We start from the raw sequence: 53310 nt of genomic DNA, 5'->3' as shown, positions 1-53310 counted from the left end.
TTTAAGTCGTGACTTACGGACCCTGCTAACAACTGCTGCCATTCGGCGTACACGAATACCCGCATGATAAAATTTTCACGTAATAAGGGATCGTTTAAACGGCCGTTCTCTTCGGTCGGTAGAGCGGGAAATCGTTGCTTAATACGCGCAGCAAAAATACCGATACCGGCTTTTTTGGCGTGACCGGTTTCGCTGTCATAAAGCTTGACACGCTCCATGCCACAGCTAGGCGATTTTGCACAAAAGATGTAGCCGCTGAGGTCGCCACTGACGGCACCAACTCGTTCCGCGAAGCTCTGCAGCGCGTCGGTGACATCGATACCCGTTTTATTGATCACCGCACGCGTACCGCGCGACGATTGTTGTAATTGAATAGTGTCTCTAGGCGTTGATAGGCCAATGCCAACTTCGGGGCAATATTTAACAAATTCGACATGGCGACTAAGTTCATCGGTACAAAAACCGAAGCGCTTATGTCCACCGTCATACCTTACCTCATCGCCGAGTAAGCAAGCACTGATTCCAACTTTGATCATAGGATTGTCTGATAAACTCATGAAAACAAACTCCTTTAGCATTACGTTGTAGTGGCGCAAAGAGTTTTTAAGAATTTGTGATTTTTTTTAGATCCAAAACAATCCGCGCTAACGTAATTTACTGCTAATCAAGACTCAGCAAGGTTTTCGCTTTTACTCACTCGTTTATGTAATAGGTGTTATAGGCAAATTATGGCAGTTATCGAGCGCCTTTCATTACTTCCCCTTACCGCACACTTGCTTCCCGGAGGGCGGCTGAAGCTGCGTATTTTTGAGCAACGCTATATGCGCATGGTCAAAGACGCAATGCGAGATGATGCGAGTATCGGCATTTGTATGCTTAATCAGCAAGGTAATAAGTCAGATAATTCACATATTTGGCCGCTGGGTACATTGGCTAAAATCGTTGACTTCGAACCCCTACCCGACGGTTTGCTAGGTATCACCGTTGCTGGCCAACAGCGTTTTCGCCTCAAAACCATCGACACCGAAAAAGACCAACTGCGAGTTGGACAAGCAACGTTGCTGGAAAACTGGCCTGACCAAGCGTTGACTCGTGAAGACGAGCTATTACGCGAACGGTTGGAAGAGATTTACCAAACCTACCCTGAACTCTGCGAACTGTATTCTCAGCGTTACACCGATAACGCTAACTGGCTTTGTCAACGTTGGCTGGAGTTGCTACCTTTAGAGGGTGCGACTAAGCAGCAATTGTTAGCCGCTGAGTCGCTGGATGAGGTGTTGGATTACCTCCGGCAGTTAATTCAGTAAAAAAGGTTTTTTTTGTGATCCAAAAATAAATCTTCTGCCGTATTCAAATTTAACTTGTGCTAACAGTGAGCAGGTCTAAACTATGCAAAGTGTGTCTAATCACGCCTCGCAACGGAAAGTTATGAAAGGTGCTCAATCAGATAGCGCGGAACGGGCAGCGCAATTGCTGGCCAATATCGCCGAAACTAAAAGCCGGGAAGCTTTTAGTGAGCTATTTAGCCATTTTGCACCGAAATTGCAGGCATATGGAACTCGCCAATTCGGTAACGAACAAACCGCAATGGACTTGGTTCAGGAAACCATGACCAACGTCTGGCATAAAGCCCATTTATTTAAGCCAGACCGAGGTTCTCCCTCTACTTGGATTTTTACCATTGCACGGAACATCCGCTTTGACTTATTGCGCAAAAATAAGCATCGTAAAGATGAAATTAGTGCCGATGAGTTATGGCCGATTTTAGCCGAAACTAATGATGACCCCGACGATTATTCGTTAGACAGTAGTATCCTCATGCAGGAAATTTCGGCTTATTATGCACGTCTGCCCGATGCGCAGCGTGAGGTTGTCGAGAAGATCTATATCGAAGGCAAATCTCAGCAAGAAGTATCAGATTCGCTTGGTATACCTCTAGGGACTGTTAAGTCTCGTACTCGTCTGGCATTAAAGAAATTGAAAGAGTTAATTATTGAGAATGATTAAGGCACATCCCTCTGACGCTATGCTTTATCAATACGCCGCTGGCGATTTGAGCCCTGCTCTATCGCTGGTTATGGCGACTCATATTGATATGTGTAAGCACTGCCAACAAAAGGTATCTGAGTTAGAAGAGCGTTTATGTGAGAAGCATCTGGTGAATGAATCACCCGCACTTGCTAATCATGATTGTCAACGCATGCTGGATGCTATCTTCGCCTCAGAAGCACCTGAACAGATCATTTGCGACCAGGGACCGGCAATGATCACGCTAGAAGGTAAACGCTTCCATTTACCAGCAACCTTGGCTAACAACGCTGATCGTATTGGCGATTGGAGTCATATGGTTGGTAAGTTATGGCGTGCGCCCCTGAGTATCGGTAGCGACGACAGCATTAACCTCATTTATATGGAGCAAGGTGCGCAAGTACCTGAGCATACGCATCGTGGGGTTGAAGCGACGTTGGTACTCAATGGTACCTTTAACGACGAGTTTGACTCTTATCACGATGGCGATTTCATCTTGTTAGATGCAAGTCGTAAGCACTCTCCGCAAACCCAGATGGAAGACTGTCTGACGTTGGCGGCATTAGATGCGCCCTTGCATTTTACCTCGGGGATAAGCCGTCTATTAAATCCGTTTAGTAGCCTTTTCTTTCGCTAAGACTAAAACGCCGCTAAATAACTAAAAAGCCGACATATCACCATGTCGGCTTTTTTATTAAACAAGATAAGCTAGCAGGATAAAAACCAAGCATTAAGGCTGCTCGGGTTCTGCTTCTTCAACACGACTTTTCAACTTTTGACCAGCACGAAATGTGACCACAGTACGCGCCGAAATTGGGATGTCTTCACCTGTTTTTGGATTACGTCCAGGACGTTCGCCTTTGGTTCGTAATTCAAAATTACCAAACCCCGAAATCTTAACCGCTTGCCCAGCGCTTAGCGACTCTCGGATTTCATCAAAAAAATCTTCAACTAACTGCTTTGCATCACGTTTTGGCAGACCTAACTTATCGAATAAGTGTTCCGCCATTTCGGCTTTGGTTAGTGCCATAATCAATCCCTTAAAGTTGCCTGAAACTCGCTTTCAAGCTTTTTGACAACGGTGTTCATGGCTTCGTTCACCTCATGTTCGTCAAGCGAACGTTCAGGGTGTTGGAAGGTTAAAGATAGCGCCAGACTCTGTTGCCCGTCGGCAACACCTTGGCCCCGATAAACGTCAAACAAGTTTAGGCCAACTAACTGATTAACGCCAATATTTTCTATTGCCGCTAAGACCTCACCAGCAGCCACCGAGGTGCTAACGACGAGCGCGATATCGCGTCGCATAGAGGGCTGTTTAGAAATTGTCTGCGCCTCAGGTAGTGGTCGATGTAGTAATGCCGCTTGTTCAATTTCGAACACGAACGTACGTCCATTCAAACCTAACGGCTTTTCGAATTGAGGGTGAATCGCCCCGACGTAGCCCACTAACCGCCCAGCTTTATAAATCGCCGCACATTGTCCGGGATGCAGGGCCGGATGTTGATCGGCAACAAAGCGAAACTGTGCAGCATCCGCGGTCTGTGCAATCAAGGCTTCAACGTCACCTTTAACATCATAAAAATCAACCGCACGATCGCCGTCGCTCCAGTGTTCACCGAACATCTTACCGGCACGCAGACCAGCCAGCATCGGCTGTTGTTGCACGCCACAATCTGCATTGTCATCGGCAATAAAGCGCAGGCCACTCTCAAATAACGCAATTTGTTGTTGCTGACGCTTCTGGTTATAACTGGCAGCACCGATCAAACCTGGCCACAGACTAACCCGCATCGACGACATATCAACCGATATTGGATTGGGTAAACTCAAAGCGGCTGTTTCGTTGAACAACAACGCCTGATGTTTAGGGTCAACAAAACTATAAGTGATAGCCTCTTGATAGCCACGATGTACCAAATTATCGGTTAATGCCGTCAACGGCAATTGGCTTTCGCGACGCTCGGTCATACGCAATTGAGCGGCAGGCGCTTCGGCAGCAATGCGGTTATAGCCATAGATACGCGCGACTTCTTCGATTAAATCTTCTTCAATCGCAATATCAAAGCGCCATGCCGGCGCTTGGCAAGTCCACTCAGCCCCCGCATACTGCGGTTGCAAGCCCAGACGCGTCAGAATATCGCTAACGACGTTGGTGTCGATAGTCACACCCAGGACTTGAGCTAGACGGCTTTCACGTAATTTGACCTGCTCGCGGGTTGGCAGATATTGTTCAGCCTCGGCAGCCACGATAGGACCAGTCTGACCGCCGCAAATCGACAATAGCAAGGCGCTTGCACGTTCCATCGCTTGATACTGCAACTGCGGATCGACACCACGCTCATAGCGATGTGAAGCGTCGGTATGCAAACCAAAGCGACGCGCCTTACCTAAAATCGCCGTCGGTGAAAAGAACGCACTTTCGAGTAAAATGTCTTGCGTTTGCGCACTGACACCACTGTCTTCACCACCAAAAATACCCGCCATCGCCAATGCTTTTTGCTGGTCAGCAATCACCAGTACATCATCATCCAACTCGACAGTATTGCCATCCAACAAGGTCAGTGTTTCAGCCGGTTTGGCGAAACGCACTTGAATACCACCCTCGATCTTAGCTAAATCAAAGCCATGCAACGGATGACCTAACTCCAATAATACATAGTTGGTAACATCAACAACCGGATCGATACTGCGAATGCCGCTGCGACGTAACCGTTCGGTCAACCAAACTGGACTTTGCTGGGTTAAATCAACGCCTTTAATAACCCGCGCTAAATACCTTGGACAAGCCTGCGGCGCTTGTAGGTCGACAGTGACTTGTTGCTGATGACTGACTTCTACCGGCGATAAATCGGGTTTCTGTAAGGGCTGTTGAGTCAATACCGACATCTCCCGCGCTAAACCGCGGATGCTTAAACAATCACCCCGGTTAGCGGTTAAATCGATATCGATAATTTGGTCATCAAGTTGCAGGTACTGACGATAATCTTGACCGATGGGTGCCGATTCAGGCAGTTCGCTAATACCCTCGTGATCATCGCTGAGTCCCAGTTCAGAAGCGGAACACAGCATGCCATGTGAGGGCTGACCGCGTAACTTGGTCTTTTTAATTTTAAAATTGCCCGGTAATACCGCACCAACTGTGGCCACGGCAACCTTAAGACCTTGTCGGCAATTAGGCGCACCACAAACAATATCAAGCAATTCGCCTGAGCCCACATCAACCTGAGTCACTTGTAGTTTATCAGCATCAGGATGCGGGCCACAGCTAACCACATGGCCAACTACGACACCGGAAAATGCCTCGGCAACCGGTAGCACGTCATCCACTTCTAAACCGGCCATACTAAACTGGTCGGCCAACGCTTGGCTGTCTAAATCAGGGTTAACCCACTCGCGTAACCAGGATTCGCTAAATTTCATTGCTCTACCGCCGCCTTAGTTAAATTGCTTCAAAAAACGCAAATCATTCTCGAAGAATGCGCGTAAGTCGTTTACGCCGTAGCGCAACATGGTCAATCGTTCGACGCCCATACCAAAGGCAAAACCGGTGTATATTTCGGGGTCGATACCAACCGCTTTAAGTACATTGGGGTGAACCATACCGCAGCCCAAAATTTCTAACCACTGGCCGTCTTTACGACGCACATCCACTTCCGCTGACGGTTCAGTAAAGGGGAAGTATGAGGGTCGAAAACGCACTTCTAATGACTCTTCAAAAAAGTGCGTCAAAAAGTCCTGCAAAATACCTTTTAGCTGAGTAAAGGTCACGCCCTTATCCACCATCAAGCCTTCTACTTGATGAAACATCGGCGTATGGGTTTGGTCGTAATCGTTACGATACACACGCCCCGGGGAAATGATGCGTAGCGGTGGCTGTTCAGCTTCCATGGTGCGAATTTGCACGCCGGAGGTTTGCGTTCGCAGCATCGTGGTTGGGGTAAAATAAAAGGTATCATGGTCAGCCCGAGCAGGATGATGAGCCGGAATATTCAAGGCATCGAAATTATGAAAGTCATCTTCAACTTCGGGGCCCTGTTTAACGCTAAAGCCTAAATCACCAAAAAACGCTTCGATACGACGAATGGTTTGCTGTACGGGATGTACCCCACCCACTTGCTGACGGCGACCAGGCAAACTTACATCAATACGTTCGGCGGCTAGCTTCTCGGCCAATTGTGCTTGTTTCAGTTGCTCATTGCGCTGATTTAAGCGTTGCTGCACTTGCTGCTTAGCTTCGTTGATGCGCTGTCCCGCCAGTGGTCGCTCTTCGGCGCTGAGTTTCCCCAAGCTTTTTAGCTGTTCGGTCAGCAACCCTTTTTTACCCAAATACTCTACCCGTACTTGGTCTAATGCCGCAGGGCTATCGGCGGCCTCGATGGCGGCGCTGGCCTGCTCGACAATCTCAACTAACTGCATGACGTTCCTCGGTTTGACGTGTCGTCTTGGTATTCATTTAAGAAAGGCGTAATGATACCCAAAAAGCCATAAAAAAGGGAGCCTTACGGCTCCCTTCTAAGACAATCAGCATGAATTCCTGCTGTCACGGGCTAAGGCAACTTATAAAGCGCCTTTGGCTTTTTCAACCAACGCAGCAAAGCCGCCTTGATCATGAACCGCGATATCAGCCAGAATTTTACGATCGATCTCTACAGATGCTTTCTTCAGACCGTTGATAAAACGGCTGTAAGACAAACCGTTTTGACGCGCAGCAGCGTTGATACGTACGATCCACAGTTGGCGGAACTGACGTTTCTTAGCGCGGCGGTCACGGTAAGCATATTGACCCGCTTTAGTAACAGCTTGCACTGCAACGCGATAAACGCGACTGCGAGCACCATAATAACCTTTCGCCTGCTTCAGGACTTTCTTGTGACGCGCGCGCGCGATCACACCACGTTTTACTCGTGCCATTTGCTATCTCTCCTTACGCGTACGGTAACATACGGTTGACTAATGCAACATCGGCTTCGTGTACCATTGATTTGGCACGTAGCTGACGCTTACGCTTAGGCGTCTTCTTAGTCAGAATGTGACGTAAGTGAGACTGCTTGCACTTAAAACCACCTGATGCAGTCTTTTTAAAGCGCTTAGAAGCACCTTTGTTTGATTTCATTTTCGGCATGAAAACTACTCCACTCCGCATTGTTTTAGACAAGTGTGACAGGGCGAGCCGCAAGCGACTACTTGTTAGCCACAATCACTTCTTAATGGGCGCCAGCACCATAATCATCTGACGACCTTCGGCACGTTTTGGGAACGACTCGACCTGTGCAATTTCGTCTAACTCGTCTTTAATACGGGTTAATAACTCAATGCCCAGTTCTTGGTGCGCCATTTCCCGGCCACGGAAACGGACGGTGACTTTGGTTTTGTCACCTCCCTCAAGAAAGCGACGCAGGTTGCGCAGTTTTACCTGGTAGTCGCCTTCATCAGTACCAGGTCGGAATTTAACTTCCTTGACCTGAATCTGTTTCTGCTTTTTCTTCTGCTCTTTGAGGTCTTTACTCTTCTCGTAGAGGAATTTACCGTAATCCATCAAACGACAGACCGGCGGCTCAGCATTCGGGCTAACCTCAACTAAGTCAACACCCGCTTCTTCTGCTGCGCTAAGCGCCTCTTCCAAAGTGACAATACCGAGTTGTTCGGAATCAGTGCCAATGAGTCGCACCTCTTTGACGCGAATTTCTTCGTTAATACGACTTTTATCACCAGCTTTCTGAGTTCTTTTTCCGCCTTTAATGGTCAATTCCTCCAACCGAGTTTAAATTTTTCGCGTGCTGACTTCGTTGCTGAGCTGCTCGATAAAGCTTTCTAGTTTAAACTTACCGAGGTCTTCGCCCTTGCGAGTCCGCACCGCGACCTCACCAGCTTCGACTTCTTTATCGCCGATAACCAGCAAATAAGGGACACGTTTTAAAGTGTGCTCGCGGATTTTAAAGCCTATTTTCTCATTTCTCAAGTCGGCAACCGCTCTAAACCCTAATTTACTGAGTTTTTCTACCGTTTTTTGCACTGCATCGGCTTGTTTGTCGGTAATATTCATCACCACAGCTTGCACCGGCGCCAACCATAATGGGAAATAACCGGCATATTCTTCGGTTAAAATGCCCATAAAGCGTTCTAACGAACCTAAAATAGCGCGGTGGATCATCACCGGTGTATGGCGCTCGTTATCTTCGCCAACATAAGTTGCGCCTAAGCGGCCCGGTAAAGCAAAGTCGAGCTGAATAGTGCCGCACTGCCACGCACGACCGATACAGTCAAACAGGGTAAATTCAATTTTAGGACCGTAAAACGCGCCCTCGCCTGGTAAATAACTGAAGTCGATATCATGACTTTTCAAGGCATCGGCTAACGCCGCCTCAGAACGATCCCAAGTTGCATCGTCACCCAAACGCTTTTCTGGGCGGGTCGACAGTTTCACATCAATACGGTCAAAACCGAAGGTGCGATAGGTGTCGTAGACCATTTCGATACAACTAGCGACTTCGGCCTGCACCTGACTTTCAGTACAAAATACGTGCGCATCATCTTGGGTAAAACCACGCACACGCATCAATCCATGCAACGCACCCGAAGGCTCATTACGATGGCAACAACCAAATTCTGCCATGCGCAACGGCAAATCACGGTAAGACTTTAAGCCTTGATTAAAAATTTGCACGTGCCCCGGGCAGTTCATCGGTTTAATGGCATACTCGCGCTTTTCCGATTCGGTAGTGAACATCAGCTCTGAGAACTTCTCCCAGTGACCTGACTTTTCCCATAACACGCGGTCCATCATGAACGGACCTTTAACTTCCTGATAATCGTATTCATTGAGCTTTTCGCGGATAAAATTCTCTAGCTCACGGAAAATGGTCCAGCCATTATGGTGCCAAAACACCATACCCGGAGCTTCCTCTTGCCAATGAAATAAATCTTGGCTTTTACCGATTTTACGGTGGTCGCGTTTTTCCGCCTCTTCCAAGCGCTGCAAATAAGCTTTAAGTTGCTTTTTATCGGCCCACGCGGTGCCGTAGATGCGTTGCAGCATCTTATTATCAGAGTTACCACGCCAGTAAGCGCCAGCAGTTTTCATAATTTTGAAGTGCTGACAAAAACGCATATTGGGCACGTGTGGGCCACGACACATGTCGATATACTCTTCATGATGATAAAGACCCGGGGTCGCGTCTTTAGGAATATCGTCATCCAGAATTTCAATTTTATAGGGTTCGTGACGCGCCACGAAAGTCTCACGCGCATCCGACCAACTCACTACCTTTTTCACCACATCGTATTCGGTCTTAGCTAACGCTTTCATGCGCGCTTCAATAGCGTCTAAATCTTCTTGCGTAAGCGTATGTTCCATATCGACATCATAATAAAAGCCGTTGTCGATGACCGGACCAATGGCCATTTTCACATCCGGGAACAGTTGCTTTATGGCATGCCCTAACAAGTGCGCACAAGAGTGACGAATAATCTCAACACCCGCGTCATCACGAGGTGTCACGATTTCGATATTGGCATCGTCGTTAACCAGTTCGCAAGCGTCAACTAAACGGCCATTAATACGACCAGCAACGGTCGCTTTAGCCAGACCGGGGCCAATATCGTTAGCAATATCAAGAATACTGACAGCGTGTTCAAACTCGCGCTTGCTGCCGTCGGGTAAGGTAATTACAGGCATGACGTTAATCCTTAAGACAGTGGTGACACCCACCAAGTGCCACATGCTTTAAATAAAAAAACTCGCTAACGCGAGTTAAATGATAGTTGCTCAGTCGCGGCTTAGCTGACTGGGCAAAAAATTGCTCGGTTCGCTACTGTCGAACACGAACCTAATACTATAAGCTAAGCAGCCTTACCTGACAACTGATGCAAGGCCACTATGCGTGTTTTTTTGCTGACAATCGCGCTACTCGCAAATTTGCCGACTAGCGCCAACGCCGAACAACTCAGCATGCAACAATGGCGCGATGCGAATGACCGTTTTTGGCTGCAAGGAACACTCACGGTCAAGGCAGCACCATGGGCGCTATATCAATTGTTGTTGGATAATGCGCAAGCGCCTCATTGGGTTGAACGGATGCGCTACAGCCGCATTTTAGCTCAACGTGAGCAGCATTGGTTTCGCGTGCTAAGTGTTTTTGATAGCCCCTGGCCGGTAACCGACCGTTATTTAGTCAGTGATGCTAATTTTTCTGTTAATCGCGACTGTCAATTAACCATCGACGTCAGCAAAACGACTACTCACGACGCGCTAGATAAGCTCACCGAACAAGAGCGTAGCGAGTTCATCGACGACGCCATCTCTCTGCGTTTTTTTCAGGCCCAATGGCAAGTCAGTGTCATTGATGCCGAGCAAGTTCTTTTACGTTACCGAGTGAGTAGCGATCCTGGCGGTTTACTGCCCGATTGGTTAGCTCGTTCCACCTTGAACAGTAGTGTCCGGCAAACACTGCTAAACCTACAGCAGCAGTTGCGTAAAACAGATTATCAGCAGCGCCCTGACAATGCGCTGTTTGCCGATTGTGAGCTCGGTTTATGATGCTCGGTATCAGCGCGGCGATCGGTGCCGCAGCATTATGGGCAATCGCAACACTTTTCTATAACCGTGCCGGTAGCCATTTTAGCGCGCTACAACTTAACCTAATCAAGGGCGTCGTGGCCTGTCCATTGTTATTATTGTTGACGCTGGTATTACCCGCTCCGCTAATTATTAATATGAGTCAAGCCAGTTTGCTGTTAATGCTAAGCGGCATTATCGGCATTACCTTGGGTGATAGCTGTTATTTTGCTGCCCTGCGCCGGCTTGGACCCTGGCAGGCCATGTTATTAGAATACTTAGCGCCGCTATTTGCCGCCGTGTTGGCCTATTTTTGGTTGGGTGAAGCCTTAACGTTGCAGCAATTCATCGGTGCGATACTGATCATGCTCGGTCTTGTTTGGGTGTTGGCTGAACAGCGACGACAACGCCTACAGCAACAAGCGAATAATGACCTTTCAGCAGCACCCAACTGGTCATTAACGGGTATTGTGTTTGGCGTAACAGCGGCACTGTGTCAGGCATTCGGTTTGGTGATGGCCTTCGACGCCCTCAATCGCTTTCCACTGTCGGCGGCTAACGCCGCTTTTTTGCGTTTACTGGCGGGCAGCTTAACCTTGTTAGTCATCGTTTGTTGTAGCCAACCGCGCTTATTGCAACACACCGTTCGTCAATTAAGGCAAGTATCGCTAGCACCGCTGTTAGCGGCGATTTTTTTAGGCACCTTTCTTGCCATTTGGCTACAACAACTAGCGCTCAGCCAATTAAACCCCGGCTTGGTGCAAACACTGTTATCCACCGCGCCGCTGTTTCTCATTCCTATCGGCTATTGCTATGGACAAAAAAGTCATTGGCGCAGCGTGTTAGCGGCGCTAATCGCGCTTGCTGGTATCGCCATATTATTGGGAGCTGTCGGTTAATGTAAAAAACAGGCGTTTCGCTAAAAACCGATCATACTTATCGCTAACAGTCGTCTAAACACCGTAACGTCAAGGGTTTCTCATGTTAGCGCAAAAACTAGTAAGTCATAGTGTTGCCTGCCCCTATTGTGGGCATCACATTCATTTAGCCATCGATGCCAGCGCCGGCGATCAAGATTATCAAGATGAATGCGCGGCCTGTGGTGACAGTATTCATGTCTTTGTGCAAGGTAATGCGCACGACGACGGCGTCGAAGTGCGCATTGAGGGTAACGACGAGCAATTTTATTAACGCGCGTTAGCGCCAGCCGTATCGACTATTGAGCAAGTTGTTCGCGCTGCGCCATGATGCGCTCAACAGTATCAACGATGGTCATGGTTTGCTGGTCGACTTCTAAATTCAGTAACGCCCCCGGTGCTAGGTTATCCAAGTTGGTTAGCCGCAGCGTTTCTGGGATCAGATGCAAGGCAAAACTCAAGTCGTCAACCTCACCCACGGTTAAGCTGGCACCATTAACGGTAATAAAGCCCTTACTAAAAATGTAAGGCTTTAATGCAGCAGGGAAACTTAGCCATAGCGTGGCATTGTGCTCGCTAGATTGGCGCTGTAAAACGCTGGCTGTGCCGTGTATATGTCCGGAGACAATGTGACCACCCAACTCATCGCCCATTTTTAGCGAACGCTCGAAGTTAACCGCATCGCCAACCTTGAGCTGCCCTAAATTGGTCAAGCGCAGGGTTTCGTCAATGACATCAAACTCAACTTGATCGCCCGCCACCGCCGTTACGGTTAAACAACAGCCATTGATGGCAATACTGGCGCCAATGTTAAGCTGTTGCAGATAATCGCTCGCTATGGCAATGGTTAAGTGACGAAATTGTTGACGTTCTTCGACTGCACGTACAGTTGCACAAGCTTGTACAATACCAGTAAACATGACGGATGGGCCCATTTGTGACAGCAAAAAATAGTTTCGGCAGTTTACTGCATTGGCCAGCACTTGGCTATGTTGCCTTGCCAGCATTGCTAACACTAACCTTGGCAGCTTGCCAACCCAATGCCAATGAGTCATTACAACAGTACGGCGAGCGTTTAGCGCGCCCCCAAGGGTTAATTTGGTCGAAGCCCCAGTTAGATTTGCAGTTACCCTATCCCAGCCCTGCTATCAGTGAGTTAACGCCTGTACCGATTCGCCTAGGGCTACTGGATAGTCAGCAGTTTAGCCGCTGTCATGCCGGTCAACTGCTGTTTCAAGGCAATAGTAGCCTTGGCCGCTTGCAGCAAGGTTTGAGCCGCTACTGGCAGCAACGCGCACTACAACGAGCATTACAGGAATGTGCTCGACAACAGCCGGAGTTAACTGTGCAAGCGACTTCTTTAGCACAACAATTGCAGCAACGCCAAGCCGCTGATTTGCAATTAGCCATTGCCACCGAACCAGCGTTTAAACACAGCTTCCGCAGTTCGTCTAGGCCCATGACAACACTCGATACAGAGCGTTTTGTAGTGAGCCTAGAGGCGCTGGTACAAGTTGCCGATAGCCTGCGAACAGCGACCACGAATAAGCCGAGTCAGCACGAGCCAGTGCAACTCGAGCAGGCGCTGCAAATGTTGCAGCAACAAGATTACCTACCGGATTTATGGGCTACGGCGCTTGCTTATGACCAATATTTAAGCGCGCAACAACCCCTACTGGCGCAACTGAGTGCTAACGCGGGTTGTTTGAGTAAAGGCCAACCACGGCGCGCTGAAGTGTTAAAAAATGTCTTTTTGAATTACTATGCAAGCCCGATTCAAGCGCAATTAGCGCAGTTGGATAGACAGTTACAGCAACTTGAGTCGCCGCTAATGATCATTGAGCAACAGCTCAGTAATCGGCCATTAAAGCAACACTTTTTACGGTTGATAAGTTTACGCCAACAATTAAGGCAAAGCAGTGGTCGACATATCAAAGCCTGGCAAACGTTTTTTGAGACTTGTCAATTTTCACCGCAACAGTCTCGCGATAAGCTCGAAAGCTAGTGTCAGTAACTTGATATATTACCGAACAGAATATATATATAATTAAATAGAATTTTCGGCTAGAAGGAGTGTAATGATGAGTGCTTCAGCCATACAAGTGAAGTCGTTTTTAGACCACGATAGTGAAACGTTTAGTTATGTGGTTTATGACCGTGTTGGCGGTCATGCCCTGCTCATTGATTCGGTTTTAGATTTTGATTATAGGTCGGGTCGCACAGCAACCTCAGGTGCGCAACGTTTGGTCGATTTCGTCAACGATAATCAGCTTACCGTGGACTGGATTCTAGAAACTCATGCGCATGCCGATCACTTATCCGCCGCCCCATTCTTGCGCCAACAAACCGGCGGCAAGGTGGCTATTGGCGCGCACATCAAAAATGTTCAAAAAATCTTCAAAGAAGTTTTTGATTTAGAAAAAGAATTTTTGCCCGACGGTGAACAGTTCGATCACCTATTTAACGACGGTGATAGCTTTACCAGCGGCGCGTTACAGGTACGTGTCATGCACACACCTGGACATACACCGGCGGATGTCGCCTACATCATCAATGACCGTATAGTCTTCGTTGGCGACACGCTGTTTCAACCGGATGTTGGTACCGCGCGCTGTGATTTTCCCGGCGGTAGTTCAAAAACCTTGTATCAGTCAATACGCAAATTATTGAGCTTAGCGGATGATACTCACATTTATATTTGTCACGATTACCCTAAAGGGCGTGATTATCAAGCACAAACAACGGTAGCAGAACAGCGCGCGCACAATATCCATGTGCATGATGGTGTTAGCGAAGCGGAGTTTTGCAAAATGCGGGATCAACGTGACGCCACGCTAGCGATGCCGCGTCTGATATTACCCTCGATTCAAGTCAACATTCGCGCCGGACATATGCCACCGGCGGACGAACAGGGTAAGGTTTATCTAAAACTGCCCATCAACCAGTTATAAATAGGTGGGTATAAAAAAACCCTGAACAGAATAGTTCAGGGTTTCATAATTTCTTTTACAGCGTTAGCTACCTAGCAATTAGCTTGAAATGGTGCGTCCGAGTAGACTCGAACTACCGACCTCTGCCATGTCAAGGCAGCGCTCTAACCAACTGAGCTACGGACGCACGATGCGGTTTCGCTGTGAACGGCGGCTATATTAGTGATTGGACGTGCCTGCTGCAAGTGTTTTTTTTAATTTTCCTCGCGTTTGCCTACTTACTGAACAAAAGCCAAGAAACGCCCTTAACGGCTGACCAGAAAAGCAACAAAGCTAACCATTAACGTAAATGCGCGATGGCGCTTTCGATACCATTAACCGTCAGCGGGTACATGTGTTGTTGCATGATATCGTTGATTAATTGCAACGACGCATAATAGCGCCAACGTGACTGCGGCTGCGGATTTAACCAAACAGCTCGATTAAAGTGCTGCAATAAACGTTGCATCCAGACCTGCCCGGCTTCGTCGTTCCAGTGTTCGACGCTGCCACCGGGATAGAGCACTTCATAAGGCCCCATAGTGGCATCACCAACAAAAATTAATTTGTAATCACTCGCATACGTATTAATTAAATCGATAACTCGAGTGCGCTGCTGCCAACGGCGCTGATTATGCTGCCAAACATATTCGTAAACGCAATTGTGAAAATAGTAGAAATGACAATGTTTAAATTCGTTTTTGGCGGCCGCAAATAGCCGTTGGCAATCATAAATATGATCGTCCATAGAACCACCAACATCGAACAATAATAAGACTTTAACGGCATTATGGCGCTCTGCCTGCCACTGTAAATCCAGATAGCCAGCGTTACGCGAAGTCGCCTGAATAGTTGCCGCTAAATCTAACTCGTTGGCTTCTCCTTGGCGGGCAAAACGGCGTAGACCACGCAATGCCATTTGCAAATTGCGATTATCCAACGCTTGATCAGCATCGAGATCTTTGAACTGTCGTTTATCCCACACTTTGACAGCACGTCGCGAACCACTGCCGGCTTGTCCAATACGGATGCCTTCAGGATGATAACCGTAGGCGCCGAACGCTGAACTACCGCCAGTGCCAATCCATTTGCTACCGCCCGCATGGCGCTTCTCTTGTTCGCTTAAACGCTGCTGAAACTGTTTCAACAGTTCGTCCAACGAGCCATAACCCGATAATGCTTGTTTTTCCGCTTCGCTCAGTTGCCGTTGTAACGTTTTAGTGAGCCATTCTGCTGGTATCGCGTCACTCAATTCGGTTTCGCTAACGCCCTCGAAATACTCCGCAAAGGCTCGATCAAAGCGGTCATAAAAGCGCTCATCTTTAACCAACGTTAAACGTGCCAGATGATAAAAACCTTCTACGTCGGCAAACACGACCTGTGCCTGTAAGGCCTGTAGAAAATCTAGCAACTCGGTAACACTGGCAGCCACGCCGTGGCGGCGAATACAACGGAAAAACTCAATAAACATTAGTAACTCCGCATGGCTCGCTTGAGCGGTTGCGCCAGCAGCGCTTGATCCTGCTCAGTTTTAATTAACGCGCCCAGCAACGGTAGCTCCGCCAAGGCTTGCTCGTCGAGCGCGAGTTGGCCAGCTTGAACCCGCTCCGCTAGCAATAACCTTAACCAATCAATTAACTCAGAGGTGGATGGTTTCTTTTTTAGATCAGGAAATTCACGCACGCTGAAAAAAGCCGATAATGCTTGGTCGAGTAACTGTTGATCGATATCTGGCAGGTGCACATCGACAATAGCTTTTAACTGTTCAGCATCCGGGAACTCAATGTAGTGAAAGAAACAACGCCTTAAAAAAGCATCGGGTAGCTCTTTTTCGTTGTTCGAGGTGATGACGACTAACGGCCTTTGTCGAGCTTCTACCAACTCGCCCGTTTCATAAACTTGAAAAGCCATGCGATCGAGTTCGTGCAATAAATCATTCGGAAACTCAATATCCGCCTTATCAATTTCATCGATTAATAACACCGGCCGTTGATCGGCTGTAAAGGCGCGCCACAGCACACCGGGTTTGATGTAATTGGCAATATCAGCCACTTTATCGCTGCCCAACTGGCTGTCACGTAAACGAGACACCGCATCATATTCATAAAGCCCTTGCTGCGCTTTGGTGGTTGACTTGATTTGCCAACGTAATAGCGGTGCAGCCAACGCCGCTGCCAACTCTTCGGCCAATAAGGTTTTACCGGTACCCGGTTCGCCCTTAATCAGTAGCGGCTTTTGCAGGTGCATCGCTGCATTCACCGCTAACGCTAACTGCGGGCTGGCGATATAGCGCTCAGAGCCTTTAAACAACGCTTGCTCGGTCATAGATAAGTTCCTGATTTTTGACTTTTAGATAGGTAAATAATTACTAGTGTATAGCACTCAGGCTGGCGACAAAAGCTCACGCAAAGACCCCAGTATCACGATTCATTGTCATCGTATCGTTATCAATTAAGCACAAAAATGTCATCTGTCAGCGGCACCATGCCGATGCTCACCCATTTAGCATCAGCAGCCCATACGGGGCATTGATGAGGAGGCTTACGCATGACCCTATCTGCGCGCGCAGTGTTTATCTCGGATGTTCATTTGGGCACTAAAGACTGTCAAGCTAAACGCTTACTCAGTTTTCTCAGACATTTAGATTGCCAGCGTCTTTACTTAGTGGGTGATATTGTTGACCTATGGTCGATGAAAAAGCGTGGCATTCGCTTTGGTAAGCATCAATTAGATGTGGTTCGGCAGTTGTTAAAACTGGCTCGCAAAGGCACCGAGCTGGTTTATATTACCGGTAATCACGACGAAGACTTGCGTCACGTATTAAAAGATTATCCATTTCACGATGGTATTAATAACATTCAACTGTGTAACCACTATCGTCATCACACACACGATGGACGCCAACTGTTAGTCATTCACGGTGACCAGTTTGATCTGCACAGTGGCTGTCATCGACTATTAGCTTTTGTCGGCGACAAACTTTACGACGTCATCTTAAACCTCAACCGCTATTATAATCGTTGGCGCGAAGCGCGTGGCTATGGTTACTGGAGTCTGAGCCAATACTTGAAACAACGCACGCAAAAAGCGCGTCAGTACATTCAGCGATTTGAAGAAAGCGCAGCCGCCTACGCTAAACGCAAAGGATACGATGGCGTGATCTGCGGTCATATTCATCACGCAAATATCCGCGATATTGATGGCATCAGCTATTATAACGACGGTGATTGGGTCGAATCCTGTAGCGCTATTATTGAAGACCATAACGGTACACTGCGTTTACTCGACGTGAACCAATGGCTACACCAACAGCAGCAAGTTCCTTTGGCGAATATCGCTTAATGGCTCGATTGTAAGTCGTGAATGCGCTTTAGGGTCTGTTCAAGATGAGTCTGTGATAATGGCTTGGGGAGCTGTTCATGCGGCTGCCAATCCTCATTACTCAGCACCGTTCCTAACGTCACCCAGTAGGGTTGGGTCAATGATGAAGAGGCTAAGGCAATCGATGATGAGGTTAATTGCGGTGGGATTTGAGGTGGGGTTATCGCCAGAAAAATAATGTCAAAGGCCTGATCTTGTGCGGCGTTTTCAGCCTGCAGCCAGGACCGAGCCTGCACGACTTCATGACCGAGTAACTCCAACATATCGCTTAACACTAATTGCGTCATATCAGAATCATCGATCACCAATATGCGAAAATGTGGCCGCTGAGATACGGTTAAATTCGCAAGGGTTGGCGTTGCTGGCATTGGCATAATGCGCCTCTGTTGCACGATGTTTTGATTAAATAGTCATACCGATAGTGCGCTGATGCGCCTATAAGCACAATCATCATGACACAAAAATGATAAGTCGTTAACCGCTAGTCTAAAACTCCACCATTTTCGAGTTCAGCCCTCAACAATTGAGTCATACTGCCGATATCATAGGTTGTCGCACAGCGGTGATGATGGCGTGCTAGTGATAGTGAGATTGGCTCGTTAACTGAATCTTTGCACATGAACAACGAACCCTATCGAAAAACCGTCGTCCCAACATTGACAACTAACAGGCTGAATACCGATTTTAACGATCACAGCCTACGTTTGCGCACTGAAACTGCGCTACGCTAGACTATCGTTAACTTAGCTAAAGCGGCTATTTAACCGCAAACAACAAGATCACAGACCTTATGCATAATAATAGCGACGCGACCTCTGCTACCGAGCACTGGCGCAAACAAGCGGCTAAACATTTTATTGAAGCATCGCGCTTAATGCAGCACGGAGAAAGCTTTCAAGCGGCCAAGCATTTTCGTCAAGCGGCGCTGTTAGGACACGCCCGAGCTATGTTGTACTTGGGCAAACTGTTTATTAAGGGGCAAGTACTACCGCATAGCTATTTTCATGCTTGGAGTTGGTTGCAACTAGCAACATTGGCGGGCGATAAAGATGCACCGCAGCTACTGCAACAATTACAGCCTCACTTGACCGCTGCTGACATCAATCGCGCCTCAGCGTTAGCGGCAACGCGATTCGAAGATATCTGTGACATGACCTTTAAAACGCCCGAGCAAAACTCCAGTTAAGACGCCGTCGCTGACTCATGAGTGCCTACCAAGGCTGTACTTTTTGTTTAATACGACCACTGCTCAGCCAGTCATGAAACTGATCGGCCATCCAACGACCGGCATCAACGGCCTGCTGCCAATAAGCGAAGCGCGTATCGGCATCCAGTTTGGCAAAGTCGGTACGATCGGGAATTTTTCCGTACGGTAAGCGCCGTAAAAATGCCTCGGTTGGCGTAACTAACACGACATTAGGCCATCGCTTGCCTTGCGTCCGACGCCACGGCAAACGCTTATCAAACCAACCAGGAATCACTTGCTGGTTAAAATGCGGATAAAGCACCAAACCATCAACGGCACTAAAATCGAGGTCAAAGTGATAATCGGTAATGCCACCATCACGATAGGTGCCGATTGGTGCGCCGGGAATATCGCGGACACCATGCAAGATCAGCGGAATTGACCCGGTCGCGAGCAAGCTGGGCTTAAAGTTATCGACCGATAACGGTACATGCTGAGTCGGTAGGTCGCGCCAAATTTTTGCGAACTGTGTGTTGGCTTGTGGATGATGAAAAACGATTCGCTCAAAGAAACGCCCTAGCCAACGGCGATTAACACTATTTGCTGCCGCAGAACCGAGTAACCCCAACGCCTGCCGGCGGCCATCACTGGCGGTTAAACGCCCCCGGCAACGGGCAACTATCATATGATGGTGAACACGATTCTGAGCTAATATCTCGGGAATAATATTATCGGGTACGTAGCTATCCAAAAGCTTTAATGCTTCGCCAGTAATTTCATTGGCATCGGGACGTGCACTATAACGTTGGCGTCGATACAGCTGGCAAAATAAATCAGAGGCGGCCACCGCGTCGGCCTGTCCTAAGCTGGCAAAACGCCAAGCCCCCGCAGAGGTTCCTAAGGTATTTAACGGACGCTGGCGAGCAGCAAAAAACTCGCCAAAAAGATAACGGTCCAAGCCTTGTAGCACGAACCATTTTGGCCCTCCAGAAGCCCCCAGTAACAGTTCGATATCACTTTCTTGCAATCCTTGCTGGCGGATCTGTTGCAACGCTTGCTGCCCAGCCCTAACCGTTATCCAATCTTCGCTCATTCCAATAATACCTTGATTATATTATTTATTTTTAATTATGACTCACGTTCATTTAAGTAACTGAACAAGCGTCATTTAATTTAACGCTATAATTGGCGCTTGCGTTCAGCAATCACACCCAACAACAGTAAAATGGCGATGCAAGATACCGCCAAATAGCGTAACGGGATGCTATGCAACCAACTTGATAACCAAGGTGTCAACCAAATTAACAGCAGACCGTAACCAAAAGCGCAAACCAATACAAACACTAACGTTCGGAAAATAAAGTGCCAATGACTGACTTGGCGGCGCACTACTTGATTAATCTCATTGCCGTAAATGACCAATAACGTCGCCATAATGATTAATGCGAATTCATATAAATGAGGACGGATCATCATCCCTAATTCATTTGCGAGTTGTAACAGCATACGCACCTAACCCAGCGTCCATGACGTCATAATAGAAAAAGGCAGTATACCCAGTTATCGCTCATTTAGCAGCTATGGTATGCTTACCGTCATTGCTTATATTCCCTTTTTAACACGGTAATCGCATCGACATCATGAAAGTTATTTCTTTTAATATCAATGGTATCCGAGCTCGCCTACACCAATTGGCAGCACTTATCGATAAACACCAGCCTGACGTTATTGGTTTGCAAGAAACCAAAGTGCATGACGACCAGTTTCCGTTGGCCGACGTCGAAGCGTTGGGTTATCACGTCATTTTTCATGGTCAGAAAGGCCATTACGGCGTCGCGCTGCTGAGCAAGCAAGCTTTAAAAAACCCGCAGTACGGCTTTCCCAGCGATGAAGAAGATGCCCAGCGACGCATGATCATGGGTGACTACCCATTGTCTGACGGCACCACGGTCAGAGTCTTAAACGGTTATTTTCCTCAAGGTGAAAGCCGCGACCACCCGCTTAAGTTTCCCGCTAAAGCCAAGTTTTATCGCGATTTAATGAGTTATTTGCAGCAGCACGTATCGGCTGAGCAGCCGCTGATCGTCATGGGTGACGTGAATATTTCGCATCAAGATTGTGACATTGGTATCGGCGAGGATAACCGCAAACGTTGGTTACGCACTGGCAAATGCAGCTTTTTACCCGAGGAACGCGAATGGTTACAACAAGTGATGGACTGGGGCTTAGTCGACACTTTCCGCCAGCAGCATCCGCAAAGTGACGATCAATTTAGCTGGTTCGACTATCGCTCGAAAGGTTTTAACGATAATCGCGGCTTACGGATTGATTTAATTATGGCAACACCAATGCTAGCTGAACGGTGTCAGGAAAGCGGCATTGATTACGAGTTACGTGCTATCGAAAAGCCTTCCGACCACGCCCCGATTTGGTCAAGCTTTTCGGTAAAAGCTGACAGCTAAACGGTCAACCAAACAATTAATGTTGTAGGTCTTAGGTATCTTAGGTAAAGAGAGCGCCATGCAAACCTTATTACTGTGCTTAGATATAGTGATACTTTATATTGCTGCGCGGGATGTGCCATGGCGCCAATTTTTACAACAAAATTGGCAACAACATTTAGCCTGGGCCAGTGTGGCTATATTAGCCGTATTATGGAGTTTTCGGGCCGGTATCATGGATGGCTTAGCCATTCATTTCTTAGGCATCACCACCTTGACGTTAATGTTTGGCTTACGTCTGGCGTTGCTACTCGGCGCACTGGTAGTCAGTTTGCAAGCTGTCACCGGTTTCAGTGAGTGGCAACAATGGTCCGTTTATTATAGTGCTAAAGTCTTATTACCAGCGGCGTTAACCTACGTAGCTTACGCGTGGGTTTATCACCGCTTACCCCGTCACTTTTTTGTCTATATTTTTGTAAACGCCTTTTTTACCGCCGCACTCGGTTTATTTTTGGCGCAAGCAGCACTAGCAGGCTACTACACCTATCAAGGTCTCTACGAGTTTCGCAGTATTTGGGATAATTACCTATCGATAAGCATTTTAGTCATGTTCCCTGAGGCCTTATTAAATGGCATGGCGGTCACGCTGTTAGTGGTTTATAAGCCACATTGGATAACCACCTTCATTGACCGTCAATATTTAAATAAGTAACGCTATTGCACTAGTGCTCAGACGGCGGCAATACCGTCAATGCTTGTTTTAATAGCCGTGCTAAATCTAAATACAACGGCCCACCCTGACTTGCCCGAGGTACTTGTTCGCCCGAGGCTTGCAACTTATCTTTTAATTCTTGATACCAGCGCCTTAAAGACGGCGGTAAGGGTTTAGCCGCGCGCCACCCTAACCACAAGTAGCCCTGTAGCGGTAACGACAGGATAAATAAAGACAACATCATGGCAGGCGCCAACGCTAACGTCCCCTGCCACTGCCAGTGCAATGCCGCATTTAGCACCGCAATAGCGGGCATCCAACGACTCGCAAAGCGTGTTGCCGGAACCACTTTAGACTCTTGGAATGCTGCCACCACGGCATGCTTTGGCCAGTCATTAGCGTATTTCACGCCTAACCGCAGTGTTACCCATAGCGATGGCTTTTTGCTCACCTTGCTGCTCACTTCTTGATCGGTGTTTGATTTGCGTACAATTCAACTATCTCATATAAAACAACAAGTTAAACTGTTACAACCGTACAATTCACAAACATATCCACAGATAATGTAGATAACTCACAGCATAGCACCCGGTCAGCTTAAAGCGTAGCCCTTATTCAGCGCTGACGGTTAAACCTTGTTCTTACTGTTACGGTTTGCCAAAATGATAACTGTCATCGATAAACGCGGAGGTTCGCGACTTGCCGGCCCCAATCTGTTACGCACCGGCCAGTGGTCAGTTGTTAACATTAACGCAGCACCCCTGTGCATTACTCCACTTTCCCAGCGGCTTAGATGGCATCGTTATTGATGTCAGCGATCATTATTTGTTAGCGCCGCTGAATGGCTACATTCAACAACAGAGTAGCTGTGGCGGATTTTGGCATTTACGCGATGAACAAGGTTTTGATTGTTATTTGATGTTCGCCGCTTATTTACAAGCACAACCACCGGCCGACGTCATTCAGCCCCTGCATAAAAAAAATGCCGAGGCAAAGGCTCCCGTTACCGTTGGCCAGCGGTTAGCGTGTTTGAAACAACCACAAATTCGACAATACCAGCAAGCACAGTTATTAACCGTGTTATGGCAGGCAAATGATAGCGCCTGCGAACACTATCGATGTAGCAGACGCCAAGGGCGCGTTAGTGCCGGCCAAATGCTGCTGCAAGTCGAATCTTAATAACGCGGTCATGCTGGGCAATACAAGGAGATACAGGCATGTCAGTAGAAGTCTATGGCATCAACAATTGTGATACCGTCAAGAAAGCTCGGCGTTGGCTCGAACAACAGCAAATCGAGTATCGGTTTCATGATTTCCGTAAAGATGGTCTCGAAAAATCACAATTGGACGAATGGTGTGAACAACTCGGTTGGCAAAATGTCATCAACCGTCGCAGCACCAGTTGGCGTGAGCTCGATGATGAGACCAAGCAAGCGCTCAATGAGGCCAAGGCTAAACAATTAATGTTAAATAAACCGACCTTAATCAAACGCCCAATCTTGAATGACGGCGAGCAAATCCTCAATGGCTTTAACGAAAAGGCGTGGGAGCAAGTACTACGATGAGCCAGTGTCCGGTATTAGCGCTAGCCGAGCAACTGATTGCTCGGCCATCGGTGACGCCTGCCGATGAGGGCTGTCAGGAGTTGCTGGGGGAACGGCTAGCCGCTATCGGTTTTAACTTAGAGACACTGGTGTTTGAAGACACAACCAATCTGTGGGCGCGAAGAGGCGAGCAAGGGCCGCTATTTTGCTTTGCCGGCCATACCGACGTGGTACCCGCTGGCGATCACCTAGCTTGGAGCAGTCCGCCCTTTACACCAACTTATCGCGATGGCTATTTGTACGGGCGTGGTGCGGCCGACATGAAAGGTTCGTTGGCAGCCATGGTGGTTGCCTGTGAACGCTTTATTAGTCGCCACCCCGAGCATCAAGGCAGCATCGCCTTTTTAATTACTAGCGACGAGGAAGGCCCTTTTATTAACGGCACCACGCGCGTCATTGACACCTTAGAAGCTCGTCAAGAAAAAATCGATTGGTGTGTGGTCGGCGAGCCATCCAGTAGCGATTGGCTCGGCGATACGGTAAAGAATGGTCGTCGTGGCTCGTTAACCGGTGACTTCGTCATCCACGGTAAACAGGGTCACGTGGCCTATCCAGAACAGGTTCGTAACCCGATTCATTTAGCCGCGCCAGCGCTAGCCGAACTGGCGGCGATGGAGTGGGATAAAGGCAACGAGTTTTTCCCGCCAACCAGTTTCCAGTTGGCGAACATCCAAGCCGGCACCGGCGCTACGAATGTGGTACCGGGCAAGCTGCAAGGTAACTTTAATTTCCGTTTTAGTACCGAATCGACGGCGGCACAACTGCAACAACGTGTGCTCGACACATTTGAGCGCCATGGGTTAGATTATCAACTGCGCTGGACCCTAAATGGCCAGCCGTTTTTGACCGCCGCAGGTAGGTTATTGAGAGCCACAGAACAAGCCATTGTCGACGTAACCGGAAAAACAACCACATTATCCACCGCTGGCGGCACTTCTGATGGTCGCTTTATCGCTCCAACGGGGGCAGAGGTGGTCGAATTGGGGCCGGTTAACGCCACCATTCACCAAGTTGATGAGTGCGTTAGAGCCGCCGATTTAACGCAACTGGCACAACTGTATCAGCGAATCTTGGAGCACACGTTATGCCCTCAAGTGACCAACAAGCCGCGTTAACGCTTAGCTTAGAACAGCTCACCGGACTCAGTGACAGTCATCTCATTATGGTGGCTGACAGCAGCTTGCAAGCGCCGGTGGCCGCAGCCTTTATACAGATGCAGCAAGCTGCCGCCAAAGACGGTATTGAGTTGGCGATTGCTAGCGGCTTCCGCAGTTATCAGCGCCAAGCAAATATCTGGCAACGAAAGTGGCAGGGACAATTGACGGTTAACAACGCCGCCGGTAAAGCCATCGATGTTAGCCGGTTAAGCGATGGTGAGAAACTCGCAGCGATATTACACTGGTCGGCATTGCCCGGGGCTAGTCGCCACCACTGGGGCACCGATTTAGATGTTTATGACGCCCGTCCATTCAATAATGGCGAGCGTCAATTGCAGCTACAAGTGTCTGAATACCAAGATGAACAAGGTCCCTGTTACCGCCTTTATTGCTGGTTACGCCAGCACGCTGCCGACTATGGCTTTTTCTTTCCATATGCCGAATTTCGCGGCGGCGTCGCGGCAGAGCCTTGGCATTTAAGTTATGCACCATTGGCTAAGCATTATTTACCCGCGTTAAGCGTGGACGCGCTGACTCGCGTATTACAACAACACCCTATTGCCGGCGTCGATTTTATCATCCCGCAATTGGCGAGCATTTATGAGCAATACATCAGCAATATTTGTGAGGAGGATGCATGGACGGCTACATGGTCTGGCTTATCATCTTATTAGTATTAGGCGTAGTACTCAGTAATTTAGCGGTACTTAAATACAGTGCAAAAATGAAGTGGCCGAGCAAAACATCGTTAACAGACGTTTCTGGCAAAGATAAGAAAACGGCATCCAACGATGAGGATGCCGAGAGAGAATCGACGGATAAATCCGACCACGCTAAACGCTAAACGCTAAAGAGCCGTAACGATAGCGATTAGGCCTTTACAGCGTTAAACCAATGCGGCGTGCGACTTCTTCGTACGCCTCAACCACACCGCCTAAACCTTGGCGGAAGCGATCCTTGTCCAATTTATTGCGCGTCTCTTTATCCCACAAACGGCAGCCATCTGGGGTAAACTCGTCGCCTAGCACCACTTTGCCGTCGGCTAAACCAAACTCCAGTTTATAGTCCACCAAAATCAAACCAGCGTTATCAAATAGCGCCTTCAATACTTCGTTGACTTTAAAGGTTAAACGCTTCATCTCTTCGATGTGCGCTTCGTCCGCCCAGCCAAAAGCACGAATGTGGTATTCGTTAACCATCGGGTCATGCAGTTTGTCGTTTTTCAGGAAAAACTCAAATGTTGGAGGATTTAACGTCTTACCCTCTTCAACGCCCAGACGACGCACGATAGAGCCGGCTGCAACATTACGCACCACACACTCGACCGGGATCATGGTTAAGCGTTTAACCAAAGACTCGTTATCACTCAGTAAACGCTCGACTTGCGTGGGAATACCCGCCGCTTCTAACTGACTCATGATAAAATGGTTGAACTTATTGTTGACCATACCTTTACGGTCTAACTGTTCGATTTTTTCTCCGTCAAACGCCGAGGTATCGTTGCGGAACTGCAACACCAATAAATTTGGATCGTCGGTGGTAAACACCGTTTTCGCCTTACCCCGATACAGTTCGTCACGTTTTTCCATGCAATACCTCGGCTGCATTAACAGATGTGGTTAATAAAATGTGCTTTAGCGCTTAATCATTAGCGCATGCTTTGTTGCTTAATTTGTTCCGCAATGGTGGCAAACATGTCGCTGACGACGTTCGCCGGTAGTGCTTCACCGTTTTGCTCAATGGTTAACGAGGTACGCTCACCCTGCTCGATCAACACCACTTGATAATCGGTTTCCGCCAGCGGCAGCTCTAAGTCGTTACTGCTCCCCCATAGCGCACTCAAAAAGCCCGACGACGGTTTTTCGTAGCTAACGTAGTAGCGACCACTGCTCTTATTCAGATCGTCAACATCAAAGTTAAGCGCTTCTAACATCAAGCCGGTTACCGCCCATGCGCTCTCAAAGTCACTATCAATGATATAAGCCGGATCGCCATCAGCGTTAAAACCAAGTTCGGTACTAATCCCCGAGCGCTGGCGTTCGATGACATGACGTTGTTGCATACGATTAACTTCGGTGATGACCGCATTTAAAAACAAGGTCTCGGCGTTACGTTGCGCCTTAGCCGTTGGCATTTGTTGCTGTGTGCCAGGTCGTTTAAAGGCGATGGTATCCACCAGTAACGACGTTGTGCGACCATGTGGCTCGGTGTTCATGGTAACCACAAATTGGTAATAGGCTGGCCGTACTTGCTCGACTTCATCGTCGCCGAACGGCCACCAACTCCAACCGTCGTCAGCATCGCTGTCAATCGCCGCGAACACCACCTCTGGCGCGATCCAATCGGTTTGTAACAGTGTCTCAGTTTGTTCATTACTGGTGCTGACACCCAACTCGGTTAGGGTTGTTTCTAGCGCCTGCCACACCTGTGCGGCGATGTTATCGAAGTCTTCAACTTCATCAAAAAACACACGAACCTGTGTCTCGTTTTCATCAACACGACTACCTGCCGCAATCGGTCGTACCTGAATTGGCGCTGTCACATTGACATCCTGCCCCACCGGTCCCGACGAATTCTCACCGACAGGGATTTCGTAACTGTCGCTGTTTGCAGGTAACTCTAGTCCGCTCGGCGCCTTTAAATCTGCGCTGGTCTGCGCTTGGGTATAATCAAAATCACCCTGAGCACGCTCGCGATTGTTGGAACTACAGGCCGTTACCGCTAATGCGGCTAAAATCGCGGTCGTGACTTTTGCCAATCTCATGCTTACTCCAGGCTTTATAATAGTTTTGCGTCGATAAGTGCTTGTTCGATAACTTTCTGGCTGGCAAGTTCCGGCGCCGTTAAGGGTAAGCGATAATTTGCTTGCAAACGACCTAATAATGCCAACGCCCACTTGACTGGAATCGGATTTGATTCGATAAACAGCATCTGGTTAAGGCGCTGCAACGTTTTATCCAACTGTTGTGCCGCATCGCCTTGTCCTGCTACGGCAAGATCGACGAGTTGCTTCATCTGCGCCGGCACCACGTTAGCGGTTACGCTAATCACGCCCTGCCCACCAGCCAGCATAAAATCGGTAGCCGTCGGGTCATCACCTGACAATAAAATGAACTCTGCGCCACAACGCTGACGTAACTCAGAAACCCGACTCACCTCTCCGCTCGCTTCTTTAATACCGACCACTCCGTCGATTTGCGCTAACTCAGCGACTAATGACGGTTGCATATCGCAACAGGTGCGGCCGGGTACGTTATAGAGGATCTGGGGTTTATCACTAGCGCTTGCGCAAGCTTGATAATGAGCAATGATGCCCTGTCGTGACGGCTTATTGTAATACGGCGTGACGTTTAAAAAACCATCAATATTCAAGTGCGCCATACGTTCAGTTAAATGCACAGCTTCGGCAGTAGAATTAGAGCCGTTGCCAGCAATGACACCAATGCGGCTATCAGCAATTTCAGCAATCGCACGCACCACATCAATGTGCTCGTCATGCGTTAGCGTGGTTGATTCACCCGTGGTACCCACGGCAACAATGGCGTCGGTACCCGATTCAACATGCCAATTGACCAGCGCTTCAAGCTCACTGTAGTCAACGTTCCCCTGCCGTGTAAACGGCGTTACTAGGGCGACGATACTGCCTGTTAGCATATGGACTCCATTTGCCATCCGTTGCTAAAGAAAGGCACTAATGGTACTTGCAGTGCCAGTTAAACACAAGTGGCTTGCTCGACCCTTAGCCCGTAAAAATCCGTCGTTCAACTGTCTCTGTATAACACTTCACGCCATGCTCGCTTATCGGTATTATGCAGGCTGCAAGTGTGGCGTCGTCAAACTGACTAGCAACCGTTGTCAGCAGCCCAACATGAGGGATGGTGTTTTGAGTCAACAGCTAATTATAACTGCCATGGGTAGTAACCGAGTTGGTATTGTTAAACAGGTGACCGAACTGGTCAGCGATTGTGATTGCAATATTGTCGATAGTCGTATGGCATTATTTGGCCAAGAGTTCGTATTAACCTTACTACTTGCTGGTACCAGCGCCAGCTTAGACCGCATCGAACATCTGCTGCCAACATCAGCCATTCGAATGGAATTGCTGACCATGAGCAAACGCACTCAACCACGTCCTTTACCACCATTTCCGCATCGCGCTGAAATCATTTTACGGGGTAATGATGCGCCAGGCATCTTAAAGTCTATCAGTGACGTATTGGCTGATGCGGCGGTTGATATTGTTTCTTTACGCAGCGAAAGCGAACAAATGGCAGATTGCACCTGCTTGCAAATGAGCCTGGTTGTGCAAGCCAGCGATGAAGACAGCTATCAACGCATGCAAAAGCATATTCAAGCGCACTGCCAAACACTGGCCATTGATTGCCAAATTCATGCTTTAAGCAGTGTCGTCTCTGCTTAACTAACACAGGAGTGATGATGAAAACCTTAACTAGCGGCGATAAAGCGCCCAATTTCAGCTTACCCGATAGCCATGAACAAAGGGTGACACTGACCGATTTACTGAGTCACGGTCGCGTGTTGGTCTACTTTTATCCAAAAGCAATGACGCCCGGCTGTACCGTACAAGCACAGCAATTACGCGATCATCAACAGGATTTAGCTAAGCATGGCGTACAAACAGTGGGTATTAGCCCCGATGCGCCAAAGCGGTTAGCCAAGTTTTGTGAACGCGACGCGCTTAACTTTACCTTGCTCAGTGACGAAGACCATCAAGTTGCCGAACAATTTGGTGTTTGGGGACTGAAGAAATTTATGGGTAAAGAATACGACGGCATCCATCGCATCAGCTTTTTAGTGGCGCAGGATGGTCATATTGAACACGTTTTTGACAAGTTTAAAACCAAAGAGCACCACCAAGTGGTGTTAGATTATTTGGCCCAATAATTCTAACTCATACCACTCCCCCGCCGCACTGGCGGGGGCTTAAACGGTACAACAAATCAACTTAACGGGCTTCAGGTAAGCTATCAAGCGCCGGTTGCGGACTCGACCAAGCACTGATCACCGCTTTTACTAGGCTTGCTAATGGAATCGCGAAAAAGGCTCCCCAAAAGCCCCAGATACCGCCGAAAATAAGCACTGAACCAATGATATAAACCGGGTTTAAATTAACCGCTTCTGAAAACAAAATTGGTACTAATAAATTACCATCGAGTGCCTGCACAATCAGATAAGCGATCACCAACCACGCGAATTCCATACTAATACCAAACTGAAATAATGCCACCAGCACCACCGGCACCGTCACCAGTGCTGCACCGACATAGGGGATCAGTACCGATAAGCCAACTAATACCGCTAATAACAGCGCATAGCGCAAATCAAATGCGACAAACACGACGAATGAGACTATGCCAACAATCACCAACTCGAGTGCTTTACCACGAATATAGTTCATGATCTGCAAGTTCATTTCGCGCCCAACTTGCGAAATTAAGCGACGTTCTTTCGGTAATAAGCGACTGGCATGGTGCATCAGCACATCGCGATCTTTCAGCATGAAAAATAACAACAGCGGCACGATGATTAAATAAACCATCAACGCCATCACGTTAACTAACGACATCAGCGAGAAGGTTAACAACTGCTGTACCCAGCCCAATACACGTCCTTTAATCTCGGCGGTAAAGGCAACCACTTGCGCTTCGTCGACAAAATCCGGCAACCGTGCCGGCAGTGCATGAACCCATTGCTGCAACATTGCCAGCATATCGGGGACTTCGCGGGTTAAGGCGATACCTTGCTGCCAAACTACCGGCACCATAAAAACCACCAGTACCACGGCTAGTCCGACAAATAACGTAAATACCACGAGCACCGCAGTTAACCGTGAAAAACCGACTCGCATCAACTTAACCACCGGCCACTCAAGCAAATAGGCCAACGCAATAGCGACGATGATTGGTGCCAGTAACCCACCAAAAAACACCACTAAAATGAAGCCAACGAGCAGCAACAAAAAGAGTGTAATGGCCGCCGGGTCAGAAAACTTCCGTTGATACCAGCTCTTAAAAAAATCCCACATACTGACGTCCTTGCGATACTGAATGCTGACGATTTGACTGCCAATAAACGATAAATTCGTTCGATAACACGAGCAAGCATCATAGCAGCTTTCAAATGTTTGCCGATAGTTTAATCGCTGCTTAGCGTCTGCCAGCGTTTAGCCGTAGGCAGGTTGCTGCCAACATGTTACTTTAAGTCGCTAAGATGGAAATTAGGGAACTCGTCAAGCATCAGTGACTCCAAGTGCTATCTTGACTATTCGCTTTAGTTTAAGCAGGAATTAGCAGCCAACATGAATGCGGTAAAGTCTTTGTTGTTAGCGATTAGCGTGACCTTCACGGTAGCCGCGTCCGCACAAAATTTTCAGCAAAATCAAAATCGTTTACCAGAAATCGGTACCGCTGGTGGCGCCATTATGTCGATCGATCGGGAACGACTGATCGGCGATTTTTATATGCGCCAAATTCGTGCTACCGCGCCGCTGATCAGCGACCCGGCGTTAGACGAGTATATAGCCGACATGGGTAACCGTATGGTTCGTCATGCCGACGGTGTGCGTTTTCCGTTTTCTTTTTTCTGGATCAATAATAACGATATTAACGCCTTTGCCTTTTTGGGTGGGCATGTTGGCGTACATACCGGTTTGATTTTGGAAGCGCAAAACGAGTCCGAACTGGCGGCGGTAATTGGCCACGAAATCGCACACGTCACGCAGCGCCACATGGTGCGTAATATTGAGCAGCAAAGTCAAAATAGCGGCTTAACCTTAGCCAGTGTATTAGGTGCCTTGTTACTCGGTATTGCTAACCCAGAATTGGGTTCGGCGGCGCTTACTGCAACCATGGCCGGTAATCAGCAGTCAGTTATCAATTACACTCGTCTGTACGAACAAGAAGCTGACCGTGTGGGTATGACAATCTTATCGAATGCCGGCTTTGATCCGCGTGGCGCCCCGAATTTCTTTGGTCGGCTTGCCGATCGTTACCGTTATTCCACTAAAATGCCCGAAATGCTGATGACTCACCCGGTTACCGAGTCACGTATCGCTGATACCCGTGCCCGGGCACAAATGCTACCTCATCCTAATAGTCCGCCCAGTTTAAAGTTTGCGTTAGCTAAGGCGCGCGTACAGGCTCGCTATGGCGGCGTTGATGCTGATACTTTCCGGCGCCGTCTGGATGTTAGCCGCTAGCGCCGCGCGTTACGGTTTAGCTATTGTGCAGTTGGATAGTGGTCAGCCAGCCGCGGCTGAAGAAACACTGGCTCCACTGCTTGATAACTCGCCGTTAGAGCCTTTTTATATTGATGTGGAAAGCGATATTTTAATCAATCAGCAGCGCTACGATGAAGCGCTGGCGATGCTTGAGCATGCCTACATTCGTCGCCCCAACGAAGAAGTGATCACCATCAACTATGCTAACGCGGCCATTAAAGCAGGTCAGCCACGTTTAAGTATCAAGCTATTGCGCGACTTTTTGTTGCGTGAGCCAAAGCATTTACTTGCACTACAAATTCTTAGCGACGCTTATCGTGACGTCGGTGATATTGCGCAAATGTACGAAACTAACGCCGAAGTTATTGCCTTATACGGCGGTTTTCGGAATGCTATCGATCAATTGCACACGGCCTATACGCGTACCGATAATGACCTAACTAAAAAACGTATTCAGGCCCGTATTGAACAAATGCGCGAGATGGAACAGCGCGCTAGAACGCTGTAATCGTCTAGTTAGGGGGTTAGCTGGGTCGCTTGGCGTAAGCTCTCGACGCTTTGTTCGCCCATTAACGGCCCTTTTATTTCGCCCTGCGGGGTGATGATATAAGTCGCCGGCAACGCTTCGGGCTTAGCAAAAGGCAGCTGCGGCGCTGGCTGCATACGAATTAATGGGAATGCTATTTGGTATTTGGCAATCAATTCCGCTAATGCCGCATTATCAAGGTTGTCGTAACTAACGCCGAATAAACTCACTTGATCCTGATGCTGTAAGTAAAAACGATTCAACTCGGGTAATTCCTTTAAACAAGGCGCGCACCACTCGGCAAAATAATTAACCACCACATAACGACCCTGTAATTGCTGCCATTGCAGCGCCTCATTTTCCGATGTCGTGAAGTCGGCTGACGGTTGGCAAGCGGCCAGAAAAGCAGCAGCTAATAGCACAATATGATGCCTTCTATTCATGTCTACGTCCTTCTGCGTTAAGCTTAAGCAAATTAGCAATAAGTCTAGGATGACAAATCATGAGCCAAGTGACGATTTATCACAACCCTCGCTGCTCCAAGAGCCGACAAACGCTGTCGCTACTGGAGCAACAAGGTGTACCACTTACTATTGTTGAGTACCTTAAAACACCGCCTTCAGCGCCGGAGTTACAGAGCATTCTAGATAAGCTCGGCTATCAACCCAAAGCCTTGATGCGGAAAAAAGAAGAGATATACCAAAGCTTAGGCTTAGCAGACGAAGACGATGCTGAGGTGTTACTAACAGCGATGGTCAATAATCCCAAGCTGATCGAACGTCCAATTGTCGTCAACGGTGATAAGGCCGCTATTGGACGTCCGCCAGAGGCGGTACTGGATATCCTTTAATGACCCAAATACTGATCCTTTATTACAGTCGTAACGGCGCGACTCAAGCGCTCGCCGATGCCATCGCCACCGGTGTTGAGAGTGCCGGCGCAGAAGCCCTATTACGCACCGTTTCGGGCAACACCGACGACGCCGCCAGCGAACGTGACATCGTCGTTAACGACCTTGATTTGCAGCATTGTGATGGTTTAATTGTCGGTAGTCCCACACGCTTTGGTCATATGGCTAGCAGCCTCCAGCGCTTTTGGGAGAGTACCAGCCGCGATTGGCTAAAAGGTAGCTTAGAAGACAAGCCCGGCGCCGTGTTCACCTCGACTGGCTCACAACATGGCGGGCAAGAATCGACCCTGTTAACGTTGGCGTTACCACTGCTACATCATGGCATGCTGTTAACCGGCATACCCTACTCCGAGCCCGCATTACAGCAAACTCGTGACGGCGGCTCGCCCTATGGCGCCAGTCATGTGGCGCACGATGATGGTGCCAGTGGCGGTAAAGTATCATTGAGTGAGCATGAATACCGCTGTGCTAAACAGCTGGGCTACCGCGTTGCTAGCATCGCGCAGCGGCTTAAGCTGAGCGCAGCAACTTCATCGTCGCTTAGCGACTCATAAGTTTTAACCAAGAAAGACGGCGCTTGGCGGCGGCGTTATTTACAGAGAGCATTTTTCATGTGGCAGTCTGTCAGTTTTTACCGACGTTTATGTTTAACGTCTTATTTAGCCTTATTACTGTTCGTCATCCTTTGGCACAGTGCACTAGCACCAGCCAACGATAACAACCTACCGTTATGGTTAGCGGTATTGTTATGGATAGTGCCATTATTGCTACCATTAGCGGGGATCATTCGCGGCAAGCCATACACCCACGCCTGGGCCAACTTTATTTTGATGTGGTACTTCCTGCATAGTTTGACCACGTTATACACCCATCCGCTAGAACGCGGTTATGCGGCAATAGAACTGCTATTAACGACATTAGCGTTTATTGGAGCCACCGGCTATGCGCGCTACGCTGGTCGTCAACAAGGGTTGAAAATTCCTAAACTGAAACAAGAGTTAGCGGACGAAAAAGCACGTCATAACGAGAATTAACGCTATCGCATCAAATTGCTAGCACGCGCTTAACAAAAGGAATGGTTAAGCGCCTCTGAGCCGCCATAGAAGCCCTGTCGAGTTCAGCCAAGTGCGCCATTAACTGCTTCATATTACGGCCTAAACGCTGCACCATAAATGACGCGACATCAGCGTTAAGCTGTAAACCTCGCTGCACCGCTCGGCGTTGTAACGCCGCCGCTTTTTGTTCATCGTCAAGCGGTTGCACGTGACATTGTATGCCCCACTGCAAGCGCGACTGCAAATCGGCTAACGCCACCGTTAAGTTGGCACTAGACTGGCCCGCCGTCATGATCAAACGACTGACGCCGTTATCCAATACCCGATTGATGAGTGCAAACAAAGCAAAACACCAATCTTCACGCGCACACGCATGGTCGATATCGTCCAAACAAACCAGCGCGTAACTGTCCAATCCCTCTAACAATGCTGGTTGCTGCAGTATATCGTCCTCGCGCAGAGATAAGTACATCACCGACTGCGAGGTCTGCGCAGCGCACAGACTGTGCAATAAATGACTCTTGCCGCTACCACTACTACCCCATAAAAAAGCTAACCGCTCACTGGGTGCCATCGGCACTGCCGCAGGCTCGGCAAAACGTCGCAACAAAGCCACCAACGATTGATTATGCTCGCCCACAAAGGTCGCAAAAATCTCATCGTCGGGTAGCTGTACCGCTAATGGCAACTGTTGCGAAACATTCATCGCCGGATCCAGTAATACAGCAGTTCGCTGGTTTGGTCGAAACTAAACGGATCGCGCTTCACCTTACGTAAGCGATTATCCAATTCTAAAGCTTGCGCCACACGTTCAGGATTGCCCAGCAACTGCAGGCTAAATTGTGCACGTCCGTTACCGAACTGTTGCAAATTAACATGTGCTACCGAGGTTAAGCTGTTTAAATACTGCTCAAGCTCTAAGATTGCCGCCATACTGTCTAAATTAACGACACGTAGGGTCATTTCGCTAGCGTCACCGGGTTGCGTTGAGACGCTATAAGCAGCCGCCACTTGATTAGTCACATCATCAATAAATGGCGCAGCAGTCAGGCTCAAATCTGCACCCAAGGTTTGTCCGTGTAACCGTTGCTCACCGACACTTACGGTCCAATCAACCACCCAATTAGCCGCGGTTGAACCGTCGCTATCAGCGCTTAGATTGGACTGGTTGGCCGGCATCACCCGCGCTACCACAATGCCATCGGCCTGATAACGCGCCGCAGCATCACGTAGCGGTTGGTTAAAGCGCCCCCATACATCGCTAACATTAACCGCCATGCTGTCGCTGAGATCCATAAGCGGTAAGGCAATGGGTAAACCTCGTTCACGCGCGCGATTAACGATCTGTTGCATGAATACCGTTTCGTCCGCGTTACTCAAAATGTGGCGATGGCCGTCATTGTCTTGTTGAGCGATCCATAACATCAGCGTCGGCCGCCGTGAGCCCCATATATTGGCACCTATATCGGTCAACAATTGATTGACGCGTTGTTGCTCAAAGCTCGCCTGTAGCTGCAATTGACCTTGTTGCTGCTGATAAGCGTATTGCACCAGGTAATCATTTAAATTACGCAACGCTTGACGCACCTTGGCGTGTTCAACAATAGCCGGATCGCCAGCGACTTTGACCAAACTTTGTTTAAATGCATCTTGTAGCGCTTGTTGACGTTCGTCCGGTGTCTGCGAACTAACACCGACACGGCCTTCATAAATATCGCTAACCGTCGCGGCTAGCGTTGACCAACTGAGCACACTGGTCAATAGAGCAAGCGTCAAAGCGCGCATCAATGGCAACATGTGAAGCCCTTCCTTTTTGGCAGATAAGTGGATGATAAACAGCCCGCCAGCGCGCGGCAAGTAACAAGCTGTGGATAACTTGATCAGATTGTCACTGGTCGCCACCGCATCCCAGTGTTACAGTACAGCGAAGCAAAACGCGATGTGCGAAAACTGTTTTTTTAGACCTCAACATTCCCCGATGCAGGAGCACCATTCATGCTAAAACAACAACTGCGAGGCGTCAGTTCATTGCTAAGCAGCATCACGCTAATTGGTATTTGCGTGGGCATGACCAGTACCCTGTTAAGTTTACGTGCGACTATCGAAAACTTTGGTACCCTCGTCACCGGTATCATTATGTCGGCTTACTTTATCGGTTATCTATTTGGGACAACACGAGCACCAAAAGATATCCGTCGAGTCGGTTATATTCGTTCATTTGGTGGGTTAGCAGCACTTGCCGCATTTTCCATTTTAGTGCAATCGATTTGGATTAACCCGGTGGTCTGGTTTGTCATGCGGTTTTTAACCGGTTTTGCCATTTCCGGATTGTTCCTGATCGTAGAAAGCTGGCTCAATACCATGGCCGATAATCGCAGCCGCGGCACCCTGCTCTCGGTGTATTTAGTGTTAATTTATGGCGCTTTAGTGGGCGGACAATTAGTGCTCGGCATCGCCGATCCAACCGGCTTTACTGCATTCGCTATTGCCGCGTTGCTCATTAACTTTGCGCTAATCCCCATATTAATCAGTGTGACGGTCGAACCGACCACCCACAAACCGCGCAAAGTGCCGATTAAGTTATTATTGAATACGGTTCCGTTGGGTGTCGTTAACGCCTTCATTATGCAGGCCTGCTATGCCATGTTTTATGGTGTGGGGCCGGTTTATGCCTCATCTATAGGCCTGAGTGTTACCCAAGTGACTTATTTTATGGCGGCGTTTATTTTTGGCGGCATGCTGGCACAAGCACCTATTGGTCTGTTGTCTGATCGTGTCGACCGCCGTTTGATGATCGTTATCTGTGCCAGTGGCGGCTCTGTGCTTGCCTATGTTTTATCGCAATTAGGTGCCACACAGGTACATCTGATTTATCCAGCCGTTATCGTGTTGGGTGCATTTATTCTGCCGCTGTACTCCTTGGGTATGGCGCACACCAATGATTATCTAGAAAAAGATCAAATGGTAGGTGCGACCGGAGCTATCATTAAAATTGGCGGTGCGGGTTCAATTATTGGTGCGCCGGCAGTCGCTGGACTGATGCAATTTGGCCAAGCTAATCACTTCTTTTATTTGCTGATGGTGTTAACGGCTATTGTTGCCCTGTACGCGATTTACCGTATTAGTAAACGCAGCAAAGCCGAAGACCAGCTGCATACCAACTTTGCTGTGCTAGCGCCATCACAAACCTCGGATGAGCTATTAACGACCATGGCCGAAAGCGTGCCTGAAGAAGAAGAGGATGAAGAAGTCGTTACCGGCAATGCCGTACTTAGACGTAAATAATGCCATGCTAGCGGCCAGCAACGCGCCGCTAGCATGGTTATGATGCGGCTGAACTAGTCAGCGTCAGCGCTGGCAGTCAAGCTATCGACAATGGTCGCGGCATCCTCTGCCAACTGTTGCAAGTGCGCGTCACTGACAAAGCTCTCGCAATAGATTTTATAAACCGGTTCGGTGCCTGATGGACGTGCCGCAAACCAGCCGTTATCAGTCACCACTTTTAAGCCACCAATAGGCGCATCATTAGCGCTAGCGCGAGTCATGACTTGCGTGATCGCATCGCCCGCCAGTGTCACCTGAGCCAACTTTTTACTGACTTTATAATCGCGAATTTTGGCAAACGCTTGATTACGTTCGGTGCTCGATGGTTTATCAATGCGTTGATAATAAGAAGTACCAAAACGCTGACAAAGTTGTTGGTAATACTGGCTTGGATCTTGCCCTGTTACAGCCACAATTTCGGCCGCTAGCAACGCCATGATGATACCGTCTTTATCGGTTGTCCAAACTTGACCTTGGCGGTCAGCAAAGGTTGCTCCAGCGCTTTCCTCGCCAGCAAACGCCAGTTGTTGGTCATGTAAGCCCGGCGCGAACCACTTAAAGCCAACCGGCACCTCAAATAGCTGACGTTGATTAGCCGCCACCACTTTATCGATTAACGCACTCGACACCAACGTTTTACCTATCGCTAAAGTAGCTGGCCAGTCGCGCTGCTGACATAAGTAATCAATAGCCACCGCTAAATAATGATTCGGATTCATCAATCCAGCCGATGGCGTGACAATACCATGCCGGTCGTAGTCTGGGTCGTTGCCAACAGCAATATCAAACTGGTCTTTTAATGCCAATAAGCCAGCCATGGCATACGGCGAAGAACAGTCCATACGAATGGCGCCGTCTTTATCCAAGGTCATAAAGGCAAAAGCCGGATCTACTTGGGCATGGCGAACATCGATGTTCAAGCCGTAATGCTCGGCGATTGCAGCCCAATATTGGGCGCCTGCGCCACCCATGGCGTCAACGCCAATGCGCACACCGGCTTGCTTAATTGCCGCCATGTCGACGACCTGTTCAAGTGCCGCAATATATTGCTGCTGCCAATCCACGCGCACACACAACGGGCTATTTAGCGCTTCGTCATAGCTAACGGCATTGACGCCAGCCAGCTCTGATGACAATAACGCGTTGGCATACTTTTCGATGACTTTGGTGGCATCGCTATCAGCCGGACCACCGTGTGGTGGGTTGTATTTAAAGCCGCCATCAGCGGGCGGGTTGTGCGAAGGTGTGATCACTACACCATCACATAAGCCGTCTTGTCGACCTTGGTTATAACGCAAAATCGCGTGGCTAATAACGGGGGTTGGTGTATAACCATCGTTATTTTGAATGTGCACTTCGACGCCATTACCAATGAACACCTCCAGCGCTGTCGCGTAAGCAGCTTCAGATAACGCATGGGTGTCTTTGCCTAACAACAGCGGACCGTTGATGCCCTGCTCCTCACGGTAGGCACAAATGGCCTGACAAATGGCGAGAATATGGGCTTCGTTGAAGGCCCGTTTAAAAGCCGAGCCACGATGCCCAGAAGTACCAAACTTGACCTGTTGCTGCGCATCACGGCTGTCCGGTTCTGCTACATAATAAGCGCTGACCAACTGCGCAACATTAATTAAGTCACTAGCTTGCGCGGCTTGGCCGGCGCGAGGATGAGTCGCCATTTATAAAAAGTCCCTTATCTTTTCGGCCTCGGCTGGGCTATAACCTAGCTCTGTGGCTACTAAGGTTAGCATCGATTTCTTTTTAGTGGTGTTGTTGTTCGTCACCACCCAATAATCGGAATCTGGAATTTGTTTGGGATTGGTGCTGTTACCCGAGGCTAATAATGCCTCTTCACTGGTCGCAAAGTACACCCGATCACGGCCACGGATCTGTAAAACCTTGGCAAAGTCTTGTCGGTGACTCCGATATAACAGACTCAAAATATATAAAAAACGACCGACTGCACTGCGTTGTGCGGCCACGTCAGGTTGGTTTAGCCGATCAAATACCGACGCTGTCGTTGGCAGTGATGTTGAGCTATCGGCATGTTCAACTGCGGCAGCCGAATCGAACGCTAGCAGACGGCGCAAAATATCCGACGCACTTTCGCCAATTTGTTGCGTATGCGAGGCAATATAGGCATATAAGTCGTCATCTAGTTCAATGCGTTTCATGGCGTCTTCCGTGGTTACTTTTTTATCGCGCCTATTATACCGATTCAGCGCCAATGCTCCATGCTCAAAGTTAGCGGCTTGCGGAGGTTGGCAAAAGCGACGACAATATTGCCCTATCAATCCGTTGCTTAATCCTGCAGGTGAGTTCTTATGAGCGCAGCACCAACCGATTCATCACCACGGCTGAATTATCAGCTAGAGGGTGAATTCAACCAAACAAAAAAACCTCCAATCATGCTGATTCACGGCCTTTTTGGTGACTTGGATAACCTCAAGGGTATCAGCCGCGAACTGCAAGATTACCCACGTATTTTGATCGATACACGTAATCATGGTGATAGCTTTCACAGCGCAGAAATGGATTATCCGAGCATGGCTGCCGACGCGTTCAAGGTGTTGCAGCATCTTAACCTTGAGCAAGTTATCGTCATCGGTCATTCGATGGGCGGTAAGATTGCCATGGAAATGACTATGCAACAGCCACAACGCATCTTAAAAGCCGTATTTGCCGATGTTGCACCGGTTGCCTACGAGGCACGCCACAACCATATTCTAGATTGTTTAACTGGCATTGATTTGGCTCAAGTCGATAGCCGCCAAGCGGCAGAAAAACAAATGCAAGCCGCTATTCCGGAGCGCGGCGTCAGGCAGTTTTTGCTAAAAAACTTGCGCCGCGACAAGCAAGGCTACCATTGGCGCTTGAATTTGCCCGCTTTACAACAGAATTATGATAATATCATCGGCGCCGTTAGCGAGGGTCACTTCGATAAACCGGTGCTGCTAATTAAAGGTGGTCAATCCGATTACTTAACTAGCGCTCACCAAGATGCGGTGACCGCAAGATATAGCGACGCACAAGTGAAAGTGGTGGAAGGCGCTGGCCATTGGTTACACGCCGAAAAGCCACGCATCGTTAATCGTTTAATTCGGCAATTTATCGAGTCATAACATCTTCGGGGGTTTCGCTATCGCGAATGGTTTTCATTTGTGATATGCTCGCACCCTAGTGCAGTCGAGGACATTTCATGCTGTCAGAGTATTACGAGCAAATTGAGGCGATTGGAACTGATATCGCACTAGGCATCCTATTTTTGTTGATAGGTTTAGCCATCCAAGACGTGTTAAAACGCGCCGATGTGCCTAAGTTTGGTCGAGTAATGGTCTGGATTGTTCTGTTTCTAGGTTGTTTTGGCTTTATCGCCAAGGGTATCATTCAAGTCATTTGGGAAAGCCAACTGGCTGGATAAGCCCCACTGACACTATGGCGAAAGAAAATAACGATAAGGTCACTATCGACCTGTTCGTGGGACAAGCGAAGCGTGGCCGTCCACGCACCAATCCATTGTCACGCGAAGAACAATTAAAGGTCAATAAACGTCGTCAATTACGACGTGACCGTATTAACGGCTTACGCCGTATAGAGTTAAAAGTGGATCAGGCGCTCTATGACGCACTCAACCTGCACGCAGAGCAGCAAGGCGTCAGTCGTAGCGAACTGATCGAGTCGATGCTTCGAACCGCATTGCCTAAGGCAACCTGTTCGAGCAGTTCATCAAACAAACCGGGTAAAAACTGACATATGGCAAGCGTTGGAATTTTCTTTGGTAGTGATACGGGTAACACCGAAGCCGTCGCTCAAATGATCCAGAAACAACTGGGTAAAAAACTGGTCGACGTCAAAGACATCGCCAAATCAAGTAAAGAGGATATCGCACAGTTCGATTTGCTGCTGTTCGGTATTCCAACTTGGTACTACGGTGAAGCTCAGTGTGACTGGGATGACTTCTTCCCGGAACTGGAAGAAATCGATTTCACCGATAAGTTAGTCGCTATTTTTGGTTGTGGTGACCAAGAGGATTACGCCGAATACTTCCTCGATGCGATGGGTATGGTACGCGACATCGTTGAAGCTCGCGGTGCCATTATCGTCGGTCATTGGCCGACCGATAGTTATCATTTTGAAGCATCGAAGGGTTTAGTCGACGAAAACCACTTTGTAGGTTTAGGTATCGACGAAGACCGTCAACCAGAACTGACCAAAGAACGTGTACAAAAATGGTGCGCGCAAGTGTATGAAGAAATGTGTTTAGCTGAGTTAGCCGACTAACCGCTAACCGCACTGCTTAACTAATGATATCAGCCGGGCACTTTGTATTAGCCCGGCTTTTTTATAAGCGCACAGCAGTCACGCACTGCGTCTAATTATTTAACGATGATGTTTACGTTTACGTACATACAACGTACGTCGTAGTCGACAAACCACTTCGCCGCGACGGTCTTTCACCTCAACTTCAAATTCGGGAAAATATTTTTCGCCCTGTTCGGTGTGATGTTTGATCTCTGCAATTTGCGCATCGCTAATCTTAAAGTCAGCGCTTAAACGACCAATGCCCGGCTTAATATAGTCGATATGCGATGACTTATCCCAAATTTGGTAGCGTTCCCCACCCAAAATACCATACAGCATGAGTGCAAACATCGGGTCGGCCATGGAATATAGACTACCGCCGTATTGGCTGCGGTTAATATTCTTAGTCCACGGGCGCCATTTTAATTCTACCCGGCTATGCTGATAGTCGGCGTTTAAATGGCGAATACGGATACCACACCAAAAAAATGGCGGCCAACTATTTAAAATGGTCTTCAACAAGCGCGGATGCTTGAAAATCCAAAACATAGCAACTCCAACTGGTCGGATGAGATAAGACTGCGTCGTTTAGTATGCCAAAAGCCATTAAGCCTGACCAGTCTGGCCTCGGTTTTATCGGCTTTATCGGGCTTTTTCGATTTGCCATTTCATCCGCTGATTTATCTGTCTATAATGGGTTATCCAGATGTATTAAACAGTGAAGCACTATGCCGACTAATGACGAACAATTGAAAAAAGCTGGACTTAAGGTTACTTCACCACGGATGAAGATCCTGGAGATACTGAAAAACCCTGCCAACCAGCATATCAGCGCCGAAGACGTGTACCGTATTTTGCTCGATAAAAACGAGGAAATCGGCTTAGCCACCGTTTATCGCGTGTTGAACCAATTTGATGACGCCGGTATTGTCACCCGTCACCACTTTGAGGGCGGCCGCTCGGTGTTTGAACTCAGCGCAAAAGATCATCATGACCATTTGGTTTGTCTAGATTGTGGTCATGTTTTTGAGTTTGAAGATGACGTCATCGAAGATCGACAAGTGGCGGTTGCCAAATCCAATAATATCAAACTGACCAACCATAGCCTTTACCTGTACGGACAGTGCCAAACAAGCAACTGTAAGAACCGCCAGGACGAGGACGAATAAAGGTGGCATTACGCTGGCTGATATACGGCGCTTATGGTTACAGTGGGCAATTGATTACGCATCAAGCCAAGCGTCGTGGTTATACCCCCCTATTAGCCGGTCGTGACGCTCAAAAACTCAATGAGTTTGCTAATCAGGTATCCTTGCAAGCTCGCCCGTTCGACCTTAACGATAGTCATCAAGTTGCCAGCCAGCTCAACGACGTCGATTTAGTGGTTAATTGCGCCGGTCCGTTTAGTGAGACCGCCGCCAGCCTCATTGAGGCATGCCTCGCCAGCCACACGCATTATTTAGATATCACTGGCGAAATTGAAGTATTCGAATATGCTCATCAACAACATGCGCGCGCATTAGAAGCCGGTATCGTGATATGTCCGGGAGTCGGCTTTGACGTTATTCCAACCGATTGTGTCGCCGCCCGTTTAAATGCACAATTGCCCGGTGCCACTTGGCTACGCTTGGGCTTTGACTCTAAGTCGCGTATGAGCCGTGGTACCAGTCGCACCAGTCTACAACGCCTAAGCAAAGGTGGCGCCATACGCGAAAATGGTGTCATTAAAGATGTGCCTTTGGCGTACCAAGTCGACACTATCGACTTTGGTAACGGCCTAAAGATGGCCATGACCATCCCTTGGGGCGATGTTGCCACCGCTTATTACACCACCGAAATTCCCAATATTAGCGTATTCGTGCCAGCCAGCCCGAAATTGGTCAGGCGCTTAAAGTGGTTGAACTGGGTACGTTGGTTATTCCGTTTTGACGCGGTTAAAAAGCAATTACTAAAACGTGTCGACAAACAAGATGCGGGCCCGTCGGCCAATGAACGAGACAACAACCCCACCTATGTTTGGGGAGAAATAGGCAACGCTAAGGGCCACACCCAAAGCCTCCGCGTAAAAGTCAAAAATGGCTACAGTGTCACCGCCGAAGGCGCCGTCGAACTCGCCGTTTACACCCTGCAACACGACGACTTAAAAGGTGGTTATTACACCCCTGCCCGCCTTTACGGTGCCAAATTGCTAGATCGGTTTATCATCGAGTAGCGATTAATCCCTTTCAACAACGCAGCTATGCTTCCCAACTCCTTTATTGTTACCCTATGGTACTTTCACTGATGCTAAAGGCTGACAAGGATGAAGCGAATCATTACCACCATCACACTATGTTTTAGTCTGCTACTGTCGGGGTGTGCCGTGAATAACACGAATCAAAATCGGCCGATGCCGGATAATGTCGGTAATAGTCAAGTTGTCTATCAACAGCAAGGGATCACGTTACTGTTTATTGATGAGCAACATTTCTCTCGATTAGCAGAGCAACATCCCGAGCAATTGCCAGCGGCCATCGCTGCACTGAAAAAGGCTGCTGGTGTGTCTGAGCAATTCGATCACTTCATCCAGCAATTCTTAGCTAGCCGTGTATTTTATGGTGATCGTTGGTCTGATTATATGGCCAGCAGCTTACGTTTTTATGTGCAAGGAGAAGGCTTTGATACGCCGGGCTTCAGGATCCACTATCAAGTATTAACTGACGCTGAACGCGACCTTTATCGTGGTTTCAATTATTCAAAAGATAACCACGCATTGACGATTAGCCTAGCTGATGGCGTTTATCAGCACGGGCTTGAGTTTATCTTGCCGTTACCGGCGGCTAAAGATGAAAAACCGCGTCCCGATATCACCTTCCGGTTATCGGCAGACGCGGTTGCTAAAAGCCTATCGACAGGGTCAGATCAGTCTTGACCCTGTTGCTCTATTTTCGCCCAACTATCGCGTAAACCGACGGTGCGATTAAAAATCGGTTTATCGCTAGCAGGACTATCGATGTCGGCGCAGAAGTAGCCGATACGCTCAAACTGATAGGCTTTCTCTGGCAACGCCTGCGCTAAGCCTGGCTCGACATAACCCTGTTTAACTTGTAAAGAGTCCGGGTTAAGTGTGGCAAAAAAGTCGTCTTCAGCGCCTGGATTGGGTACTTGGAACAGGCGATCATATAAACGAAATTCTGCCGCTACACCCCGTGTTGCCGAAACCCAATGGATCACGCCTTTCACTTTTCGACCATCTGCCGGGTCTTTACCCAGTGTGTCGGCGTCGTAGTGGCAGTAAATGGTAGTAATATTGCCCTGTTCGTCTTTTTCAACGCGCTCGGCTTTGATGACATAGGCATTGCGTAAACGGACTTCTTTACCCAGCACTAAGCGCTTAAACTTCTTATTCGCTTCTTCGCGGAAATCTTCACGCTCGATATAGAGTTCACGGGTAAACGGTAATTCACGACTACCCATTTCTGGAGAGTTAGGATGGTTCGGCGCAATCACCACTTCTTCCTGACCTTCTGGGTAGTTCTCAATCACTAATTTAACCGGATCAATCACCGCCATCGCGCGCGGCGCATTGTCGTTCAAGTCATCTCGAATGCACGCCTCTAGCATGCCCATTTCGACTTGGTTATCCATTTTAGTCACACCGATACGGTGACAAAATTCACGTACCGAGGCTGGCGTGTAACCACGACGACGCAACCCAGCAATGGTTGGCATGCGTGGATCATCCCAACCGCTGACCTTGCCTTCTTCGACTAGGAGATTGAGCTTCCGCTTACTCATGACCGTAAACTGCAAGTTCAGGCGCGAGAACTCGATTTGCTGTGGATGACAATTAATACTGATGTTGTCTAATACCCAATCGTACAAACGGCGATTATCTTGGAACTCTAACGTACATAATGAATGCGTAATCCCTTCTAACGCATCAGAAATACAGTGAGTAAAGTCGTACATCGGATACACGCACCATTTATCACCGGTTTGATGGTGATGAGCAAAACGGATGCGATAAATCACCGGATCGCGCAGGCACATAAAGGGCGAACTCATGTCGATTTTGGCACGCAAACAGCAATGCCCTTCGGCATATTCACCGGCGGTCATTTTCGCAAATTCGGCTAAATTGGTGTCGATATCAACGTCGCGATAAGGGCTGTTGGTACCCGGCTCGGTCAAGTTGCCACGCATCTCGCGCATAGCTTCCTGGCTCGAAAAGTCCACGTAGGCCAAACCTTTTTCAATCAGTTCGATGGCAAAACCATGAAGCGCATCAAAATAATTTGATGAATAACAAGGCTTACCCTGCCATTGATAGCCCAGCCAATTAACATCCTGTTGAATCGATTGAATATAATCTTCTTTTTCTTTCAACGGGTTAGTGTCATCAAAACGCAAATTGCATTGACCTTGGTAATCTTCAGCAATACCGAAATTCAACACAATCGATTTCGCATGACCTATGTGCAAAAAGCCATTAGGTTCTGGCGGAAAGCGCGTATGTACGCTGCTATGCTTACCGCTGGCGAGATCTTTATCGATGATTTGGCGAATAAAGTTACTACGCACTGCGTTACCATTATTCGCGTCAGCGCTTACCGAATCATTAGGATGGGCTTGCTGTTCAGCCATGTACGTCTCTTCTCTTCTGATACGTCAATAGGAATAATCGCTATGATCGCAGGTTATCCGCGTGCTGACAAGCATTGCTGCGGTTATCCTTAATAAGGTGCAGTGATGCCAAAAAAGCGATAAAAACGTCTGACTTGCTGCGTCACCGTTGATAACTGCTGCCAATGAAAGCGAATTGTCTGCCCCGGCCTTCTTTGTGCCAACAACGATAAATCGAGCGGATTAACAAAGCCCAATTTTGGATAACCACCCAGTGTTTGCCGATCGTGCATCATCACAATCGGCTGCCCATCCGGCGGCACCTGCAGCGCGCCAATGGCTAACCCTTCTGATAACAAGCCGTGTTGTTGCTGATCGATCGCTATTGCTGGGCCCTGTAGCCGAATGCCCATACGGTTACTGTCTTGCTGTAACTGGTACTCATGCGCCACTAACAGCGCTCGCGCGCTATCGCTAAACTGTTCATATTGGTAGCCCGGCAACAAACCAATAGTCGGCGTTTGCTGGTATTGCGGACGATAAGCCCAACCAATACGACGTCCCACAGTGGCTTGCGGCGCCGCGGCAAAATCAATTTCATCACCCGCTTGCAGGCTCTCACCATTTTGCTGTAAACCACCCAAGTGCTCACGCGACACGGTACTGACACTGCCTAACTGAGCAGTCGCTTGAAAACCACCGGCAATCGCCAAATAGACCCGTAAACCAGCACTCGCCATGCCGATGCTGAGTTGCTGACCGGCTTTAACCGCGATGCTCTGCCATAAAGGACAAGTGCGACCGTCGACTTCAACGCTGACCTCGGCACCACAAACCGCAATAGCGGTATCGGCCAGAAAAGTCGCACGAAATTGCCCCATCAGAATTTCTAACTGCGCCGCACGGGGGGGATTGGCTAATAATCGATTTCCCCATAAGAAGGCCGATTCATCTAACGGCCCCCCCCGAGTAACGCCCTGAGCTAAATAACCGAAGCGGCCAAAATCCTGCAGGCTGGCCTGTAAACCTATATGGTCTATGCGTAAACGCCTGGTTGTCATGGGTTAACCTCCAGCAACCATTGTTCGAAACGTTGTTCATCAATGGCGACAAAACGTACTTCATCACCCGGCTGCAAGGGACACATCGGCTGTGCTGCCGGATCAAACAATGGCATTGGTGTGCGCCCTAGAATACGCCACCCACCCGGCGAGGCGATGGGATAAATGGCAGTCTGAGCTTCAGCAATAGCGACACTACCCGCTGGCACTTTAGCGCGTGGCGTTGCTAAACGCGGGATACGGATGCGCTCGTCAAGTTCGCCCAAATAAGCGAAACCTGGTGCAAAACCTAACGCGTAAACTCGGTAAGTGGTCTGCTGGTGATATTCAATCACCTCGGCAACGCTGAGCCCACAGTGTTCAGCAACAGCAGCTAAATCATGTTCACCGTAGCCATAGCAAACGGGTACTTCGTGCTGACGTGCGGGCTTGACCTCGTCACTGTTTTGCAACGCTTTGTTTTGCAAAGAAGCGCCCAATACGCGAGTGGCGCAGTCCATTAATTCATCGCGCACCGCCTCGGCATTAACCCGACGAATATCAAAATAAACTAAAATGCTGGCGTAGGCTGGCGAGGTTTCCATGATAAACGTGCCGAGCTCGCGAACAGCTTGGTTAACGGCATGTACGCGTTCGCTGACATCTACCGCAATACGATTATCGAGCACCAACAACCAAGCATTGATGGCGGCTCGTTGACATTGAATGTTCATGATGTTGTGAGTTGTTGTAAACGTTGACGAATGGCTTTTACCGTAGCGAGCGATTCAGCGTTATCGCCGTGTACACAAAGGCTATCAATTTCAATGCTCAGCTCGCGTCCCTGATAACTAACAATGGGTTGTCGCTGCGCAAAACGTTCAGCTTGTGTCAGAATATCAGCACGGTGTTGATAAACAGCACCCGCTTGGCGTCTAGCACGTAACCGCCCATTATCGTCATAAGCACGATCGGCAAAACCTTCAAACCATAGCGTTAAACCGTATGGCTTGGCTAATGCTCGCCATTTGTCGTTAGCTTCGGTAGCCATCACCATGAGTGGCAAATCGGCATCGTAGGCGGCAACTGCCGCGCAGACCGCCTGGAACACCTCGCTATCGGCAATCATATCGTTGTACAGCGCGCCATGCGGTTTTACGTAACTTACCGCGCTGTCATGAACGCGGCAAACCGCCGCCAACGCGCCTATTTGATAGGTGACTAAAGCGCGAATCTCAGCAGTGCTGCAAGCCATTGAACGGCGTCCAAAACCCACCAAGTCAGGATAACTCGGGTGAGCCCCAATACTGACTTGATATTGCTTCGCTAACGCCACGGTTTGCATCATCGTGACCGGATCAGAGGCATGAAAACCACAAGCAATATTGGCTTGATCAATAAACGGCATAACCGCCGCATCATCACCCTTTTGCCAAGCTCCGAAACTCTCACCCAAGTCACAATTTAAACGTAAATGGCTCATAAGCCTGATAACAACTCCTGTATAACGACTAATCGATGCAGTTATTGCTCTGCATCGTCATCACGGCCAGCAAGCATGCGTGCATAGGCATAACCGACCAAATACAGGCCTAAACCGATGGTCGCCAATTGCAATGCCGGTAACGTGAGAACGGCTAGTTCATGTTTAACGTAGCTAGCTGCCGCGCCGATCAACCCCATCGTCAACAAACCGCTGGCAATCAGTGTCAAAGGCGCTAGCCAACGTTGCAAAAATGACAATTTAAAAAAGGCTGCTAAACCACCTAAAATAATGCCCCAAGCCACAGGCACGCCCAATCGATACCAACTTAAATGATAATCGGCGATGACGCTGATCAACTGTTCCTGCGAGGCGGTATAAAACATCAGCCCGACCGCACCTGCCAAAATTACAATACGTTTATTAAGATTCATGTTAACGCCTTGGCCATGGTTATTGTTATTTTCATGCTCTCATTCTGCTCTCAAATCGGGTCAGCCGTCAGCGTTAATGACGCAACAACAAACTCAGCAGATAACCGATGATAGCAATAATCGGAATCCAAACTAGTGGCGATTGGTACCATTGCAAAGGTTTCTGGCTTGTGTTAGCGCGCTGCCTCTGCTCATCCTTTTTTCCAATTCGGCTGGCCGCCAGCCAAACCGCAGCAATGGCTGCAGCCGCCGCACCAATGATTTTCATCTCGTAGGCGGAGTTGAGCGCGGCAGTCACTAACCCCGCAACTAATAATAATAACGGTATAACAGTGCGCCATACCGAATTACGGTCGGAATGCATCAGTTAAACTCCTTACGGTTGATGGGGGTTACTCGGTGGTTGTTTATCATTACCCGATTTCTGGCCGCCGCCGCGCTTACGCCAAAGCCAGCGGAAGCTAATATAGCCAACCAACATCATCACCACGCCGACGCCGATAACAAACTGCTGTGCTTCATAAATACCACTGATAGTGGCAGCTAAGCCGACCACAATGACCAGTAACGCAATAACCATTCGCATCTCCTTCGCGAGTTAAATACTCGTTACAAACATGCCTCACCTTAACGATTTTTAGCGCGCAGTAAAAGCCTTTCTAACAGGCTTGTTTACTGCTCTCAGGCAAGCCATACTGAGCAGCACATAACACTTTTGGGGCAGCCAGTGCATGACCAGACATACACAAGATGACCAACAAGCCACCTGTGAGCGTCACCCGTTACAGCGCCATTGGCAAACCTTGGATGCCGCCGTTAGACCACTCACCGCAGCAATAAATGTCTACCGTGCAATCCCGCAACGACAATTACGCAATATCGGTCCTTGGTGCTTTATCGATCAAATGGGACCGGTAGCGCTGGCAGATTACGATCAATTTGACGTTGCCCCCCATCCGCATATTGGTTTACAAACCATCACTTGGTTGTTTTCTGGTCAATTACTGCATAAGGACAGTTTAGGCAACGAACAACCATTACTTCCCGGCGAGCTCAATCTAATGACCTCAGGCCACGGCATTAGTCATGCTGAACAGGTCGACGAAGCGGCTGAAAAGCCGTTGCACGGTATGCAATTATGGCTCGCGTTACCCGAACATAAAGAGGATATGCCGCCAGCTTTTGAGCATCACCGCGAATTACCATTAGTTAAATTGCCCGGTGTCAGCGCACGTTTGATTTTAGGCAGCTATGAACAATGGCAGTCACCAGCAAAGGCCGGTGCGCCATGTACCGCTTTGGCACTATACAGTCCGCGACCAAGCACCTTAACACTACAGCTAAAACCGGAGTTTGAATACGGGCTGTATGTCTGTGATGGGCAACTGCGGGTTGACGATGAGGATAGTTCGCAAAGCTTGCACAAACATCAACTGTTATATGTCGGCGGACAGCGCAAGCAGCTAACTATCGCGCTGGGTACCGACAGCCAAGTCATGTTGCTCGGCGGCGAACCCTTAGCAAAACCGTTGCATATGTTTTGGAACTTTGTCGCTTATGATGGTGCACGTATTCGCCAAGCACATAGCGACTGGCAGCAAGGCCATGCGCGTTTTGGTCGAGTTGCCAACTACGCTGGCACGCGCTTATCGGCGCCGGCTATCCCCACGGCGGTGAAGTGGTAATGTGGGCACTGCTAAAAACCTTACTGGCCGCGATCATCACCGTCACGCTGTTATTTCTCGCCGTGGTTATTTATCAATACACCACTTACGCGCCCGCGCCACCACCACAAGCGAACTGTCAACCGCTGCAGCTACTGACTCACGCGCAGCAGCCTATTGAGGCGCATTTGTACCGCTGTCAGCGCGGTGACCAACAATGGTCAGGTTACGAAGTTTGGCTATTAGAGAACGTCGACCAGCACTGGCAACGCTTGCTTACCGCCTCAGCCAGTGAGTTACCCAAAACGGTTTGCATGCAATTGGTCTGGCAACGCGATAATGTCTTGCAGCTACAGCACACGGGCAGTAATCACGGCTATACCTTGAGCAATAACCAATTCACCTACCGTGCTAGCGATGGCCGTAAACATGGCATGGGTTTTAGTGCGAATAACAATGACGCATTGAGCTGCGCTTGGTAGAAAGCGGAACAAGCTTTTACCTCGCGCATCGCAGATAGCGTGAAATTAACATGCAGACCGCGCTGCTCTGACGTAGAATGGCCGCTCTTATCACTCATTAAGTTGTAATTTTATACATGACATTTTCTGAACTCGGACTTTGCCCAAACATTCTCGACGCGCTAGCACGCCAAGGCTATACCGAGCCAACGCCCATACAAGCACAAGCCATTCCGGCCGTTTTGGCGGGTAAAGACGTCATGGCAGCGGCGCAAACCGGGACAGGCAAAACGGCCGGTTTCACCTTACCGATACTGGAAATGCTAAAAGACGGCCCACGCGCACAAGCAAATACAGCGCGAGTGTTGATATTAACGCCAACGCGAGAGCTTGCCGCGCAAGTTGGCGAGAGTGTGGCCACCTACGGTGCTAATTTAGCGCTCAATTACGCCGTCGTGTTCGGTGGAGTAAAGATCAACCCACAGATGATGAAACTGCGCAAAGGCGTCGACATTTTGGTTGCGACACCAGGACGTTTACTCGATCTGTACCAGCAAAATGCTATCCGCTTTCCCAAGTTAGAGGTACTGGTGCTTGATGAAGCCGATCGTATGCTGGATATGGGCTTTATTCACGACATCAAAAAGATCATCAAATTACTACCAAACCAACGTCAAACACTGATGTTTTCGGCAACCTTCTCTAACGATATTCGCGCACTGGCGAAAGGCTTGGTTAACGATCCGGCAGAAATATCGGTCGCACCAGCCAATAGTACCGCCGAGCGTATCGAACAAATCTTATACGCTGCCGAGAAAAGCCAAAAACCGCGTATGTTGATGCAAATTTTACGCGAACTGAACTTACCGCAAGTTATTGTTTTTTCGCGTACTAAGCACGGTGCTAATCGACTAGTTAAACAATTACATAGCGATGGCTTTTTAGCCGCTGCGATTCACGGCAATAAAAGCCAAGGCGCACGTACTAAGGCCTTGGCTGATTTTAAATCGGGTCAAGTGCAAGTGTTAGTGGCGACCGATATCGCCGCGCGCGGTTTAGATATCGAAAAACTCCCCTACGTGATCAATTACGATTTACCGCAAGTGGCCGAAGATTACGTGCATCGTATTGGCCGCACTGGTCGAGCTGGACAAACCGGGCACGCTATTTCGTTGGTTATGGACGAGGAATTTAAAACCTTAAAAGCCATCGAAAAGCTGATTGGCCAGCCTATTGAACGACGCCAACTCACTGGCTTCGCTGAGGTTGAACTGCACGGTAAGAGCTCGGCGGCTGCCAAGAAACAACAGCCAACAC

At 48.7% G+C, this 53310-nt stretch carries 67 protein-coding genes and 1 tRNA gene (1 of these 68 only partly in view); 35 read left to right on the top strand and 33 right to left on the bottom strand.

Going from position 1 to position 53310, the window contains the following annotated elements; translation table 11 throughout:
• Positions 1-557: the 5' portion of a YbgA family protein gene (locus tag A10D4_RS01590; protein ID WP_008487301.1), read on the bottom strand. It extends 412 nt beyond the left edge of the window; 557 of the gene's 969 nt are visible here — the first part of the coding sequence; it begins with the start codon at positions 555-557; the stop codon falls past the left edge of the window.
• Between the two features lie 171 nt (positions 558-728).
• On the opposite strand from A10D4_RS01590, the gene A10D4_RS01585 reads away from it, so the two are divergent.
• The 3 genes from A10D4_RS01585 (at position 729) to A10D4_RS01575 (ending at position 2665) form a co-directional block, all read left to right on the top strand.
• Positions 729-1307 carry an LON peptidase substrate-binding domain-containing protein gene (locus A10D4_RS01585; RefSeq protein ID WP_008487300.1) on the top strand — a complete coding sequence of 193 codons (579 nt, stop codon included), beginning with the start codon at positions 729-731 and terminating at the stop codon, positions 1305-1307.
• Between the two features lie 82 nt (positions 1308-1389).
• A complete protein-coding gene (locus A10D4_RS01580) occupies positions 1390-2007 on the top strand; it encodes a sigma-70 family RNA polymerase sigma factor (protein WP_008487299.1) in 618 nt (205 codons plus the stop codon).
• Positions 2000-2665: a ChrR family anti-sigma-E factor gene (locus A10D4_RS01575; protein ID WP_008487296.1), complete on the top strand. Its 666-nt coding sequence runs from the start codon at positions 2000-2002 to the stop codon at positions 2663-2665. The genes A10D4_RS01580 and A10D4_RS01575 overlap by 8 nt, the downstream gene beginning before the upstream one ends.
• Positions 2666-2758: 93 nt before the next feature.
• Here A10D4_RS01575 and A10D4_RS01570 read toward each other — a convergent pair whose 3' ends face one another.
• The 7 genes from A10D4_RS01570 to thrS all read right to left on the bottom strand — a co-directional run bounded on the left by A10D4_RS01570 (position 2759) and on the right by thrS (position 9703).
• On the bottom strand, positions 2759-3058 hold the full coding sequence (locus A10D4_RS01570) for an integration host factor subunit alpha (protein WP_008487294.1): 300 nt from the start codon (positions 3056-3058) through the stop codon (positions 2759-2761).
• 2 nt (positions 3059-3060) lie between these two features.
• Positions 3061-5448, bottom strand: a complete 2388-nt coding sequence (gene pheT, locus A10D4_RS01565) for a phenylalanine--tRNA ligase subunit beta (protein ID WP_008487293.1) — start codon at positions 5446-5448, stop codon at positions 3061-3063.
• Between the two features lie 15 nt (positions 5449-5463).
• Positions 5464-6444: a phenylalanine--tRNA ligase subunit alpha gene (gene pheS / locus A10D4_RS01560; protein WP_008487291.1), complete on the bottom strand. Its 981-nt coding sequence runs from the start codon at positions 6442-6444 to the stop codon at positions 5464-5466.
• A gap of 141 nt (positions 6445-6585) precedes the next feature.
• The gene (gene rplT, locus A10D4_RS01555) at positions 6586-6939 is read right to left on the bottom strand and encodes a 50S ribosomal protein L20 (protein ID WP_008487290.1); all 354 of its coding nucleotides are present in this window, start codon (positions 6937-6939) and stop codon (positions 6586-6588) included.
• Positions 6940-6952: 13 nt separating this feature from the next.
• Positions 6953-7150: a 50S ribosomal protein L35 gene (rpmI, locus tag A10D4_RS01550; RefSeq protein WP_008487289.1), complete on the bottom strand. Its 198-nt coding sequence runs from the start codon at positions 7148-7150 to the stop codon at positions 6953-6955.
• Between the two features lie 75 nt (positions 7151-7225).
• On the bottom strand, positions 7226-7783 hold the full coding sequence (gene infC, locus A10D4_RS01545; protein WP_192811497.1) for a translation initiation factor IF-3: 558 nt from the start codon (positions 7781-7783) through the stop codon (positions 7226-7228).
• A gap of 6 nt (positions 7784-7789) precedes the next feature.
• The gene (gene thrS, locus A10D4_RS01540; protein WP_008487287.1) at positions 7790-9703 is read right to left on the bottom strand and encodes a threonine--tRNA ligase; all 1914 of its coding nucleotides are present in this window, start codon (positions 9701-9703) and stop codon (positions 7790-7792) included.
• Positions 9704-9904: 201 nt separating this feature from the next.
• On the opposite strand from thrS, the gene A10D4_RS01535 reads away from it, so the two are divergent.
• From A10D4_RS01535 to A10D4_RS01525, 3 genes are all read left to right on the top strand, one after another.
• A complete protein-coding gene (locus tag A10D4_RS01535; RefSeq protein WP_008487282.1) occupies positions 9905-10564 on the top strand; it encodes an SRPBCC family protein in 660 nt (219 codons plus the stop codon).
• Positions 10561-11481 carry a DMT family transporter gene (locus A10D4_RS01530; protein ID WP_008487281.1) on the top strand — a complete coding sequence of 307 codons (921 nt, stop codon included), beginning with the start codon at positions 10561-10563 and terminating at the stop codon, positions 11479-11481. The genes A10D4_RS01535 and A10D4_RS01530 overlap by 4 nt, the downstream gene beginning before the upstream one ends.
• Positions 11482-11563: 82 nt before the next feature.
• Positions 11564-11773 (top strand): CPXCG motif-containing cysteine-rich protein, encoded by a 210-nt coding sequence (locus A10D4_RS01525; RefSeq protein ID WP_008487280.1) that lies wholly within the window; start codon positions 11564-11566, stop codon positions 11771-11773.
• A gap of 25 nt (positions 11774-11798) precedes the next feature.
• Here the strand turns inward: A10D4_RS01525 and A10D4_RS01520 are convergent, their stop codons facing one another.
• A complete protein-coding gene (locus A10D4_RS01520) occupies positions 11799-12419 on the bottom strand; it encodes a riboflavin synthase (RefSeq protein ID WP_008487279.1) in 621 nt (206 codons plus the stop codon).
• 17 nt (positions 12420-12436) lie between these two features.
• On the opposite strand from A10D4_RS01520, the gene A10D4_RS01515 reads away from it, so the two are divergent.
• On the top strand, positions 12437-13504 hold the full coding sequence (locus A10D4_RS01515) for a DUF3080 family protein (RefSeq protein ID WP_192811496.1): 1068 nt from the start codon (positions 12437-12439) through the stop codon (positions 13502-13504).
• 76 nt (positions 13505-13580) lie between these two features.
• Positions 13581-14450, top strand: a complete 870-nt coding sequence (locus A10D4_RS01510; RefSeq protein ID WP_008487277.1) for an MBL fold metallo-hydrolase — start codon at positions 13581-13583, stop codon at positions 14448-14450.
• 89 nt (positions 14451-14539) lie between these two features.
• Here the strand turns inward: A10D4_RS01510 and A10D4_RS01505 are convergent.
• The 3 genes from A10D4_RS01505 to A10D4_RS01495 all read right to left on the bottom strand — a co-directional run bounded on the left by A10D4_RS01505 (position 14540) and on the right by A10D4_RS01495 (position 16793).
• A tRNA-Val gene (locus tag A10D4_RS01505) sits at positions 14540-14616 on the bottom strand.
• A gap of 153 nt (positions 14617-14769) precedes the next feature.
• Entirely contained in the window at positions 14770-15939 is a 1170-nt protein-coding gene (locus tag A10D4_RS01500) for a vWA domain-containing protein (RefSeq protein WP_008487276.1), read from the bottom strand.
• Positions 15939-16793, bottom strand: a complete 855-nt coding sequence (locus A10D4_RS01495; protein ID WP_008487274.1) for an AAA family ATPase — start codon at positions 16791-16793, stop codon at positions 15939-15941. The genes A10D4_RS01500 and A10D4_RS01495 overlap by 1 nt, the downstream gene beginning before the upstream one ends.
• Positions 16794-17015: 222 nt before the next feature.
• On the opposite strand from A10D4_RS01495, the gene A10D4_RS01490 reads away from it, so the two are divergent.
• Positions 17016-17810 carry a UDP-2,3-diacylglucosamine diphosphatase gene (locus A10D4_RS01490; RefSeq protein ID WP_008487273.1) on the top strand — a complete coding sequence of 265 codons (795 nt, stop codon included), beginning with the start codon at positions 17016-17018 and terminating at the stop codon, positions 17808-17810.
• On the opposite strand, the gene A10D4_RS01485 is transcribed toward A10D4_RS01490, so the two are convergent.
• Positions 17807-18223, bottom strand: a complete 417-nt coding sequence (locus tag A10D4_RS01485; protein WP_156812064.1) for a PleD family two-component system response regulator — start codon at positions 18221-18223, stop codon at positions 17807-17809. The genes A10D4_RS01490 and A10D4_RS01485 overlap by 4 nt on opposite strands.
• 416 nt (positions 18224-18639) lie before the next feature.
• Between A10D4_RS01485 and A10D4_RS01480 the strand changes: the two genes are divergently transcribed.
• A complete protein-coding gene (locus A10D4_RS01480) occupies positions 18640-19035 on the top strand; it encodes an SEL1-like repeat protein (RefSeq protein ID WP_008487271.1) in 396 nt (131 codons plus the stop codon).
• Positions 19036-19060: 25 nt separating this feature from the next.
• Here A10D4_RS01480 and A10D4_RS01475 read toward each other — a convergent pair whose 3' ends face one another.
• Entirely contained in the window at positions 19061-20128 is a 1068-nt protein-coding gene (locus tag A10D4_RS01475) for a hypothetical protein (protein WP_008487270.1), read from the bottom strand.
• Positions 20129-20214: 86 nt separating this feature from the next.
• The gene (locus A10D4_RS01470) at positions 20215-20541 is read right to left on the bottom strand and encodes a DUF3392 domain-containing protein (protein ID WP_008487269.1); all 327 of its coding nucleotides are present in this window, start codon (positions 20539-20541) and stop codon (positions 20215-20217) included.
• Between the two features lie 134 nt (positions 20542-20675).
• On the opposite strand from A10D4_RS01470, the gene xthA reads away from it, so the two are divergent.
• Together xthA and A10D4_RS01460 are read left to right on the top strand one after the other, a co-directional pair.
• On the top strand, positions 20676-21497 hold the full coding sequence (gene xthA / locus A10D4_RS01465; RefSeq protein ID WP_008487268.1) for an exodeoxyribonuclease III: 822 nt from the start codon (positions 20676-20678) through the stop codon (positions 21495-21497).
• Positions 21498-21555: 58 nt separating this feature from the next.
• Positions 21556-22188 carry an energy-coupling factor ABC transporter permease gene (locus A10D4_RS01460; RefSeq protein ID WP_008487267.1) on the top strand — a complete coding sequence of 211 codons (633 nt, stop codon included), beginning with the start codon at positions 21556-21558 and terminating at the stop codon, positions 22186-22188.
• 10 nt (positions 22189-22198) lie between these two features.
• On the opposite strand, the gene yfbV is transcribed toward A10D4_RS01460, so the two are convergent.
• Positions 22199-22639: a terminus macrodomain insulation protein YfbV gene (gene yfbV, locus A10D4_RS01455; protein ID WP_008487266.1), complete on the bottom strand. Its 441-nt coding sequence runs from the start codon at positions 22637-22639 to the stop codon at positions 22199-22201.
• A 248-nt stretch (positions 22640-22887) separates the two neighbouring features.
• On the opposite strand from yfbV, the gene A10D4_RS01450 reads away from it, so the two are divergent.
• The 5 genes from A10D4_RS01450 to A10D4_RS01430 are packed head-to-tail and all read left to right on the top strand — an operon-like array spanning position 22888 to position 25793.
• Positions 22888-23367, top strand: coding sequence for a hypothetical protein (locus A10D4_RS01450; protein ID WP_008487265.1), 480 nt, complete (start codon positions 22888-22890; stop codon positions 23365-23367).
• 38 nt (positions 23368-23405) lie between these two features.
• The gene (locus A10D4_RS01445) at positions 23406-23753 is read left to right on the top strand and encodes an ArsC family reductase (RefSeq protein WP_008487263.1); all 348 of its coding nucleotides are present in this window, start codon (positions 23406-23408) and stop codon (positions 23751-23753) included.
• Complete coding sequence (dapE, locus tag A10D4_RS01440; RefSeq protein ID WP_008487262.1) at positions 23750-24907, top strand: succinyl-diaminopimelate desuccinylase; 1158 nt, start codon at positions 23750-23752, stop codon at positions 24905-24907. Before A10D4_RS01445 ends, dapE begins: the two co-directional genes overlap by 4 nt.
• A complete protein-coding gene (locus A10D4_RS01435; protein ID WP_008487261.1) occupies positions 24877-25623 on the top strand; it encodes a M15 family metallopeptidase in 747 nt (248 codons plus the stop codon). Before dapE ends, A10D4_RS01435 begins: the two co-directional genes overlap by 31 nt.
• The gene (locus A10D4_RS01430) at positions 25587-25793 is read left to right on the top strand and encodes a DUF2897 family protein (RefSeq protein ID WP_008487260.1); all 207 of its coding nucleotides are present in this window, start codon (positions 25587-25589) and stop codon (positions 25791-25793) included. The genes A10D4_RS01435 and A10D4_RS01430 overlap by 37 nt, the downstream gene beginning before the upstream one ends.
• Before the next feature lie 34 nt (positions 25794-25827).
• On the opposite strand, the gene purC is transcribed toward A10D4_RS01430, so the two are convergent.
• From purC to dapA, 3 genes are read right to left on the bottom strand one after another with little or no spacing between them, the layout of a single operon-like run.
• On the bottom strand, positions 25828-26538 hold the full coding sequence (gene purC / locus A10D4_RS01425; protein WP_008487259.1) for a phosphoribosylaminoimidazolesuccinocarboxamide synthase: 711 nt from the start codon (positions 26536-26538) through the stop codon (positions 25828-25830).
• A gap of 59 nt (positions 26539-26597) precedes the next feature.
• Positions 26598-27713, bottom strand: coding sequence for an outer membrane protein assembly factor BamC (bamC, locus tag A10D4_RS01420; protein ID WP_008487258.1), 1116 nt, complete (start codon positions 27711-27713; stop codon positions 26598-26600).
• A gap of 14 nt (positions 27714-27727) precedes the next feature.
• A complete protein-coding gene (gene dapA / locus A10D4_RS01415) occupies positions 27728-28603 on the bottom strand; it encodes a 4-hydroxy-tetrahydrodipicolinate synthase (RefSeq protein WP_008487257.1) in 876 nt (291 codons plus the stop codon).
• Positions 28604-28832: 229 nt separating this feature from the next.
• Here dapA and A10D4_RS01410 point away from each other — a divergent pair, with 229 nt between their 5' ends.
• Both A10D4_RS01410 and bcp read left to right on the top strand, forming a co-directional pair.
• Positions 28833-29369 carry a glycine cleavage system transcriptional repressor gene (locus tag A10D4_RS01410; protein ID WP_008487256.1) on the top strand — a complete coding sequence of 179 codons (537 nt, stop codon included), beginning with the start codon at positions 28833-28835 and terminating at the stop codon, positions 29367-29369.
• Positions 29370-29386: 17 nt separating this feature from the next.
• Complete coding sequence (bcp, locus tag A10D4_RS01405) at positions 29387-29854, top strand: thioredoxin-dependent thiol peroxidase (RefSeq protein ID WP_008487255.1); 468 nt, start codon at positions 29387-29389, stop codon at positions 29852-29854.
• A gap of 61 nt (positions 29855-29915) precedes the next feature.
• On the opposite strand, the gene A10D4_RS01400 is transcribed toward bcp, so the two are convergent.
• Entirely contained in the window at positions 29916-30995 is a 1080-nt protein-coding gene (locus A10D4_RS01400) for an AI-2E family transporter (protein ID WP_008487254.1), read from the bottom strand.
• Between the two features lie 273 nt (positions 30996-31268).
• On the opposite strand from A10D4_RS01400, the gene A10D4_RS14315 reads away from it, so the two are divergent.
• Both A10D4_RS14315 and A10D4_RS14310 read left to right on the top strand, forming a co-directional pair.
• Positions 31269-32168: a M48 family metallopeptidase gene (locus A10D4_RS14315; RefSeq protein ID WP_008487253.1), complete on the top strand. Its 900-nt coding sequence runs from the start codon at positions 31269-31271 to the stop codon at positions 32166-32168.
• Positions 32128-32697 carry a tetratricopeptide repeat protein gene (locus A10D4_RS14310; protein ID WP_237738511.1) on the top strand — a complete coding sequence of 190 codons (570 nt, stop codon included), beginning with the start codon at positions 32128-32130 and terminating at the stop codon, positions 32695-32697. The genes A10D4_RS14315 and A10D4_RS14310 overlap by 41 nt, the downstream gene beginning before the upstream one ends.
• Before the next feature lie 8 nt (positions 32698-32705).
• On the opposite strand, the gene A10D4_RS01390 is transcribed toward A10D4_RS14310, so the two are convergent.
• A complete protein-coding gene (locus tag A10D4_RS01390; protein WP_156812063.1) occupies positions 32706-33158 on the bottom strand; it encodes a TlpA family protein disulfide reductase in 453 nt (150 codons plus the stop codon).
• Between the two features lie 59 nt (positions 33159-33217).
• On the opposite strand from A10D4_RS01390, the gene arsC reads away from it, so the two are divergent.
• The 3 genes from arsC to A10D4_RS01375 are packed head-to-tail and all read left to right on the top strand — an operon-like array spanning position 33218 to position 34659.
• Positions 33218-33565 carry an arsenate reductase (glutaredoxin) gene (gene arsC, locus A10D4_RS01385; RefSeq protein ID WP_008487250.1) on the top strand — a complete coding sequence of 116 codons (348 nt, stop codon included), beginning with the start codon at positions 33218-33220 and terminating at the stop codon, positions 33563-33565.
• Positions 33565-34179, top strand: a complete 615-nt coding sequence (wrbA, locus tag A10D4_RS01380) for an NAD(P)H:quinone oxidoreductase (protein WP_008487249.1) — start codon at positions 33565-33567, stop codon at positions 34177-34179. The genes arsC and wrbA overlap by 1 nt, the downstream gene beginning before the upstream one ends.
• Before the next feature lie 57 nt (positions 34180-34236).
• A complete protein-coding gene (locus A10D4_RS01375; protein WP_008487248.1) occupies positions 34237-34659 on the top strand; it encodes a DUF2069 domain-containing protein in 423 nt (140 codons plus the stop codon).
• Positions 34660-34669: 10 nt separating this feature from the next.
• Here A10D4_RS01375 and hda read toward each other — a convergent pair whose 3' ends face one another.
• Positions 34670-35386: a DnaA regulatory inactivator Hda gene (gene hda, locus A10D4_RS01370; RefSeq protein WP_008487247.1), complete on the bottom strand. Its 717-nt coding sequence runs from the start codon at positions 35384-35386 to the stop codon at positions 34670-34672.
• Positions 35383-36477, bottom strand: a complete 1095-nt coding sequence (locus tag A10D4_RS01365; protein ID WP_008487245.1) for a DUF2066 domain-containing protein — start codon at positions 36475-36477, stop codon at positions 35383-35385. Before A10D4_RS01365 ends, hda begins: the two co-directional genes overlap by 4 nt.
• 198 nt (positions 36478-36675) lie before the next feature.
• Between A10D4_RS01365 and A10D4_RS01360 the strand changes: the two genes are divergently transcribed.
• Positions 36676-37965 (top strand): MFS transporter, encoded by a 1290-nt coding sequence (locus A10D4_RS01360; RefSeq protein ID WP_008487244.1) that lies wholly within the window; start codon positions 36676-36678, stop codon positions 37963-37965.
• A 53-nt stretch (positions 37966-38018) separates the two neighbouring features.
• Here A10D4_RS01360 and pgm read toward each other — a convergent pair whose 3' ends face one another.
• Both pgm and A10D4_RS01350 read right to left on the bottom strand, forming a co-directional pair.
• A complete protein-coding gene (gene pgm / locus A10D4_RS01355; protein ID WP_008487243.1) occupies positions 38019-39683 on the bottom strand; it encodes a phosphoglucomutase (alpha-D-glucose-1,6-bisphosphate-dependent) in 1665 nt (554 codons plus the stop codon).
• On the bottom strand, positions 39684-40178 hold the full coding sequence (locus A10D4_RS01350) for an N-carbamoyl-L-amino acid amidohydrolase (protein ID WP_040502233.1): 495 nt from the start codon (positions 40176-40178) through the stop codon (positions 39684-39686). It abuts the gene before it with no gap.
• A 150-nt stretch (positions 40179-40328) separates the two neighbouring features.
• Between A10D4_RS01350 and A10D4_RS01345 the strand changes: the two genes are divergently transcribed.
• The 4 genes from A10D4_RS01345 to fldA all read left to right on the top strand — a co-directional run bounded on the left by A10D4_RS01345 (position 40329) and on the right by fldA (position 42285).
• Positions 40329-41126 carry an alpha/beta fold hydrolase gene (locus A10D4_RS01345; RefSeq protein WP_008487241.1) on the top strand — a complete coding sequence of 266 codons (798 nt, stop codon included), beginning with the start codon at positions 40329-40331 and terminating at the stop codon, positions 41124-41126.
• A 77-nt stretch (positions 41127-41203) separates the two neighbouring features.
• Complete coding sequence (locus A10D4_RS01340) at positions 41204-41425, top strand: DUF2788 domain-containing protein (protein ID WP_008487240.1); 222 nt, start codon at positions 41204-41206, stop codon at positions 41423-41425.
• Positions 41426-41439: 14 nt separating this feature from the next.
• The gene (ybfE, locus tag A10D4_RS01335; protein WP_008487239.1) at positions 41440-41754 is read left to right on the top strand and encodes a LexA regulated protein; all 315 of its coding nucleotides are present in this window, start codon (positions 41440-41442) and stop codon (positions 41752-41754) included.
• Positions 41755-41757: 3 nt separating this feature from the next.
• On the top strand, positions 41758-42285 hold the full coding sequence (gene fldA, locus A10D4_RS01330; protein ID WP_008487238.1) for a flavodoxin FldA: 528 nt from the start codon (positions 41758-41760) through the stop codon (positions 42283-42285).
• Positions 42286-42384: 99 nt separating this feature from the next.
• Here fldA and A10D4_RS01325 read toward each other — a convergent pair whose 3' ends face one another.
• Positions 42385-42855, bottom strand: coding sequence for a DUF4442 domain-containing protein (locus tag A10D4_RS01325; RefSeq protein WP_008487236.1), 471 nt, complete (start codon positions 42853-42855; stop codon positions 42385-42387).
• A 179-nt stretch (positions 42856-43034) separates the two neighbouring features.
• Between A10D4_RS01325 and fur the strand changes: the two genes are divergently transcribed.
• The 3 genes from fur (at position 43035) to A10D4_RS01310 (ending at position 45217) form a co-directional block, all read left to right on the top strand.
• On the top strand, positions 43035-43475 hold the full coding sequence (gene fur, locus A10D4_RS01320; RefSeq protein WP_040502231.1) for a ferric iron uptake transcriptional regulator: 441 nt from the start codon (positions 43035-43037) through the stop codon (positions 43473-43475).
• A 2-nt stretch (positions 43476-43477) separates the two neighbouring features.
• Complete coding sequence (locus A10D4_RS01315; RefSeq protein WP_008487233.1) at positions 43478-44518, top strand: saccharopine dehydrogenase family protein; 1041 nt, start codon at positions 43478-43480, stop codon at positions 44516-44518.
• A 90-nt stretch (positions 44519-44608) separates the two neighbouring features.
• Positions 44609-45217, top strand: coding sequence for a hypothetical protein (locus A10D4_RS01310; RefSeq protein ID WP_008487232.1), 609 nt, complete (start codon positions 44609-44611; stop codon positions 45215-45217).
• Here the strand turns inward: A10D4_RS01310 and glnS are convergent.
• The 7 genes from glnS to A10D4_RS01275 form a co-directional block, all read right to left on the bottom strand.
• Entirely contained in the window at positions 45208-46932 is a 1725-nt protein-coding gene (gene glnS / locus A10D4_RS01305) for a glutamine--tRNA ligase (RefSeq protein ID WP_008487231.1), read from the bottom strand. The two genes, A10D4_RS01310 and glnS, sit on opposite strands and share 10 nt — an antisense overlap.
• 89 nt (positions 46933-47021) lie before the next feature.
• Positions 47022-47972: a 5-oxoprolinase subunit C family protein gene (locus A10D4_RS01300; protein ID WP_008487230.1), complete on the bottom strand. Its 951-nt coding sequence runs from the start codon at positions 47970-47972 to the stop codon at positions 47022-47024.
• Positions 47969-48685: a 5-oxoprolinase subunit PxpB gene (pxpB, locus tag A10D4_RS01295; protein ID WP_008487229.1), complete on the bottom strand. Its 717-nt coding sequence runs from the start codon at positions 48683-48685 to the stop codon at positions 47969-47971. Before pxpB ends, A10D4_RS01300 begins: the two co-directional genes overlap by 4 nt.
• A complete protein-coding gene (locus A10D4_RS01290; protein ID WP_008487227.1) occupies positions 48682-49434 on the bottom strand; it encodes a 5-oxoprolinase subunit PxpA in 753 nt (250 codons plus the stop codon). Before A10D4_RS01290 ends, pxpB begins: the two co-directional genes overlap by 4 nt.
• 41 nt (positions 49435-49475) lie before the next feature.
• The gene (locus A10D4_RS01285) at positions 49476-49868 is read right to left on the bottom strand and encodes a hypothetical protein (protein ID WP_008487226.1); all 393 of its coding nucleotides are present in this window, start codon (positions 49866-49868) and stop codon (positions 49476-49478) included.
• Positions 49869-49941: 73 nt separating this feature from the next.
• The gene (locus A10D4_RS01280) at positions 49942-50232 is read right to left on the bottom strand and encodes a hypothetical protein (RefSeq protein ID WP_008487225.1); all 291 of its coding nucleotides are present in this window, start codon (positions 50230-50232) and stop codon (positions 49942-49944) included.
• 12 nt (positions 50233-50244) lie between these two features.
• Positions 50245-50448 (bottom strand): hypothetical protein, encoded by a 204-nt coding sequence (locus tag A10D4_RS01275; protein ID WP_008487224.1) that lies wholly within the window; start codon positions 50446-50448, stop codon positions 50245-50247.
• Between the two features lie 151 nt (positions 50449-50599).
• On the opposite strand from A10D4_RS01275, the gene A10D4_RS01270 reads away from it, so the two are divergent.
• The 3 genes from A10D4_RS01270 to A10D4_RS01260 form a co-directional block, all read left to right on the top strand.
• Positions 50600-51553 carry a pirin family protein gene (locus A10D4_RS01270; protein WP_008487223.1) on the top strand — a complete coding sequence of 318 codons (954 nt, stop codon included), beginning with the start codon at positions 50600-50602 and terminating at the stop codon, positions 51551-51553.
• Entirely contained in the window at positions 51553-52014 is a 462-nt protein-coding gene (locus tag A10D4_RS01265) for a hypothetical protein (RefSeq protein WP_008487222.1), read from the top strand. Before A10D4_RS01270 ends, A10D4_RS01265 begins: the two co-directional genes overlap by 1 nt.
• Before the next feature lie 116 nt (positions 52015-52130).
• The coding region (locus A10D4_RS01260; RefSeq protein ID WP_008487221.1) for a DEAD/DEAH box helicase at positions 52131-53310 on the top strand (1180 nt) is incomplete at its 3' end.

The organism is Idiomarina xiamenensis 10-D-4 (assembly GCF_000299895.1).
Classification (GTDB): domain Bacteria; phylum Pseudomonadota; class Gammaproteobacteria; order Enterobacterales; family Alteromonadaceae; genus Idiomarina; species Idiomarina xiamenensis.
This window is presented reverse-complemented; position numbering and strand designations above follow the sequence as displayed.

What these genes read in the sequence shown, in the direction of transcription:
- A10D4_RS01585 (WP_008487300.1), top strand. Translation starts at nt 729, where the DNA reads ATGGCAGTTATCGAGCGCCTTTCATTACTTCCCCTTACCGCACACTTG.
- A10D4_RS01580 (WP_008487299.1), top strand. Translation starts at nt 1,390, where the DNA reads ATGCAAAGTGTGTCTAATCACGCCTCGCAACGGAAAGTTATGAAAGGT.
- A10D4_RS01575 (WP_008487296.1), top strand. Translation starts at nt 2,000, where the DNA reads ATGATTAAGGCACATCCCTCTGACGCTATGCTTTATCAATACGCCGCT.
- A10D4_RS01570 (WP_008487294.1), bottom strand. Translation starts at nt 3,058, where the DNA reads ATGGCACTAACCAAAGCCGAAATGGCGGAACACTTATTCGATAAGTTA.
- pheT (WP_008487293.1), bottom strand. Translation starts at nt 5,448, where the DNA reads ATGAAATTTAGCGAATCCTGGTTACGCGAGTGGGTTAACCCTGATTTA.
- pheS (WP_008487291.1), bottom strand. Translation starts at nt 6,444, where the DNA reads ATGCAGTTAGTTGAGATTGTCGAGCAGGCCAGCGCCGCCATCGAGGCC.
- rplT (WP_008487290.1), bottom strand. Translation starts at nt 6,939, where the DNA reads ATGGCACGAGTAAAACGTGGTGTGATCGCGCGCGCGCGTCACAAGAAA.
- rpmI (WP_008487289.1), bottom strand. Translation starts at nt 7,150, where the DNA reads ATGCCGAAAATGAAATCAAACAAAGGTGCTTCTAAGCGCTTTAAAAAG.
- thrS (WP_008487287.1), bottom strand. Translation starts at nt 9,703, where the DNA reads ATGCCTGTAATTACCTTACCCGACGGCAGCAAGCGCGAGTTTGAACAC.
- A10D4_RS01535 (WP_008487282.1), top strand. Translation starts at nt 9,905, where the DNA reads ATGCGTGTTTTTTTGCTGACAATCGCGCTACTCGCAAATTTGCCGACT.
- A10D4_RS01530 (WP_008487281.1), top strand. Translation starts at nt 10,561, where the DNA reads ATGATGCTCGGTATCAGCGCGGCGATCGGTGCCGCAGCATTATGGGCA.
- A10D4_RS01525 (WP_008487280.1), top strand. Translation starts at nt 11,564, where the DNA reads ATGTTAGCGCAAAAACTAGTAAGTCATAGTGTTGCCTGCCCCTATTGT.
- A10D4_RS01520 (WP_008487279.1), bottom strand. Translation starts at nt 12,419, where the DNA reads ATGTTTACTGGTATTGTACAAGCTTGTGCAACTGTACGTGCAGTCGAA.
- A10D4_RS01510 (WP_008487277.1), top strand. Translation starts at nt 13,581, where the DNA reads ATGAGTGCTTCAGCCATACAAGTGAAGTCGTTTTTAGACCACGATAGT.
- A10D4_RS01500 (WP_008487276.1), bottom strand. Translation starts at nt 15,939, where the DNA reads ATGTTTATTGAGTTTTTCCGTTGTATTCGCCGCCACGGCGTGGCTGCC.
- A10D4_RS01495 (WP_008487274.1), bottom strand. Translation starts at nt 16,793, where the DNA reads ATGACCGAGCAAGCGTTGTTTAAAGGCTCTGAGCGCTATATCGCCAGC.
- A10D4_RS01490 (WP_008487273.1), top strand. Translation starts at nt 17,016, where the DNA reads ATGACCCTATCTGCGCGCGCAGTGTTTATCTCGGATGTTCATTTGGGC.
- A10D4_RS01485 (WP_156812064.1), bottom strand. Translation starts at nt 18,223, where the DNA reads ATGCCAATGCCAGCAACGCCAACCCTTGCGAATTTAACCGTATCTCAG.
- A10D4_RS01480 (WP_008487271.1), top strand. Translation starts at nt 18,640, where the DNA reads ATGCATAATAATAGCGACGCGACCTCTGCTACCGAGCACTGGCGCAAA.
- A10D4_RS01475 (WP_008487270.1), bottom strand. Translation starts at nt 20,128, where the DNA reads ATGAGCGAAGATTGGATAACGGTTAGGGCTGGGCAGCAAGCGTTGCAA.
- A10D4_RS01470 (WP_008487269.1), bottom strand. Translation starts at nt 20,541, where the DNA reads ATGCTGTTACAACTCGCAAATGAATTAGGGATGATGATCCGTCCTCAT.
- xthA (WP_008487268.1), top strand. Translation starts at nt 20,676, where the DNA reads ATGAAAGTTATTTCTTTTAATATCAATGGTATCCGAGCTCGCCTACAC.
- A10D4_RS01460 (WP_008487267.1), top strand. Translation starts at nt 21,556, where the DNA reads ATGCAAACCTTATTACTGTGCTTAGATATAGTGATACTTTATATTGCT.
- A10D4_RS01445 (WP_008487263.1), top strand. Translation starts at nt 23,406, where the DNA reads ATGTCAGTAGAAGTCTATGGCATCAACAATTGTGATACCGTCAAGAAA.
- dapE (WP_008487262.1), top strand. Translation starts at nt 23,750, where the DNA reads ATGAGCCAGTGTCCGGTATTAGCGCTAGCCGAGCAACTGATTGCTCGG.
- A10D4_RS01435 (WP_008487261.1), top strand. Translation starts at nt 24,877, where the DNA reads ATGCCCTCAAGTGACCAACAAGCCGCGTTAACGCTTAGCTTAGAACAG.
- A10D4_RS01430 (WP_008487260.1), top strand. Translation starts at nt 25,587, where the DNA reads ATGGACGGCTACATGGTCTGGCTTATCATCTTATTAGTATTAGGCGTA.
- purC (WP_008487259.1), bottom strand. Translation starts at nt 26,538, where the DNA reads ATGGAAAAACGTGACGAACTGTATCGGGGTAAGGCGAAAACGGTGTTT.
- bamC (WP_008487258.1), bottom strand. Translation starts at nt 27,713, where the DNA reads ATGAGATTGGCAAAAGTCACGACCGCGATTTTAGCCGCATTAGCGGTA.
- dapA (WP_008487257.1), bottom strand. Translation starts at nt 28,603, where the DNA reads ATGCTAACAGGCAGTATCGTCGCCCTAGTAACGCCGTTTACACGGCAG.
- bcp (WP_008487255.1), top strand. Translation starts at nt 29,387, where the DNA reads ATGAAAACCTTAACTAGCGGCGATAAAGCGCCCAATTTCAGCTTACCC.
- A10D4_RS01400 (WP_008487254.1), bottom strand. Translation starts at nt 30,995, where the DNA reads ATGTGGGATTTTTTTAAGAGCTGGTATCAACGGAAGTTTTCTGACCCG.
- A10D4_RS14315 (WP_008487253.1), top strand. Translation starts at nt 31,269, where the DNA reads ATGAATGCGGTAAAGTCTTTGTTGTTAGCGATTAGCGTGACCTTCACG.
- A10D4_RS14310 (WP_237738511.1), top strand. Translation starts at nt 32,128, where the DNA reads ATGCTGATACTTTCCGGCGCCGTCTGGATGTTAGCCGCTAGCGCCGCG.
- A10D4_RS01390 (WP_156812063.1), bottom strand. Translation starts at nt 33,158, where the DNA reads ATGAATAGAAGGCATCATATTGTGCTATTAGCTGCTGCTTTTCTGGCC.
- arsC (WP_008487250.1), top strand. Translation starts at nt 33,218, where the DNA reads ATGAGCCAAGTGACGATTTATCACAACCCTCGCTGCTCCAAGAGCCGA.
- wrbA (WP_008487249.1), top strand. Translation starts at nt 33,565, where the DNA reads ATGACCCAAATACTGATCCTTTATTACAGTCGTAACGGCGCGACTCAA.
- A10D4_RS01375 (WP_008487248.1), top strand. Translation starts at nt 34,237, where the DNA reads ATGTGGCAGTCTGTCAGTTTTTACCGACGTTTATGTTTAACGTCTTAT.
- hda (WP_008487247.1), bottom strand. Translation starts at nt 35,386, where the DNA reads ATGAATGTTTCGCAACAGTTGCCATTAGCGGTACAGCTACCCGACGAT.
- A10D4_RS01365 (WP_008487245.1), bottom strand. Translation starts at nt 36,477, where the DNA reads ATGTTGCCATTGATGCGCGCTTTGACGCTTGCTCTATTGACCAGTGTG.
- A10D4_RS01360 (WP_008487244.1), top strand. Translation starts at nt 36,676, where the DNA reads ATGCTAAAACAACAACTGCGAGGCGTCAGTTCATTGCTAAGCAGCATC.
- pgm (WP_008487243.1), bottom strand. Translation starts at nt 39,683, where the DNA reads ATGGCGACTCATCCTCGCGCCGGCCAAGCCGCGCAAGCTAGTGACTTA.
- A10D4_RS01350 (WP_040502233.1), bottom strand. Translation starts at nt 40,178, where the DNA reads ATGAAACGCATTGAACTAGATGACGACTTATATGCCTATATTGCCTCG.
- A10D4_RS01345 (WP_008487241.1), top strand. Translation starts at nt 40,329, where the DNA reads ATGAGCGCAGCACCAACCGATTCATCACCACGGCTGAATTATCAGCTA.
- A10D4_RS01340 (WP_008487240.1), top strand. Translation starts at nt 41,204, where the DNA reads ATGCTGTCAGAGTATTACGAGCAAATTGAGGCGATTGGAACTGATATC.
- ybfE (WP_008487239.1), top strand. Translation starts at nt 41,440, where the DNA reads ATGGCGAAAGAAAATAACGATAAGGTCACTATCGACCTGTTCGTGGGA.
- fldA (WP_008487238.1), top strand. Translation starts at nt 41,758, where the DNA reads ATGGCAAGCGTTGGAATTTTCTTTGGTAGTGATACGGGTAACACCGAA.
- A10D4_RS01325 (WP_008487236.1), bottom strand. Translation starts at nt 42,855, where the DNA reads ATGTTTTGGATTTTCAAGCATCCGCGCTTGTTGAAGACCATTTTAAAT.
- fur (WP_040502231.1), top strand. Translation starts at nt 43,035, where the DNA reads ATGCCGACTAATGACGAACAATTGAAAAAAGCTGGACTTAAGGTTACT.
- A10D4_RS01310 (WP_008487232.1), top strand. Translation starts at nt 44,609, where the DNA reads ATGAAGCGAATCATTACCACCATCACACTATGTTTTAGTCTGCTACTG.
- glnS (WP_008487231.1), bottom strand. Translation starts at nt 46,932, where the DNA reads ATGGCTGAACAGCAAGCCCATCCTAATGATTCGGTAAGCGCTGACGCG.
- A10D4_RS01300 (WP_008487230.1), bottom strand. Translation starts at nt 47,972, where the DNA reads ATGACAACCAGGCGTTTACGCATAGACCATATAGGTTTACAGGCCAGC.
- pxpB (WP_008487229.1), bottom strand. Translation starts at nt 48,685, where the DNA reads ATGAACATTCAATGTCAACGAGCCGCCATCAATGCTTGGTTGTTGGTG.
- A10D4_RS01290 (WP_008487227.1), bottom strand. Translation starts at nt 49,434, where the DNA reads ATGAGCCATTTACGTTTAAATTGTGACTTGGGTGAGAGTTTCGGAGCT.
- A10D4_RS01285 (WP_008487226.1), bottom strand. Translation starts at nt 49,868, where the DNA reads ATGAATCTTAATAAACGTATTGTAATTTTGGCAGGTGCGGTCGGGCTG.
- A10D4_RS01280 (WP_008487225.1), bottom strand. Translation starts at nt 50,232, where the DNA reads ATGCATTCCGACCGTAATTCGGTATGGCGCACTGTTATACCGTTATTA.
- A10D4_RS01275 (WP_008487224.1), bottom strand. Translation starts at nt 50,448, where the DNA reads ATGGTTATTGCGTTACTGGTCATTGTGGTCGGCTTAGCTGCCACTATC.
- A10D4_RS01270 (WP_008487223.1), top strand. Translation starts at nt 50,600, where the DNA reads ATGACCAGACATACACAAGATGACCAACAAGCCACCTGTGAGCGTCAC.
- A10D4_RS01265 (WP_008487222.1), top strand. Translation starts at nt 51,553, where the DNA reads ATGTGGGCACTGCTAAAAACCTTACTGGCCGCGATCATCACCGTCACG.